The following is a 51583-nucleotide window of genomic DNA, read 5'->3' as shown; positions in this document are numbered from 1 at the left end:
GTAGACGGCTACGCTGGCGATCCCGGCGTCCCGACACGCCCGGGCAACGCGGACAGCGATTTCGCCACGGTTGGCGATGAGCACCTTGCGCACGACGACTGCTCCTCAACTTTGCGGGTGCTGAAGCGGAAAGATCGAGAGCGAAACGCCCTGTGGTTTGTACAGCTCCACCCTCGAAGCATCCTGGAGAGACCGTATCCAGCGTTACTCCGCAGTTGTCCACCGTCCGGTAGGCCAACGGAGAGTGCCGGGCACCGGCTAGGCCCCAAGCCCCTTGCCGGGCAGGGGAGTCGGGGCGGACCATGGATGAGTTCCGCCCCCGGTGGCGTTCCGGCGCGGGGAATTGCGGGAAATGCCTCAGAGGTTGACTTGGAGCCCGGCCGGTGATCCGCAGGATCGGTTGTCCGGTCGCGGTAATGCATTCCGGGTCGAGGGAGACCGGAATCCCCGAATTCCCCGGTATGTGGCCGTGAACCGTCGGCGACTGCCGTGCGGACCGCCATGGCGGGCTGCGGCGTACGGCACGGATTCTCGCCCGGAGGAGCCCGCTTCAGCCCGCGAGGACAGCCGGGGGAAGCCGGGGGAAGCCGGGGCAGCCGGGGGAAGCCGGGGGCGCCGCCTCCCCCGGACGGCGCCGAAAAATACCTGTCGTACGGTTCCCCTGGGCGCGGGGCGCGGACGACCGCACAATCCGCTGGCGAATTGGGGGGATTGGCTCGCATATCATAGCTTTGACAAACCGGCATGCCGGTTTGTAATCTCCTCGGCACGTCAATGCGGCGCGATGGTGCACAGGACTGGGGGAGTTATGCGCTTTCGGATGCTGGGCCCGCTGGAGGTGAGGTCCGGTGGGCGGCGGGTCCCTCTGGGGGGCGTCAAGCAGCGGGCCACGCTGGGCTTCCTGCTGCTCCACGCCAACCAGGTCGTCCCCACGAGCCGGCTGCTGGCGGCGCTCTGGCGCCCGGACAGCACGCCACCGACGGCACGCAAGATCCTCCAGAACGCGGTGTGGGGCCTGCGCGGCATCCTCGGCGAGAGCGGCCCCGACGGCGCGGAGGGCGCCGTCGAGCTGGTCACCCGCGCGCCCGGCTATCTGATCCGCACCGACCCGGACCGGATCGACCTGTACGTCTTCCGGCGCCAGGTCCGCGAGGGCCGGGCCGAACTCGTGGGCGGGCGGCCCGAGGCGGCCGTCGCGTCCCTCGGTGCGGCGCTCCGCCTCTGGCGCGGCCCGGCCCTCGCGGACCTCGCCGAGACCGGTGTCGGCTGGCCCGAGCTCACAGCCGTACAGAACGCCCGGCGCGATGTCCTGGAGGACTACTTCGAGGCGCGGCTCGCGTGCGGGCAGCACTACGCGGTCCTCGGTGAGCTGGAGTCCGCCGTCGAGGCCGAGCCTTTGCGCGAGCGGAGTTCGGGTCAGCTGATGCTGGCGCTGTACCGCTGCGGGCGGCAGGCCCACGCACTGGCCGTCTACAACCGCCTGCGGGCCATCCTGGTGGAGAACCTCGGTCTGGAGCCCGGCCACGAGCTGCGCCGCCTCCAGCGGGCCATCCTCGCGCACGACCCGTCGCTGGACCTCGACCTCGCCCCGGCGGCCCGGGCCCCCGCGCGGCCGGCCGCCCTCGCGTCCGTCGCCGCCACCGACCAGCCGTGCGAACGCGGTGACCGGCGCCGTGCGCTCACCGCCGTCCCCACCCGCCGCGGGCACGGCCGGGCCCCGGAGCGTACGGCGTCGGCGCGCCCGGTGGCCGTGCCCCAGCAGGCTTCCGTACGGACGGAGGTGACGAGCCGTGAGGCGGTGAGCGTCCTCCTCGTCCGGGCCGGAATCGCCCCCGGCGGCGACCCCCGCCCCGGGATCGACGAGGCGGGCGGACCGGACGAGATGCTGGAGCGGGCGGAGGCGGTCACGCGTGCCCGGATCGAGCACTTCGGCGGGCTGGTCGTCGGCTCCCTCGGACCGCTCTCGCTCGGCCTGTTCCAGGACGCGCGGGGCGGTGACGCGGCCCTGCGCGCGCTGCGGGCAGCCGCTGCCGTACGGGAGGCGGTCGCCCCCGACCGGGGTCTGACCCTGCACGCGGCCGTGGCGACCGGCCGGGCGCTGGTCCGCTCCGCCTCCGGCGACTCCGGCGGCCCCGGCACCCCGCTGTCCGTCAACGGGGTCCTCCTGGACCTGTGTCAGCGGCTGCTCACCCGGGCCGGGCCCGGCGAGATCCTCGTCTGCCAGGACTCCCGGCTGGCCGCCGGGGCGGAGGTCTCCTGCGGCCCGGCCGACGGCTCCCCGGGGTCTTGGCGGCTGCGTGAGGTCTCCGCGCGGCCCGACGCGCCCCGGGCGGCGACGGCCGCGTATCCCGCGCCGTTCGCGCGCCCGCCCCGGCGGATCGGGGCCTGACCGGGCCCGGCCACGGGCGGGTGCGGGCGCCGAGGCGGGTCCGTGCCCCGTCGGGGGGCGGGGCACGGACCCACCCGGGCGCCCGGACCCCGGCGGGGCGACGGGATGAACGGGGCCTGTCCGCCGGACGGGCCCCGGGCGTTCCCTGCGGGGAGCCCCCGGGCAGGCAGCGAGCGGCTGGTCGCAGGTGAGAGGTGAGAGGTGAGAGGTGAGAGGTGAGAGGTGAGAGGTGAGAGGTGACCGGCGGCAGGCGGTTCCTACGCCGACATCGCGGCGGCAAGACCCGGGCTGCCCTCGGGCTTCAGCGACCCGAGCGCGTCGGCCCGGGCGAGGCGGGGCAGCAGCAGCCCCCAGAACTTGCCGAACATCTGCCGCGAGGACCAGCGCGGCTGGCTGCGCCCCATCGCCTCGAAGCCGACGGTGGTCGCCGCGATCACCGCCTTGGCGTCCTCCACCACGACCCCCTCGGCGAGCGCGCCCTCGGCCGCCGCCCCGGCCAGCACGTCACCGACCCAGTCCACCCAGTACTGGCGCAGATCCGTGGTGCCCTTCCAGGTCGCGTCCGAGCTGAGCCCGAACCCGGCCCGCAGCACCACGTCGTCGCCGAGCCGGAACGCCAGCGCGTGGGTGGTGTCCACCAGGACCTGGAGCGCCCGGCCGTGGTCGTTCCCGCGCGGCGGCGCGATCTGCCGCAGGGACGCCATCGCGTGCTCGCCCACCGCCTCGGCCAGGGCGTTCTTGCTGACGAAGTGGAAGTGCAGCGCCCCGTTGCTGACGCCCGCCCGGGTGCTGATCGCGGTCAGTGAGGACGGGGCGAAGCCGTCCCTGTCGAACACCTCGGCCGCGGCGAGGATCAGCGTCTTACGTGTCCGCTCAGCCCGTTGCTGCTTGCTCATGGTGTCACTCCGTTGTCGCGCAGGAAGAAGTCACGCAGGAAGAGGGCTTCTGGGGACAGGAGCCAAGGATCAGATTGTATAGAAACCAACCCGACGGTTTCTTTAGTACGGATGGAGTCTGGCCCAAAGCGTTCGCGGAGCGGGCCGGGCTTTTCCCGCGTCCTACCCAGCTGGCCTGCGTTCAAAGGTGAGTTGAGGGCCGGCCGGGTGACGGTGTACGGCCGGAAGTGGACGGGTGCTCCTGGCCTCGACCCGGCCGAAACGCCCCGCCGGGCGTCGGCGAACGGGACAACCGGTCTGCAGTGCTCCGTTTCCGGGGTACGCGAAAGGGCCCGGCGGGTCGGTGGATTCCACCCTCCCGCCGGGCCCTTCGAGGGCGTATGTCCGCTTCGTACGGGCTAGGTCACCCGGACTGCTGCTCCCCGGCCGCCGCGCACTCCGCGCAGGTGCCGAAGATCTCCACGGTGTGCGCCACGTTCACGAAGCCGTGCTGCTCCGCGATCGCGTCGGCCCACTTCTCCACCGCCGGGCCCTCGACCTCCACGGCCTTGCCGCACATCCGGCAGACCAGATGGTGGTGGTGGTCACCGGAGGAGCAGCGCCGGTAGACGGCCTCGCCGTCGCTGGTGCGCAGCACGTCGACCTCGCCCGCGTCGGCGAGCGACTGCAGGGTCCGGTAGACGGTGGTGAGCCCCACCGAGTCGCCCCGGTGCCGGAGCATGTCGTGCAGTTCCTGCGCGCTGCGGAACTCGTCCACCTGGTCGAGGGCCGCCGCCACGGCGGCCCGCTGCTTGGTCGACCGGCCGCGTACGGGTGGTCCAGCCGTCGCCACAGGTGCCTCCCTCTAACCGTCGCCCGCTCACATCGTCGGGCCATTCTGCCAGGTCGGGGTCAGACCGTGGCCTCGTCGGGCGCGGTACGCGACCCCGGTACCTCCAGGGTGCACTGCCGTGCGGCGGTTTCGGCCACCCGCGCGCGCCTGCGCGCCAGGGGCGCGGCGAGCGCGGTCAGGGCGATGAACGCGCCGATCGCGAGGAGCACGATCGTCGCCCCGGGCGGCACGTCCTGGTAGTACGAGGTGACGGTTCCGGCCAGGGTGACCGTGGTGCCGATGACCACCGCGAGGACGAAAGTCACCGCGAAGGAGCGCGAGACCTGCTGCGCCGCCGCGACCGGCACCACCATCAGCGCGCTCACCAGGAGCAGTCCGACGGCCCGCATCGCCACCGTCACCGTGATCGCGGCGGTCACCGCGACCAGCAGGTTCAGGGCCCGCACCGGCAGCCCGGTGACCCGCGCGAACTCCTCGTCCTGGCTCACCGCGAAGAGCTGGCGCCGCAGCCCGACCGTGACGAGCACCACGAACGCGGCGAGCACGCAGATCGAGGTGACGTCCGAGTCGGAGACGGTGGAGAGCGAGCCGAAGAGGTACGAGGAGAGGTTGGCGTTGGAGCCGGTGTCCGAGAGGTTGACCAGCAGCACACCGCCGGCCATACCGCCGTAGAAGAGCATGGCGAGAGCGATGTCGCCGCGCGTCTTGCCGTACGCGCGGATCAGCTCCATCGTCATGGCGCCGAGGACGGAGACGAGCGTCGCCATCCACACCGGGCTGGTGTTGAGCAGGAAGCCGAGGCCCACGCCGGTCATGGCGACATGGCCGATTCCGTCGCCCATCAGGGCCTGGCGGCGCTGGACGAGGTAGATCCCGACGGCGGGCGCGGTGATGCCGACCAGGACGGCCGCGATGAGCGCCCGCTGCATGAAGGCGGTCTGGAGGATTTCCATGGTCAGCTCAGCAGTCCTGTGCGGATCGGCTCGACGGGCGAGTGGGGGTGGACGTGGTCGTGGCCGGGCAGCGCGTGCTGGCCGGTGGCCTTGGGCGGCGGGCCGTCGTGGGTGACGCAGCCGTCGCGCAGCACCACCGCGCGGTCGATCAGGGGCTCCAGCGGGCCGAGTTCATGGAGGACGAGCAGGACGGTCGCGCCGCCCGCCACCTGCTCGCGCAGGGTCGAGGCGAGGATCTCCTGACTGGCCAGGTCGACGCCCGCCATCGGCTCGTCCATGATCAGCAGCTCGGGCTCGGAGGCGAGCGCGCGGGCGATCAGGACGCGCTGGTGCTGGCCGCCGGAGAGGGCGTTCACCGAGTCCCTGGCCCGGTCGGCGAGGCCCACGAGCTCGATGGCCCGGGCCACGGCCGCCCGGTCCGCCCGGGAGAGCAGCCCCAGTTTGGTACGGGACAGCCTCCCCGAGGCGACGACTTCGCGGACGGTCGCGGGCACCCCGCCGGCGGCGGTGGTGCGCTGGGGTACGTATCCGACGCGCGCCCAGTCCCGGAAGCGCTTCAGCTCCGTACCGAACAGCTCGACGCGGCCCCCGGTCAGCGGCACCTGGCCGATCACCGAGCGTACGGCGGTGGACTTGCCGGAGCCGTTGGCGCCGAGCAGGGCGACGACCTCGCCGCGTCCGACGGTGAGGTCGATGCCGCGCAGCACCGGGCGCGAGCCGAGTGTCGCCGTGGCCGCGCGCAGGGATATGACGGGTTCCGTCGTGGGGTCCATCACTGGTGCCTCCGATGTGCCGGATGCGGACGGGGGAGTGCTCACTTCGCGCCGAGCGCCGTCTGGAGCGCGGCCAGGTTGGACGCCATCACCTGGAGGTAATCCTCGCCCTTGGACTTCTCGGTGATGCCCTCCAGCGGGTCCAGGACATCCGTCTTGAGGCCGGTGTCCTTCGCGAGGGTCTTAGCGGTCTTGTCGCTGGCCAGTGTCTCGAAGAAGACCGTGTCGACGTGGTCCTTCTTCGCGATGGACTGGAGCTCCTTGACCCGGGCGGGGCTCGGCTCGGCCTCGGGGTCGATGCCCGCGATGCCCTCCTGGGTCAGGCCGTAGCGCTCGGCGAGGTAGCCGAAGGCGGAGTGGGTGGTGATGAACGTCTTGGTGGCGGTGTTCTTCAGGCCCGCCGCGAACTTCTCGTTCAGCGCCCCGAGGTCCTTGACCACGGCGTCGGTGTTCTTCCTGTAGTCCGCCGCGTGGTCGGGGTCGGCCTTCTGGAGGGCCTTGCCGACGCCCTGGGCGACCTCGGCGTACTTGACCGGGTCCAGCCAGACGTGCGGGTCCGCGCCGGCCTCGCTCCCGCCGTGGTGCTCCTCGCCCTCGTGGCCGTGGCCGACCTCGGTGCCGTGGTCCTCCAGCTTGGTGAGAGCGGCGGCGTCGACGGTGTGCTTGGCTTCGGACTGGGTGATGGCCTTGTCCACGGCGGGCTGCACGCCCTTGAGGTAGACGACCAGACCGGCCCGGCCCAGGGAGGCGGTCTGCCGGGGGCTGAGCTCCAGGTCGTGCGGCTCGACGCCCGGCTTGGTCAGGTTGCGTACGGAGACGTGGTCGCCGCCTATTCGCTCCGCGAGGTACTGCATCGGGTAGAACGACGCCACCACGTCGAGCTTGCCGTCCTTGCGGCCCGAGCCCGCCTCGGCGTCCGAGCAGGCGGTCAGGGCGCCGAGGCCGAGCACCACCGCGGCGGCGAGGGCGGTGGCCGGTATGAGGCGTCGTACGTTCATGACAGTCATTTTCAACAAAAGTGGAAACGATTGTCAACAAGGCGGGGTGGCGCCTCTGCCGCGGGCGGTGCCGGGGTACCTGACGGGATACCGATTTGATCCAGGGGTGGAGGCCGCCGCTAATCTGAAGCATTCGCCCGCCCGTCACCCGACCGCCGCCCCTCAACGAGGCGCTTCGCGCCGCACCTGTCCAATTCGTCGTCGTAATGAAGAGAGCAACGTGGCCGCCGACAAGATCGACACCATCGTCAACCTGAGCAAGCGCCGTGGCTTCGTCTACCCGTGCAGCGAGATCTACGGTGGTCAGCGCGCCGCCTGGGACTACGGGCCGCTGGGTGTCGAGCTGAAGGAGAACCTCAAGCGCCAGTGGTGGCGTTACATGGTCACCTCGCGCGAGGACGTCGTCGGCATCGACTCGTCGGTGATCCTGGCCACCGAGGTCTGGGAGGCCTCCGGCCACGTCGCCACCTTCACCGACCCGCTCACCGAGTGCACCTCCTGCCACAAGCGGTTCCGCGCGGACCACCTGATCGAGGCGTACGAGGAGAAGCACGGCAAGGAGCCCGCGAACGGCCTCGCCGAGCTCAACTGCCCCAACTGCGGCAACAAGGGCACCTTCACCGAGCCCAAGAACTTCTCGGGTCTGCTCTCCACCCACCTCGGCCCGACCCAGGACAGCGGCTCCGTCGCCTACCTGCGCCCCGAGACCGCGCAGGGCATCTTCACCAACTTCGGCCAGGTCCAGCAGACCTCGCGCAAGAAGCCGCCCTTCGGCATCGCGCAGATGGGCAAGTCCTTCCGCAACGAGATCACGCCCGGCAACTTCATCTTCCGCACCCGCGAGTTCGAGCAGATGGAGATGGAGTTCTTCGTCAAGCCGGGCGAGGACGAGCAGTGGCAGGAATACTGGATGCAGGAGCGCTGGAACTGGTACACGGGCCTGGGCCTGCGCGAGGAGAACATGCGCTGGTACGAGCACCCGAAGGAGAAGCTCTCCCACTACTCCAAGCGCACCGCCGACATCGAGTACCGCTTCCAGTTCGGCGGCAGCGAGTGGGGCGAGCTGGAGGGTGTCGCCAACCGCACCGACTACGACCTCTCGGCGCACGCCAAGGCGTCCGGCAGCGACCTGTCGTACTTCGACCAGGAGGCCGGTGAGCGCTGGACCCCCTACGTCATCGAGCCCGCCGCCGGTGTCGGCCGCTCCATGCTCGCCTTCCTCCTCGACGCCTACAACGAGGACGAGGCGCCCAACGCCAAGGGCGTCATGGAGAAGCGCGCCGTGATGCGCCTCGACCCGCGCCTGGCGCCGGTCAAGGTCGCGGTGCTGCCGCTCTCGCGCAACCCGCAGCTCTCGCCGAAGGCGAAGGGGCTCGCGGCGGACCTGCGGCAGAACTGGAACATCGAGTTCGACGACGCGGGCGCGATCGGCCGCCGCTACCGCCGCCAGGACGAGATCGGTACGCCGTTCTGCGTCACCGTCGACTTCGACACGCTCGACGACAACGCCGTGACCGTCCGCGAGCGGGACACGATGTCCCAGGAGCGCGTCTCCCTGGACCAGATCCAGTCGTACCTGGGCGCGCGCCTTCTGGGCTGCTAGTCGCTCCCCACGCCCCTGGGTCCCACGTGGCTGAGCCCCGTACCGCCGAAGAGGCGGTACGGGGCTCGGTCGTCGGGTGGGCCCACCGGCCCGCGGTCAGAGATCCCGTCGCGCGGCGACCGCCCCGCACGCCACCGCCAACGGCAGCTCCGCGCACACCGCCAGCGCGACCGCCGTCGCGAGCTGGGGACCCGGCGCCGACGTCGTGATGTCGAACCACGCGTCCATCACCAGCAGCGCCCCCGTCGCAGCCGCCACCGCCTGCACCCGCGGGTCCCCGCGCCGCAGCAGCACCCCGGTCCCCGCGAGCCCCGCGGCGAGCGCCGCGTCGAGACCTATCCAGGCCAGCGGCCAGTTGGACACCTCCACCGTGGACGGCAGCGTCTTCGCCAGGACCACCATCCACGGCACCAGCACGACCCCCGCCCCCGTCAGCAGCGTCGCCAGGCGCGGCCGGCGGATACGGATCTGCGGGGCGACGAGCGTCATGGCGGCGGTCTCCTTCCGGCCCGGCGGCCAGTCCGCCGGACACGGCAACAAGCCTCGCCTGCCCGGCCGTTGAGATCAGTAACGCGACGGTCCGAACCGGGGGTGGTGCCAGCTCCACCCCCGGGCGGGCAGTAACGTGATGGCACCGCCCCGAACTGGGCGTTTACCGTATGCGCATGGCAACTCCCGGCCCGCTGCGGCGCGCGACCGACTGGGCCGCCGCGCACGCCCCGTGGTCGGCGTGGGCCTGGCGCAACACCGCCTTCGCGGTGGCGGGCATACCGCTCGCGCTGCCCGCCGCGGGCTCGATCACGTATCTGGTCCTCGCGCCCGGACACACCCCCGGCGCCCTGCTCTTCGTGTTCCTCCTCAGCCCGCTCCTCACCGCGCTCCAGCGCAGCCGCTTCTGGTCGCTGCTCGGGCTCGACGTGCCCGGCATCGTCCGGCACGGCCGCCCCTTCACCTGGCGCGGGCTCGTCGAACGGCTGCGGTCGGAGGCGACCTGGCGGCAGTACGGCTACCACCTCCTCGTCGCCCCGCTCGCCGCGGCGGCCGGCGTCCTGGTGGTCGGCGGCTGGGTCACGGGCCTCGTCTGCGCCTTCGTACTGTCCTGGCTGTGGGCGGCGCCGCTCAACGCGGGGCTGCCCGACTGGACGCAGGCGTACGCCCTGTTCACCGCCGCCGGGGTGCTGCTCCTGCTCGTCACGCCCTGGTTCACCGCGGCGGCCGTCCGGCTCGACGGCTACGCCGCCGCCACCCTGCTCGGCCCCAGCCGCGCCAAGGAGCTGGAGCGGCGCGTGGAGACCCTGGCCGAGAGCCGCGCCGGGGTCCTGGACGCCGCCGACGCCGAGCGCCGCCGCATCGAACGCGATCTGCACGACGGCGCCCAGCAGCGGCTGGTCTCCCTCGCCATGAACCTGGGCCTGGCCCGCGCCACCCTCACCGACCTGCCGCCCGAGGCCCGGGCCGTCATCGACGAGGCGCACCGCGAGGCCAAGGAGGCCATCGAGGAGCTCAACAACCTGGTGCGCGGGCTGCACCCGGCCGTCCTGGACGACCGGGGCCTGGACGCGGCGCTCTCCGGTATCGCCGCCCGCGCCCCGCTGCCGGTCGAGCTCAGCGTCGACCTGGACCGGCGCCCCGCGCCCACCGTCGAGGCCGTCGCCTACTTCGTCGTCTCCGAGGCGCTGGCGAACGTCGCCAAGCACGCCCGGGCCACGCGCTGTTCCGTACGGGTGCGGCGCCGGGGCGATCTGCTCCGCCTCACCGTCGGCGACAACGGCATCGGGGGCGCGGACGCCGCCGCCGGCACCGGGCTGCGCGGCCTCGCCAAACGCGTGGGGTCCGTGGACGGGACCATCCGCATCAACAGCCCCCTCGGGGGTCCGACCGTCATCACCGTGGAGCTGCCGTGCGGGCTGTGATCGCCGAGGATTCTGTACTGCTGCGCATAGGACTCGTCAAGGTCCTGGAAATGGCCGGGTTCGAGGTCGCCGCGGAGACGGAGGACGCCGACGGGCTGCTCGCGGCCGTCGAGGAACACCGCCCGACGCTGGCCCTCGTCGACGTCCGGATGCCGCCCGGCTACACCGACGAAGGTGTCCGCGCCGCCCTGATGATCCGTCAGCAGTGGCCGGACACGGCCGTTCTGCTGCTCTCCCAGTACGTCGAGGAGCGGTACGCGGCCGATCTGCTCAGCGCCCGGTCCGGCGGCATCGGCTATCTGCTGAAGCAGCGCGTCGCCGATGTCGAGGAGTTCGTCGACGCCCTGCGGCGGGTGGCCGGCGGCGGGACCGCGCTGGACCCGCAGGTCGTCGCCCAGCTGCTGCTGCGCCGGGGCGGCGGCACCGACCCGCTGCAACGCCTCACCCCGCGCGAACGGGAGGTCCTCGCCCTGATGGCCGAGGGCCGCTCCAACGCGGGAATCGCCGAGCAGCTGGTCGTGGGCGAGAGCGCCGTCGCCAAACACATCAACAACATCTTCGCCAAGCTCGACCTGCCGGTCGCCGAGGGCGACCACCGCCGGGTCCTCGCCGTCCTGCGCTTCCTGGACGGTGGCTCACCGGACGGCGGCTCGCCGGGCGGCGTTTCACCGGGCGGCGGCTCATGAGCGCCGACGTCCGGCCCGGCCCGGACCGCCGCCCCGCCCCGGACCCCGACCTGCCCCGGCCCCGGCACCGGGGCCGGTGGATCCTGGTCGCCGTGCTCAGCGCGCTGTTCGTGGTGGCACCGCTCGGCGTCGAGGTGTACGCCCAGCTCGCACGCCAGACCACCAGCCACACCAGCGTCGAGACCAGCGACCGCCACCCGGTCAGGACCATCGAGGTCGACGCGGGAAGCGCCGAACTGACCGTGGTCCCCGGCGCCGAGGGCGAGGTCCGCGTCCAGGAACGGCTCTCCTGGTCCCTGCGCAAGCCGAAGGTCCGCAAGGAGTGGGACGGCGACACCCTCAGGCTGCGGCCCGAGTGCGACGGCCGGTTCGCCGTCACCAGCCTGGGCTGCTCGGTCCAGCTCGACCTGACCGTCCCGGCCGGGGTCGGCCTCACCGTGCGCAGCGGCTCGGGCGGCGTCCGCGTCAGCGGCCTCACCGGCCCCATCGACGTGCACGGCGGCTCCGGCACCGTCAAGCTCTACGGGGTGCGCGGCCCGCTGAAGGCCGTCGTGGGCTCCGGCTCGGTCAGCGGCGCCGCGATCGGCTCCGCCGGGGCCGAGGTGCGCTCCGGGTCCGGCCACGCCGAGCTGGAGTTCGTCACCGCGCCGAGAAAGGTCACCGCCTCCACGGGCTCGGGCAACGTCGAACTCTTCCTCCCCACCGGCTCGCACTACCGGATCACGGGCACCAGGGGATCGGGCACCCGCCACATCGACGACTCCCTGCGCGACCCCGCCTCGGACCGCCTCATCGACCTCTCGGCCGGCTCGGGCACGGCGACCGTGGACCACACCCGCTGGTAGCACCGGCCGCAGCCGCCGTCACCCCCGGTCGGCCCGCAGGCCGTGCACCACCAGGTCCACCAGGGCCGTGAAGTCCGCCTCGATCTCCGGCCGCAGCCACTGCGACGCGTACGCCGGGTCGTGGAAGCGGTTGGTGGCGTCGAAGACCGCCCGCGCCATCCGCTCGTCCGGCCCCAGCGCCGTGAACTGGCCCCGCTCGACGCCCCGGTGGACGATCCGCGCGAGCTGGGCGACCAGCTCGGTGATGTGCTCCTCGACCACCGTGCTGGTCTCCGCGAGCAGCACCTCGTACGTCGCGAAGAGCTCGGGGTCGTCGCCCGCCTTGCGGCGCTTGGCCTCGAAGAGGGCGGCCAGCCACGCGCGCAGCGTCGCCTCCGCCTCCCGCGGCTCGTCCTCCGTGATGGCGGCGAGCTCGCGCGTCGTGCGGTCCAGCCAGCGCTTGGTGACGGCCTCCCGCAGCGCCGACTTCGTACGGAAGTGGCGGTAGACGCTGCCGTGGCTGACGCCGAGCTGGCGGGCGACATCGACGACCGTGGCCTTCGCCGGGCCGTGTCGGCGCAGCACCTCCTCGGTCGCTTCGAGGATGCGCTCGGCGGTCAGTGGTTCCGTACTCATGACCTTGACGTTACCCGCCGGGTCCGCCACCGGGCCGGGCCCTGTGGACAACTCAGTGCTCGCTGTCCAGATGCGCCATCTGCGCCGCCGGGTAACGCTCGCCCGCGGCGGCCCCGGCCGGGACCGCCGCCTCGATGGCGGCCAGGTCACGGGCGTCGAGCGTGACGTCCAGGGCGCCCAGCGCCTCGGCCAGCCGGTCCCGGCGGCGGGCGCCGACCAGCGGCACCACGTCCGCGCCGAACCGCTCGCCCTGGGCCATCACCCAGGCGATCGCGATCTGCGCGACCGAGACGCCCTGGTGCTCGGCGACCTTCCGCAGCGCGTCGACGAGGTCGAGGTTGCGGTCGAGGTTCTCGCCCTGGAAGCGGGGGCTCATACCGCGGAAGTCGTTGGCCGCGAGGCGCCGGTCGCGGGTGAAGTGCCCGCTGATCAGCCCGCGCGAGAGCACGCCGTACGCGGTGATCCCGATGCCCAGCTCCTTGGCGGTCGGCAGGATCTCGTCCTCGATGCCGCGGGAGAGGAGCGAGTACTCGATCTGGAGGTCGCAGATGGGGGCGACGGCCGCGGCCCGGCGCAGGGTGTCCGCGCCGACCTCGGACATCCCGATGTGCCGTACGTGACCTGCCTCGACCAGCTCCGCGATGGCGCCGACGGTCTCCTCGACCGGGACGTCCGGGTCGAGCCGGGCGATGCGGTAGACGTCGATGTGGTCGACGCCGAGGCGCTGGAGCGAGTACGCCGCGAAGTTCCGCACCGCCTCCGGGCGGCCGTCGTACCCGGCCCAGCCGCCGTCGGGGTCGCGCAGGGCGCCGAACTTGACGCTGGTGAGGGCCTGTTCACGGGCGGCGGCGGACGCGCCGCGCAGCGCCTCGCCGATGAGCAGTTCGTTGTGGCCCATGCCGTAGAAGTCGCCCGTGTCGAGCAGGGTCACGCCGGCGTCCAGGGCGGCGTGGATGGTGGCGATCGACTCGGCCCGGTCGGCGTCGCCGTACAGCGCGGACATGCCCATGCAGCCGAGGCCGAGGGCGGAGACCTGGGGGCCGGTGGTGCCGAGGGTGCGGGTGCGCATGGTGGTCACTCCTTGAGGGGGAGGGGAAAGGGTGCCCCTCCACTGTCGCATGACAGCTGACAGATTTCAATATCTGATACTTGATACCTGTCACCCCTCATGCGGCACCCGCCCTCATCCCCGGGAACCCGCTTCACCCCACGGCCCGGGGCAGCCGCAGACTCAGCAGCACCGTCAGGACCACCGCCGCGAGCTGCACCAGCAGGGTCACCACCAGCGCGTCCCGGGTGCCCATGGACGACGCCAGCGAGAGGAAGAGGCTGCCGAGGGTGGCGACCCCGAGTGCGAGGGCGGACTGCTGGGTGGTGACCATGACGCCGCTGCCCACGCCGGCGCGGTCGGTCGGCACGTCGGAGAGCACGATCCGGAACAGCACCGGCAGCTGGAGGCCCTGGCCGAGCCCGGCGAGCGCGACCCCGGGCGCCAGCTCGGCTATGCCGAGGCCGGACCAGCCGCGCCAGACGGTGAGCACCAGGACCGTGATGCCGAGGCCCTGGAGGATGCCGCCGGTGGTGACGATCCGGCTGCCGTACCGGCCGATCAGGCGCGGCCCGGCGAGCGAGGCGGCGAAGAACGCCACCGCCATCGGCACCAGTGCGAGCCCGGCCGACACCGGCCCCATCCGCAGGCCCTGCTGGAGGACGACCGCGATGACGAACATGAAGCCGCTGAAGCCGACCGAGAACGGCACGATCATCACCAGGCCCCGGCGGAGCGAGGGCAGCCGCAGCAAGCTCGGCGGGACCAGCGGCGTACCGCCGAGGCGGTCGGCGCGCCGCTCGGTGCGGTAGAACGCGAGGGCGGCGAAGGGGAAGACGGCGAGCGAGACCCAGGTCCACAGCGGCCACCCGGCCGCCCGCCCCTCGGTCAGCGGCAGCAGCAGGCTGATCAGCGAGAGCGCCAGCAGCAGCGTGCCGGGCACGTCCACCGAGGCGGGCCGGTCCGAGCGGGTGTCGGGCACACTGCGGACCGCGAGCACCAGCCCGACGACCACCACGGGGACGTTCACCAGGAAGACCGCGCGCCAGCCGCTGCCCGCGATGTCGGCGGCCACCAGCACGCCGCCGAGGATCTGCCCGGCGACCATGGAGAGCCCGGCGGTCGCGCCGTACAGGCTCATCGCGCGCGCCCGGCGCGGTCCGGCCGTGGTGGCCTGGATGGTGGCGAGGACCTGCGGCAGCATCAGAGCGGATGCCGCGCCCTGGGCGACCCGGGCCGCCACCAGCGTCCAGGCGCTCGGCGCGAGGCCGCAGGCCAGCGAGGTCACCCCGAAGGCCGCCATGCCGATGAGGAAGAGCCGGCGCCGCCCGGCCATGTCGCCGAGCCGGCCGCCGAGGACGAGCAGGACGGCGTACGCGACGCCGTAGCCCGCGACCACCAGTTCCAGCGTGGCCGCGCCCGCCGCCAGGTCCTTCTCCATGGCGGGCAGGGCGACGTTGACGATGAAGAAGTCGATCAGGGGAAGGGCCGCGCCGAGCAGTACGGTGAACAGCCCGAGCGGGCCGATCGCCGCGCCGCCGTGGCGGATCACCGGGACGGCCGGGGCACCGGCCGGGGCGGTGGATGCGGAAGTAATCACGTCGTTGCTCACGCAGAAGACGATCGCCGTTCTCCCAGCCTGGTACCAGAGTCTCTTTATCCTGGTACACGCACTACCTGGCAATGGGGTGAGCGGTACGGCACCCTGGTGCCATGACCACAGTGGCCCCGGAGTCCGACGTCCGCCGGCACGAGCTGGCGGAGTTCCTGCGCAGCCGCCGCGAGCGCATCACGCCCGAACAGGTCGGCCTGCCGCACGGCCGCCGCAGGCGCACCCCCGGGCTGCGCCGCGAGGAGGTCGCCCACCTCTCCGCCGTCGGCGTCACCTGGTACACCTGGCTGGAGCAGGCCCGCGAGATCCAGGTCTCCGCGCAGGTGCTCGACGCGCTGGCGCGGGCCCTGCTGATGGACGCCAGTGAGCGTACGCACCTGTTCGCCCTCGCGGGCGCCAGCGACCCCAACCCCAACGCGCCCTGCCCGACGGTGACTCCGGCCCTGCGGGCGATGCTGGACCAGCTGGAGCCGGTGCCGGCCTGCATCCAGAACAGCCGGTACGACATCCTCGCCTACAACCGCACCTACGCCCGGCTGCTCTGCGACCTCGACGCGCTGGCGCCCGAGGACCGCAACTGCATGTGGCTGGCCTTCACCAACGACGACTGGCGTGCGGCCGTCGCCGACCTGCCGGACGTCAACCGGATGATGGCGGCCAAGTTCCGCGCCGCGATGGCCGAGCACCTGGCCGAGCCCGCCTGGAAGACGCTGCTGAACCGGCTGGAGAACGGCTCGCCCGAGTTCCGCGAGATCTGGGCCCGGCACGAGGTGGTCGACCAGAGCGGCCGGGAGAAGTACATCCGCAACGCCCATGTGGGCCTGCTGCACCTGGAGCACACCAACCTGTGGCTGGGCCCCTCCTCGGGCCCGCGCCTGGTGACGTACGTCCCGGTGGACGACGCCTCGCGCGCGGGGCTTGAGCGGCTGCTGGAGATTTCGGTCCGGGAAGCGGCGCCGGTCGGGGCCGCGCGGTGATCCCGACCGGCGCACGCTCAGATGGAGCCGAACTCACCGGCCTTGAGACCTGCCACGAAGGAAGAGAAGGCGTCCGCGGGGAGGTTCAGGGCCGGGCCGCCTGGGTTCTTGGAGTCACGTACGGGGACGATACCGCTCGTGACGACAAGGTTGGCAGCGATCTCCACGCAGTTGCCACCGTTGTTGCTGTAGGAAGACTTGAACCACTGAGGGGATTCGGTCGTCACGGTTTGCCCTTTCGTACCTGCTCGATCATGGCCACAGATGCCGCCTGCGACAGGGATTCGGCCTGCAATTGATGGTAGGCCGTCAACATGGGCTCTACGGACGTGCTCTCACGGTCCAAGTTGCCCTGCGCCTGGGACTCTGCGTAACAGATCACCGAACGATCCGGCAGGGTCAGGAGGTTAACGGGCAGGTCAAACGTGCGGCGCTCACCGATGTCGTACGGCACCACTTGGAGCAGGGTGTTCGGTAACTCGGCGAACTCGACGAGACGGGCGAGCTGGGCATCCATCACGGCTGCCCCGCCGACCGTACGCCGGATGCAGCTCTCGTCCATGGCCACGAACACCATGGGCGGGCGGGGGCGCAGCAGAGCTGCTTGGCGCTCCGCGAGGAACGCGACGCGATCGTCTGCCTGTTCAGGCGTGATGGCGCCCCGTCGTACGGCGCTGTCGGCCAGCACTCGTGCGTACTCCGGTGTCTGCAACAGGCCCGGGATGATGCCGATTTCGTACAGCCGCAACTCCACCGCCCTCCCCTCGTACTTGACGTACTCCGGGAACCCCTCCAGCAGGCTGCCTTGCCGCATCTGCCGGTACTCGCGCTCGAACGTGTCCGCGGTGCCCTCAAGGCCCAACGCCCGGTCCGCACTACGCGCGAACCGGAGAGTCGGAGGCTTCCGGCCGGTTTCCACCGCCGAGATGTGCACACTGGAATACTCCATCCGGTCGGCGAGATCGTCCTGGGTCCAGCCCCGCGCCTCCCGCAGGCTGCGCAGACGCGCCCCGTAAGCCGCTTGTGGGGAGGCGTCCGGCCTCAACTCCTTGCGGTTCAAAGGATGTTCACCAACCTTCCGTTCGCTTCCAGCAAGTTGAATGGTTCCCAGGTGTGAGCCACTCTGAACCCGCCCAGTAGCGAAAGCACTACGGAGAGGAGCGGTCGTGTCCGGCGAGAACAGGACCGCCGAGAGGGCGGGATCATGAGCGGCCCGGAATACGTGGCGGACACCGCGAACGACGACAGGATCGGCGTGGTGCAGCAGCGCTACGAAGGGAGCGTCTATCTGCGTCCCCCCGGCGGCGGAACCGAGTGGGCCACGGCCCCGGAAGCGCTGCGGAGCCTTTCGCCCGAGGAACTCGCGCGGGTCCGCGTGTTCGAGACCCCCGTTGGCCGGTGGCGCTGATGTGGGCGTTTCCGGTGGGACCGCCGACAGTGCCGGAGCGCGACTCGGCACCTGTTCCCGTGAGTGCCGCCGGCACGCCGTGCGGCGTCGTCCACAGGCTGCTGCGGCACCCGTCCAGCGAAGTGACCATGACGGCCCAGTGCCTCCACGGCAGCGGATGCTCGTGGATGCTGGCCGCGACGAACGACCTTGAGGCGGGAAGCGTCGCGATCATGTCTCACACCGCCGAGACGGGGCACGGGATCTTCACGCGCCGTCTGGAGGACGTGGCGTACGTGGTCGGAGGCAAGGCACGGGAACAGGCGTGCCGAGTGGCGGTCGAGCGCGGACCCACGCGCGCGTGACGGCGGCCCGGAGGGGTACGGGGTTACGGGGTTACCGGACCCCCGCCCCCACCTTCTCCGTCTCCAGCCGCTCCGCCGTGCGCCGGGCCGATTCCCGGGCCCGGCGTCCGCTGGTGGCCGCGCCCACGAGCAGGACGGCCAGGCCGCACCCGGTGATGATCCACCAGGCCGGGCGGGCCGCGTCCGCGAAGGTGTCGGCGTAGCCGCCGGCGGCCGGGGCGGCCAGGCCGCCCGCGAGGACCGCGCCGATGACCGCGACGCCCAGCGTCTGGCCGGTCTGGCGGCTGGTGGAGGCCACCGCCGCCGCGACGCCCGCCTGGGCGCGGGGCATCCCGGAGACGGCCGTGTTGGTGATGGGGGAGTTGACCATGCCGAAGCCGAGGCCGAACAGGGCGTACCCGGTGAAGAGCAGGGCCGTCGACGATTCCGCCTCGAACGCGGCGAACAGCAGCCCGCTCGCGGCCATGGTGACGCCCGCGATCAGCAGCGACGGCCGGGGCCCCCGGCTCGCGACCAGCCGGCCCGACAGCGGCGCCACGACGAGGGTGACGGCCGCCATCGGCACCATGTAGAGCCCGGCGTGCAGGGCGTCGTAGCCGCGTACGTTCTGGAGGTAGAGCGTGTTGACGAAGAGGAAGCCGCCCAGCGCCGCGAACGCCGAGACCGCGATGACGGTGGCCCCGCTGAACGGCGTACTGCGGAAGAAGCGCAGGTCGATGAGGGGTTCGCGGCGCCTGGGCTCGTAGAACAGCAGACCGGCCAGGGCCGCGAGGGCGACGGCGCAGAAGAGGAGGATGCGCGCGGAGGTCCAGCCCGTGCTGGGCGCCTCGATGATCGCGTACGTGAGCGAGCCGAGCAGCGCCACGATCAGGAGCTGGCCCACGGGGTCGGGGCGGCGGGGCTCGGGTGCGCGGGACTCCGGTATGTACCGCCAGGTCAGCAGAAGGGCGGCGAGACCCACTGGCAGGTTGATCCAGAAGATCGAGCGCCAGCCGACCGAGTCGACCAGCAGTCCGCCGATGATCGGGCCCGCCGCCATGGAGAGGCCGACGACGCCGCTCCACACGCCGATGGCGCGGGCGCGTTCGCGCGGGTCGGTGAAGGTGTTGGTGATGATCGACATCGCCACCGGGTTGAGCATCGAGCCGCCGACCGCCTGGAGGGCGCGGAAGGCGACCAGCGAGGAGAGGTTCGGGGCGATCGAGCAGAGCAGCGAGCCGAGGGTGAAGAGGGTCAGGCCCGCCATGAAGACCCGGCGGCGGCCGATCCGGTCGGCGGTGGAGCCGGAGAGCATCAGCAGGGAGGCGAGGACGAGGGTGTAGGCGTCGATCGTCCACTGCATCCCGGACACGGTGGTGTGCAGTTCACGCTGCATGGTGGGCAGCGCCACGTTCAGGATCGTGTTGTCCAGGCCGACGATGAGCAGGCTCATACAGCAGATGGCCAGCACGAGTAGGCGGCGGCGGGGGCTGAGATCGGGCATGCGTCGATAGTACGGCTAACTAACGACCTGGTCCATGTAGTACGGCTAACTAATGACCACGGGGATGCGCGACAATGGCGTAATGACCACGCTCAACATCGGCCCGCATGCCGTGCAGCCTCCCGTGGTGCTGGCGCCCATGGCCGGCATCACCAATGCCCCGTTCCGTACCCTGTGCCGCGAGTTCAGCGGCGGCAAGGGGCTGTTCGTGAGCGAGATGATCACGACGCGGGCGCTGGTCGAGCGCAACGAGAAGACCATGCAGCTGATCCACTTCGACGAGTCGGAGACGCCCCGCTCGATCCAGCTGTACGGCGTCGACCCGGTCACCGTCGGCAAGGCGGTCCGGATGATCGTCGACGAGGACCTGGCCGACCACATCGACCTGAACTTCGGCTGCCCGGTGCCCAAGGTGACCCGCAAGGGCGGCGGCTCGGCCCTGCCCTACAAGCGCCCGCTGCTGCGCGCGATCCTCCACGAGGCGGTCTCCAACGCCGGGGACCTGCCGGTCACCATGAAGATGCGCAAGGGCATCGACGACGACCACATCACCTTCCTGGACGCCGGGCGGATCGCGGTCGAGGAGGGCGTCACCGCGATAGCGCTGCACGGCCGCACGGCCGCCCAGCACTACGGCGGCACCGCCGACTGGGACGCCATCGCGCGGCTGAAGGAGCACGTCCCGGAGATCCCGGTGCTCGGTAACGGCGACATCTGGTCCGCCGAGGACGCGCTGCGGATGATGAAGGAGACGGGCTGCGACGGCGTGGTCGTGGGCCGTGGCTGCCTGGGCCGTCCCTGGCTCTTCGGCGACCTGGTGGGCGCCTTCGAGGGCACGGACTCCTACGCGCGCCCCACCCTGCGCACGGTCTCCGAGGTGATGGTGCGGCACGCGACGCTGCTCGGTGAGTGGATCGGCGACGAGACGCGCGGTGTGATCGACTTCCGCAAGCACGTGGCCTGGTACCTGAAGGGGTTCTCGGTCGGCTCGGAGATGCGCAAGCGCCTGGCGGTCACCTCGTCCCTGGACGAGCTGAGTGCTCAGTTGAGCGAGCTCGACCTGGACCAGCCGTGGCCGGACGGCGCGGACGGGCCGCGCGGGCGCACCTCGGGCAACAACCGCGTGGTGCTGCCGGACGGGTGGCTGAAGGACCCGTACGACTGCTCCGGCATCAGCGCCGACGCCGAGCTGGACACCTCCGGCGGCTGAGGCGCCCCGGGCCGTGGCTCAGGGCCCGAGGTCCGGATCGTGGGCCGGTCCGGGGTCCGGATCGTGGAATTCGAGCCCTTCGCACGGCGTGATTCTCGCCACCCCTGATAGGGGTTGCGCTCAGATGAGCACTTTGAGGGCGGCTGCATCTCTAGAAGGGGTGGCACTGAGTGCCACCCCTTCTGTCTTCAAGAAGTAAACTCACCTGTCGCCAGGTGCGCTCAGAAGAGCGGGAATCCTCGGGTTACGGCAAACCCGGGTTCAGGGAGTGAACACATCAAGATCGCTCCGTTTACCCACCGGTTACTTTCGATCTGCTGGCGGACGAGTGGTTAAGGCCCCATGACGCGCAAGTGGACGTACCCAGACACCTTCGATCTGGGTATGTTCCTGGCCGTCAGGGCAGCCGCCACGCTTTTTCGAGGCCGAGGAGTCGAGACCCGTGTCGGAAGACAAGGACCTCCAGCACAGCCAGAAGTTCGTCTACGACTTCACCGAAGGGAACAGGGACCTCAAGGACCTGCTCGGTGGAAAAGGCGCGAACCTCGCCGAGATGACCAACCTCGGCCTGCCGGTGCCTCCCGGCTTCACCATCACCACCGAGGCGTGCAAGGTCTACCTCGACAGCGGCGAGGAGCCGGCCGCCCTGCGCGACGAGGTCAGCGCGCACCTGGACGCCCTTGAGCAGAAGATGGGCAAGAAGCTCGGCCAGGCCGACGACCCGCTGCTCGTCTCCGTACGCTCGGGCGCCAAGTTCTCCATGCCCGGCATGATGGACACCGTCCTCAACATCGGCCTCTCGGACGCCTCGGTGACCGGCCTCGCCAAGCAGTCCGGCGACGAGCGCTTCGCCTGGGACTCCTACCGCCGGCTCATCCAGATGTTCGGCAAGACCGTCCTCGGCGTGGACGGCGAGCTCTTCGAGGAGGCCCTGGAGGCCGCCAAGGCCGCCAAGAAGGTCACCGTCGACACCGACCTCGACGCCGCCGACCTCAAGAAGCTGGTCAAGCACTTCAAGAAGGTCGTCAAGACCGAGGCCGGCCGCGACTTCCCGCAGGACCCGCGCGAGCAGATGGACCTCGCCGTCAAGGCGGTCTTCGAGTCGTGGAACGGCGACCGCGCCAAGCTCTACCGCCGCCAGGAGCGCATCCCGGGCGACCTGGGCACCGCCGTCAACATCTGCTCCATGGTCTTCGGCAACCTCGGCCCCGACTCGGGCACCGGTGTCGCCTTCACCCGCGACCCGGCCTCCGGCCACCAGGGCGTCTACGGCGACTACCTGCAGAACGCCCAGGGCGAGGACGTGGTCGCGGGCATCCGCAACACCGTGCCGCTGGCCGATCTGGAGGGCATCGACAAGAAGTCGTACGACCAGCTCATGCAGATCATGGAGACCCTTGAGACCCACTACAAGGACCTCTGCGACATCGAGTTCACCATCGAGCGCGGCCAGCTCTGGATGCTCCAGACCCGCGTCGGCAAGCGCACCGCCGGTGCCGCCTTCCGTATCGCGACCCAGCTGGTGGACCAGGGCCTGATCGACGAGGCCGAGGCGCTCCAGCGCGTCAACGGCGCCCAGCTCGCCCAGCTGATGTTCCCGCGCTTCGACGAGGCCGCCCGCAGCGAGCAGCTCGGGCGCGGCATCGCCGCCTCGCCGGGCGCCGCGGTCGGCAAGGCGGTCTTCGACTCGTACACCGCCATCAAGTGGTCGCGCTCGGGCGAGAAGGTCATCCTGATCCGCCGTGAGACCAACCCGGACGACCTGGACGGCATGATCGCCGCCGAGGGCATCCTGACCTCGCGCGGCGGCAAGACCTCGCACGCGGCGGTCGTGGCGCGCGGCATGGGCAAGACCTGTGTCTGCGGCGCCGAGGAGCTGGAGGTCGACACCAAGCGGCGCCGGATGACCGCTCCCGGCGGTGTGGTCGTCGAGGAGGGCGACGTCGTCTCCATCGACGGCTCCACCGGCAAGGTGTACCTCGGTGAGGTCCCGGTCGTGCCGTCGCCGGTCGTGGAGTACTTCGAGGGCCGGATGCACGCGGGCGCCGACGACGCCGACGAGCTGGTCGCGGCCGTGCACCGGATCATGGCGTACGCGGACCGGGTACGCCGGCTGCGGGTACGGGCCAACGCCGACAACGCCGAGGACGCCCTGCGGGCGCGCCGCTTCGGCGCCCAGGGCATCGGCCTGTGCCGCACCGAGCACATGTTCCTCGGTGAGCGCCGCGAGATGGTCGAGCGGCTGATCCTGGCCGACACCGACGACGAGCGCGAGAAGGCACTGAGTGCCTTGCTGCCGCTGCAGAAGAAGGACTTCGTCGAGCTCTTCGAGGCGATGGACGGCCTGCCGGTCACCGTGCGCCTGCTGGACCCGCCGCTGCACGAGTTCCTGCCCGACATCACCGAGCTGTCGGTGCGCGTCGCGCTCGCCGAGTCCCGCAAGGACGCCAACGAGAACGACCTGCGGCTGCTCCAGGCCGTCCACAAGCTGCACGAGCAGAACCCGATGCTGGGCCTGCGCGGGGTGCGCCTGGGCCTCGTCATCCCGGGGCTGTTCGCGATGCAGGTGCGGGCGATCGCGGAGGCGGCGGCCGAGCGCCGGGGCGCCAAGGGCGACCCGCGTGCGGAGATCATGATTCCGCTGGTCGGCACGGTCCAGGAGCTGGAGATCGTCCGCGAGGAGGCCGACCGGGTCATCGCCGAGGTCGAGGCCGCCACCGGCACCGAGCTCAAGCTGACGATCGGCACGATGATCGAGCTGCCGCGCGCCGCTCTGACGGCGGGCCAGATCGCCGAGGCCGCCCAGTTCTTCAGCTTCGGCACCAACGACCTGACGCAGACGGTGTGGGGCTTCTCGCGGGACGACGTGGAGGCGAGCTTCTTCACCGCGTACCTGGAGAAGGGCATCTTCGGTGTCTCGCCGTTCGAGACCATCGACAAGGACGGCGTCGGCTCGCTGGTCCGCTCGGCCGTCGAGGCCGGCCGGGCCACCCGCCCCGACCTGAAGCTGGGCGTCTGCGGCGAGCACGGCGGCGACCCGGAGTCGGTGCACTTCTTCCACGAGGTGGGCCTGGACTACGTCTCCTGCTCCCCGTTCCGCATCCCCGTGGCGCGCCTGGAGGCGGGCCGCGCGGCTGCCGTGTCCCCCGCGGGCAAGGGCAGCGACTCGCGATAGGGCTCCGGAGCCGCCGTCGGGTCCCCGACCCTCACCACCGATCCGACGGCGGTTCCGGTTCACATGGAAGGGGCGGCACCCTGTGCGGGGGTGCCGCCCCTTCCGCATGTCCGCACCGGATTCCGCTTGTTGTCGTTCCGGGTTGTCGTCGTTGCGGGCCGCGCGCGGATGTGCTCCGGATGCGCGGCTCCTTAATTCCTGTTGAAGCGCGGACATTTCACGGGCGGCGCGGCCCCGAATTGCAGAGTGCGGTTCACGGATCCCCATCCGTGAACCGCACTCTGTCATCCCCGCCGGGCACGGAGCCGCCACCATGCCTACCGCCGCCAGACGAAGCAAAGCCCCCCACGGTCCTCACAACGTCTTTCCGGTTGGCCCGGTGTCGTGCCCGACGTCGTACAGCTTTTCGGTACACACGGGCTGCTCGCGATGCCTTTCAACTGTGGCTGAAAGGCCGGTGGTCACGGCCTGTGACGGTAGGCATACTCAGGGGCGGGACGATTGCGGGTGCAACATGATGCGACACGTTGCAACATTCGAGACAGGTGGAGATTCGGTGCTGCGTATTCATTTCACTGGCGTGGACCTGGCCCGGGTGCGCATGGCGCCCGGTCCGGACGCGCTGTGGGAAACGATTCTCAGCTTTCATCGATTAAGAGACCGTCGGGGCGCCCTAGTCTTCGGTGAATGGCGAACGGAAACGCGTACCCGGTTGAACGGTGAAACACGTCTGCTCTCCGCAGTGGTGCCGGGCCGCGGCTATTTTCCCGACTTTCTCACGCCCCCCGAAGGGCCGCACACCATCGACACAGGGCTCGAAGCCGTCCGCGAGACGGGACAGGACCGGCTGCACGACGAGCTCTCCCGGGTCGCGGGACCCAGGGGCCTGCCCCGCTGGCTGCGGGCGCTCGCCGACGGGCGCGCCGAGCCGCTGGATCGTCTCATGGGCGTCCTGCGCGGCTACCACCGGGCCGCCATAGCGCCGTACTGGACGCACATCCAGGCCCGGGTCGACGCCGACCGCGCGGCCCGCGGGCGCGCGCTCCTGGACGGCGGGGCGGACGAACTCCTCGCCTCGCTCCCGCCGATGATGCGCTGGCGGGCCCCGGTCCTGGAGGCGGACTACCCGGTGGACCGGGACGTGTACCTGGAGGGGCGCGGGCTGCTGCTCCAGCCGTCGTTCTTCTGCCGCCGCACCCCGGTGTCGCTCCAGGACCCGCTGCTGCCGCCGGTGCTGGTCTATCCGGTGACGCACACCCACACGCCGTACGAGCGGCAGAGCGCGGGCACCGCGCCCGGCCCCTCGCTCGGCCGGCTCGTCGGGCACACCCGCTCGGCGGTGCTCCAGTCGATCGGTCACGGCTGTACGACGAGCGAACTCGCCCGCCGGGCGGGGGTGTCGCTCGCCTCGGCCAGTCAGCACGCCGGCGTCCTGCGGGAGGCCGGCCTGCTGGTGACCCTGCGGCACGGGAGCGCGGTGCTGCACACGCTGACCCCGCTGGGATCGGCGCTGCTGCGGGGTGGCCAGCCGGTGGTGGCGGAACGTTCCGCCCCGGCGATCCTGTAGGGCGCGTCCGTAGGGCGGTTCCCCGGGGGGTGGCCGGAAACAGCCGGTCCCCGGGGCCGCCCTACAACCCGTACCGCACCCCGGTCAGTTGCTCGGAGGCCACCCACAGCCGTTCCCCCGTGGTGTCGTCCAGGGTCCACTTCGCCCGGGACGACCGCGCGGGGGCGCCGCGCCAGCCCTGGAGGCGGGGGCCGGTGAAGGAGTCGGGGCGGACGCCGGGGGCGGTGGCCGCGTAGAGGGTGGGCAGGGCGCCCGCCTCGGCGGGCTGGGCCAGCAGGCGGTTGCCGAGCCGGACCACGCGCTCCGCCGTACGGCGGCCCTCCATACGGACGCCCGCCGTCTGGAGGTTGGTGGAGGCGTAGCCGGGGTGGGCGGCTGCGGCGACCACGTTCGAGCCCGCCGCGCGCAGTTGGCGGGCCAGTTCGTGGATGAAGAGCAGGTTGGCGGTCTTCGAGCGGGCGTAGGCGATCCAACGGCGGTAGCGGCGCTCGCTGTTGAGGTCGGTCAGGTCGAGTGCGGACAGGGCGTGCAGCCCGCTGGAGACCGAGACCACCCGCGCCGCCGGCGCCGCCCGCAGCCGGGGCAGGAGCAGGCCCGTGAGCGCGAAGTGGCCCAGGTGGTTCACCCCGAACTGCCGCTCGAAGCCGTCCGCCGTCGTGCCGTACGGCAGCGCCATCACGCCCGCGTTGTTGATCAGCAGGTCCAGGCGGTCGTGCCGGTACGTGTGCGCGAAGGCGCGGACGGACGACAGGTCGCCGAGGTCCAGGGGCGCGAACTCCACCTCGGCCCCGTACACCTGGCGGTGGATCAGTGCCTCGGCCTCCTTGCCCCTGGCCTCGCTGCGGCAGGCCAGGATCACCCGCGCGCCCTTGCGGGCGAGTTCGCGTGCGGTGACGAGGCCTATACCGCTGTTGGCCCCGGTGACCACCGCCGTACGGCCGCTCTGGTCGGGGATGTCCCTCGCGCTCCAGCCCTGAGTCATGCGGTCACCGTACCGTCCGGTAGGTCCGGACAGCAGGGGACCGCCGGCCACGGGCTCAGGCCGCGGCGCCGCCGTCGATGACCAGGTCCGCACCCACCGCCGACGCCGCGTCGTCCGAGGCCAGATAGAGGACCGCCGCCGCGACCTCGGCGGTGGCCGAGACCCGGCCCAGCGGTGATTCCTCCTTCATCCGCGCCGCGCGCCCGGCCTCGCTCTCGCCGGCGCGCAGCGACATGGTGGTGGCGGAGGCGCCGGGGCTGACCGCGTTGATACGGATGCCGTCCCGGATGTGGTCGAGGGCGGCGGCCCGGGTCAGCGCCGAGACCGCGGCCTTGGTGGTGAGGTAGCCGGCGGCGCCCGCTATCCGCTTGTGGGCGCCGAGGTTGGAGCCGATGTTGACGATCGCGCCCCCGTTCTCCTGGGTGCGCATCTGGGCGACCTCGGCCCGCAGGGCGAGGAAGACACCGGTGAGGTTGGTGTCGATCATGGCCTGCCAGTCCTCGGGCGCCAGATCGGCGAGCGCCGCCCCGCCCCGGCCGCGCAGCACCCCGGCGTTGTTGACGGCGACGTCGAGCGAGCCGAACCGGGTGACGACCGCCGCCACCAGGGCGCGCACGTCCTCGGCGCGGGACACGTCGGCGGTGAACGCGGCGGCCACCCCGCCCGCCTCCCCGGCCAGGGCCACGGTCTCCTCCAAGGAGGCGGCGGTGCGGCCGGCGACCGCCACCTTCGCCCCCTCGGCGGCGAAAGCCAGCGCGACCGCGCGGCCGATCCCGGAGCCGGCGCCCGTGACGAGGACGGTCCTGCCGGTGAAGCGCGCGGCCGAGCGGGCGACTGAGGGAGCAGACATATTTGACCAACCGTTCTGTTATGAGGAGAGAAAAAGGGGGCGCCGCCTCGATGCGGCGCCCCTGGGGGCCGTTCAGTCCAGCAGGGTCAGCGCGGCCTCGGCCGCCTCGCGCACCCTCGCCGGGTCCTCGCAGGCCCTGCCCATCACGCGCATGCCCTGCATGAGCACCAGGAACATCCGGGCCAGCGCGCGCGGATCGCGTCCCGGCGGCAGCTCGCCCTGCGCCCCGGCGCGCACCAGCGCGGAGTGCAGCAGCGTCTCCAGCTGCTCCCAGGACTGCTCGACCCGACGGGCCGCGGCGGTGTCGCGCGCGCCCAGCTCGGCGGCGGTATTGGTGACGAAGCAGCCGTTCAGACGGGTCTTCTCGGCCGTGGAGTCGGCGGCGAAGCGGTGCACGACCGCGCGCACCGCGGGCAGTGCGGGGCCGGGCCCCGACAGCTCGCGGAACAGCAGCGCGCTGTGCGACTCGCCGTACCGGTCGAGCGCCTTCAGATACAGCTCGTGCTTGTTGCCGAAGGTCGCGTAGACGCTCGCCCGGCCGATGCCGAGCCGGTCGACGAGGTCCGCCATCGACGTCGCCTCGTAGCCGCGCTCCCAGAACAGCTCCAAGGCCGACTGGAGTGCGGCGTCCGGATCGAATTCCTTGGTTCGGGCCACGAGGACGACAGTAGATCCATATGGAACGATCGGTCAAGATCCTTTGGTGGACGCCCCTCAGGACGCGTCGGCCAGGTACGTCCGCACGCTGACCTCGTCGTCGTCCAGGCACCGGCCCGTCTCCAGGTCGAAGCGCTGCTTCAGCAGCGGCGAGGCGACGAAGACGCGGCCACCGGCGGAGCCGAGCAGACCGCGCGACATGACGTACGCGCCGGTGAACGGGTCGCGGTTGTCGATCGCGTACGCGCGCCCGGAGCGGTCGGTGAAGACCGCCGCCTGGCGTCCGTCGGGCAGCAGCGCGGCGACCCCCCGACCCGGGATGAGCCGCTCACGCCCGCACACCTCGAACCAGCCGTCTTCCAGTCGCAGTCGGATGCTGTTCTCGTTCATCGCGCGGCCACCTCCAGGGCCAGGACGGGCAGTTCGGGCTTGATCTGACCGCGCTCGGGCACGAACCGGACCGTGGGGTCGGGCGTGCCGGGCGCGTTGACGAAGGAGACGAAGCGGGCGAGGCGCTCGGGGTCCTCGACCGTTTCCGCCCACTCGTCGCGGTAGGCGGAGACATGGGTGGCCATCAGCGCCTCCAGCTCGTCGCAGATGCCGAGGGAGTCGTCGACCACCACGTCCTTGACGTGCTTCAGACCGCCCTCGATCCGCTCCAGCCACACCGAGGTGCGCTCCAGACGGTCGGCGGTGCGGATGTAGAACATGAGGAACCGGTCGATCAGCCGGACGAGTTCATCGTCGCTCAGGTCCTGCGCCAGCAGGTCCGCGTGGCGCGGGGTCGCGCCCCCGTTGCCGCCCACGTACAGGTTCCAGCCGTTGGCCGTGGCGATCACGCCGAAGTCCTTGGACTGGGCCTCGGCGCACTCGCGGGCGCACCCCGAGACCGCCGCCTTCAGCTTGTGCGGGGAGCGCAGCCCCCGGTAGCGCAGCTCCAGGTCGATCGCCATCTTCACCGAGTCCTGCACCCCGTAGCGGCACCAGGTCTGCCCCACACAGGACTTCACCGTGCGCAGCGACTTGCCGTACGCGTGACCGGACTCGAACCCGGCGGCCACCAGACGGGCCCAGATCACCGGGAGCTGGTCGACCCGGGCGCCGAAGAGGTCGATGCGCTGACCGCCGGTGATCTTCGTGTAGAGGCCGTAGTCGCGGGCCACCTCGCCGATGACGATCAGCTTGTCGGGGGTGATCTCGCCGCCGGGGATGCGCGGCACGATCGAGTACGAGCCGTTGCGCTGGATGTTGGCGAGGAAGTGGTCGTTGGTGTCCTGGAGCGCGGCCTGTTCCCCGTCGAGGATGTGGCCGTGGCCGAGGCTCGCCAGGATGGAGGCGACCGCGGGCTTGCAGATCTCGCAGCCCTCGCCGCCGCGCGCGGCCGGGCGCCCGTGCTCGTCCAGGAGCTGCCGGTAGGAGCCGACGCGCAGCGCCAGCGCGATCTCGTACAGCTCCTGGCGGGTCTGCGCGAAGCAGTCGCACAGACCGCCGTCGCCGGTCTTGGGGAGCAGCTTCTCCAGCGTCTTGACGCAGCTGCCGCAGCCCGTGCCCGCCCGGGTGCACTTCTTGACCTCGGGCAGCGAGGCGAGCGGGGTGACCTCGCCCTTGGTGACGTTGTGGCAGGAGCAGATCACCGCGTCGTCCGGCAGCGCCTCCGGGCCCAGCGCCACGGGCGCGCCCAGCCCCGGCGGCAGCACCAGCTGCTCGGCCGGGATCGGCGGGATGTGGCCGGTGAGCGGGCGCAGCGTGCCGTACATCTCGGCGTCGCCCACCAGGACCCCGCCGAGCAGGGTGCCGTCGGGGGAGACCACCAGCTTCTTGTAGATGCCCGAGCGGGCGTCGGTGTAGACGACGTCGAGGCTGCCCTCGGTACTGCCGTGCGCGTCCCCGAAGGAGGCCACGTCCACGCCGAGGAGCTTGAGCTTGGTGGACATGTCGGCGCCGGTGAAGGACTTCTCCGGCTCCTCCTCGCCCCGCGCCAGCGCGTCGGCCACCGCGACCGCCATCTCGTAGCCGGGTGCGACCAGGCCGTACACCTTGCCGTCGCAGGCCAGCGCGCATTCGCCGATCGCGTAGACGGCCGGGTCGGAGGTGCGGCACCGCTCGTCGACCACGATGCCGCCGCGTTCGCCCACGGTCAGACCGCAGTCGCGGGCCAGCTGGTCGCGGGGGCGCACCCCGGCGGAGAAGACGACCAGGTCGGTGTCGAGGCGGGAGCCGTCCGACAGGAGCATGCCGTCCACGGCCCGCTCGCCGGTGATCTCCTGGGTGCCGACGCCGGTGTGGACCGACAGGCCCATGCCCTCGATGGTGCGCAGCAGGGCCGCGCCGCCGCCGTCGTCGACCTGCGCGGGCATCAGCCGGGGCGCGAACTCCACGATGTGCGTGGCCAGTCCGAGGCCCTTGAGCGCGCCCGCCGCCTCCAGGCCGAGCAGTCCGCCGCCGACCACCGCGCCGGTGGTGGCGGTACGGGCGTACTCCTCGATGGCGAGCAGGTCCTCGATGGTCCGGTAGACGAAGCAGCCCGTCAGGTCCTTGCCCGGCACCGGCGGTACGAACGGGTAGGAGCCGGTGGCGAGGACCAGGACGTCGTACGCGAAGACCTCCCCGGAGCGCGCGGTGACCGTGCGCCCGGCGCGGTCCACGCTCCGCGCCGGGTCGCCCAGGCGCAGTTCGATGCCGTACTTGTCGATGAACCCGGGTTCCACCATGGAGAGTTCGTCGGGGGTGGTGCCGGTGAAGTACGAGGTGAGGTGGACCCGGTCGTAGGCGGGCCGGGGCTCCTCCGCGAGCACCACCACGCGGGCGTGGTCGGTGACCCCCTTCTCGGCGAGGGCCTCCAGGAATCGCTGGCCGACCATGCCGTGGCCGACCACGACGATCGTGCGGGCTGCGGCCGAGGGTGCGGGTGTGGTCATGTCGGAACCCTCCGTCGTGGGTGAGCGGGTGCGGCGGGGGCCAGATGGCCGGCGGCGGGCCGGCATGGTGTCCGAACCCATGACCGCAGCCTGCAAGACGGCTGTTTCCCGGTCGGATCTGACCGGTTTCCCGGGCGCAACGGCCCGCTCAGCCCCGCGACGGGGTCCCTGTGAGAGTTCTGCGCTCACGGCCGCCCCCGCGGTGAGCCGCCGCGCGCGGCACGGCCCTGCGACGGGCCGCCCGGAAGGCCCGCGGACGGGCCCCGGGGCTCACTCCGCGCCGGTGAGATGGGCGAAGACCACCACGTTCCCCCGGTAGCCCGACTTCTCGCCGTAGCCGCCGCCGCAGGTGATCACGCGCAGCTCGGGACGGCCGGCCGGGCCGTACACGCGCCGGTCGGGGAAGGCGTCGTTGGGATACACCTCGACCGCGTCGACGCTGAAGAGGGCCGTACGCCGGTCCGCGCGGGCCACCTCGATACGGCTGCCCTTCTTCAGCGCGCCCAGCGCGTAGAAGACGGCCGGCCCGCGCGCGTCGTCGACGTGCCCGGCCATCACGGCCGTACCGACCGCCCCCGGCGCGGTGCCGTCCTTGTACCACCCGGCCGAGCCGCCGCTGCCCGGCGGCACGTCCAGGGAGCCGTCCCGGGCGAGGCCGAGCCGGATCACCGGCGCGTCCACCCGGATCGCCGGAATCCGGATGCGTACGGGCTCGGCGGGCGCCAGGGCCGCTCCGGCGAGGCCGCCGCCGGCGCGGGGCCCGTCCACGCGCGCGTGGGGCGAGCCGGTTCCGCCCGCCGGTGCGCGGGCGGCGGCGAACGCCTCCGCGCGCGTGGGCTGCGGCGGCTCGGACGCCTGCGTGCCCTGCCGCAGCAGCCACACCCCGACGCACACGGCCACGCAGACCAGCCAGCCGTTGCGCCGCCGCGCGGCCTGGGCGTCCCGCAGCGCCTGGGCCGACCGCGCCGCCACCAGCGGTCAGCCCCGGTCGCCCGGCTCGCCGGCCCGGCGGCGCAGCAGCAGCCCGCCGGTGACGGCGGCGACGGCCAGGACGGCCGCCCCGGCCGCGATCTCGGTCCGGTCGGAGGTGGCCGTACCGCCGCCCAGCCCGGTCCTCACATGCCCCCGGGGCTCCTGCCGCTCGCCCGAGGGGTGGTGGTCGCCCCAGTCCTGGAAGGTGTTCTCGCCGCCGCCCGAGACGGTCAGCTCGCCCCGCGCCGACTTGCCGCTGTCGCAGGCCACCGTGATCGGGAAGGTCCCGGACCGGGCGGTGGGGGGCACGGTGAACTGCCCGGCGAGCGCGTCCCTGTGGGCCGAGGCGGTCAGCGGGAACTCCCCGTCGCCCGCCGCGCGCGCGTCCCCCACCGCATGGCCGTCGTGGCCGCACGCGCCGGTGTCCACGGTGACCGTGGTGCCGGGCGCGGCCGTCGACGGCGAGACCTCCACGCCCGCCCCGCCGAAGTCGTTGGCGTACGCGGGCGCGCCGCCGAGGCCCAGCAGGGCCGCCGCGAGCGCGGAACCGGTGAGCAGGCGGGCAGTACGCATGGGTCCTCCGGGGAGCGGGGTGCCGTCCTTCTCCCTCCGAGGTAAATGGCCCGCGCCGAAGCCCGCCCCCCGGCGGGGGGCGAAAGGGTGACGACCGGGCGCGGGCCGTCACCCTTCCACGCGCGCGCCCGCGCTCAGACCGTGTCCCACGGCACCTCCGCGTACAGCCGCCAGAGGGTCTCCATCAGCTCCGCGTCCACCGCGAAGGCGAAGTCGTCGATCCGGGCCACCGGCGCGATGCCCTGAGAGTTGGTGACGAAGGCCGCCCGGTACGCGCCGAGACCGCCCAGGGTGACCGGGCGCCGGACCGTGGCCGTGCCGTACCCGGGCAGCCGCTCTTCGACCAGCGCCATGGTGATGCCCCGCAGCGCCGGACGGTCGGGCCACACCACCGCGCTCCCGTCCCAGAACCCGATGTTGGTGACGGCCCCCTCCGCGATCTCGCCGCCGGGGCCGGTCAGCAGCGCGCTGGTACGGCCCCGGCCGGCCGCGATCCGGCCGTAGTACTGCTGGGCGAAGCCGCCGAGGTGCTTGACGTGGGCGACCGGCCGCTCGTAGGGCACGGAGAGCAGGTGCTGCGGCTCGGGCGAGAGGTCGACGGGCGGGCGCACGGTCACCATCACGGCCGGGTCCTCGTCCGGCCCGTACACATAGACGCGCACCGCCGCGTCCTCGGCGCCGGCCCCGGCCAGGGCCCGGCGGACCAGGGTACGGACCCGCTCACCGTCGAGACCCGGGCCGAACAGCTCACGGGTCGCCGCGTCCAGCCGCGCCAGGTGCAGGGCGAGCCCGCGCACCCGGCCGCCGCGCACCTGCATCGCGGTGAAATGGCCGTAGTTGCCGGTCAGGGCGGGGATGCGGAGGTTCTCCGCGTCGGCGGGGCGGCCGTTGATCTCGACATGGGGGCTCGTCATGGGGCCACCGTAACCGGGCTTGACCTAAAGCTAACTTGAGGTGTGAGGCTCCTCGGCATGGACATCACCACCGCTCCCCACGCGGGGCCCACCGCTCCCCGCCCCGCCCCCCTGCGCCTCGCCGTCGTCCTCGGCTCCGACCGGGAAGGACGCTTCGGCTCCGTCGTCGGCCGGTGGCTGCTCGACCGGCTGCGCGAGCGCGACGACTTCGCGGTGGAGGTGGTCGACCTCGCCGAGACCCGGCTGCCGACCTCGATCTCGTACGACCCGGCACCACCGGTCAGGGCGGTCCTCGACACCGTCACCCCGAAGCTCGCCGGGGCGGACGCCTTCCTGGTCCTCACCCCCGAGTACAACCACTCCTTCCCGGCCTCGGTGAAGAACCTCATCGACTGGCACTTCGTCGAGTGGCAGGCCAAGCCGGTGGGCTTCGTCTCCTACGGAGGCATGTCGGGGGGCCTGCGGGCCGTCGAGCACCTGCGCACGGTCTTCGCCGAGCTGCACGCGGTCACGGTCCGGGACACGGTCAGCCTCCACCACGCCGGTGGCCTGTTCGAGCCCGACGGCGAGCTGCGCGAGCCCACCGGCCCCGAGGCCGCCGTCAAGCGGCTGCTCGACCAGCTCGCCTGGTGGGGCAGGGCCCTGCGGGAGGCCAGGGAGGCCCGTCCGTACGCCGCTTGAGGGCGGCGCACGGACGGGCCGGGCGTCACGGGATCAGCCGACGGCGACCGCCGACCAGGCGGCGGCGACCGCGTTCTGCTCCGCGCTGCCGCTGCCGTACAGGTCCTTCGCCGCGTTGAGCGTCGCCGTGCGGGCGGCGGCGTAGTTGGTGGAGGACGTCATGTAGACGGTCAGGGCCCGGTACCAGATCTTGCCGACCTTCTCGTGGCCGATGCCGGAGACCGTGGAGCCGTTGCAGGTGGGGCTGTTGTACGAGACGCCGTTGATCACCTTGGCGCCGCTGCCCTCGGAGAGCAGATAGGCGAAGTGATTGGCGACGCCGGAGGAGTAGTGGACGTCGAGGCTGCCGACGCCCGAGTACCAGCAGTCCGCCGACTTGGTGTCCGTGGACGGCTTGTCCATGAAGCGCAGGGCGGGCTTGCCGAAGCCCGGCTTCACGATCTTCTCGCCGATGAGGTAGTCGCCCTGGTCGGCGGAGTTGCCCGCGTACCACTCGACCATGGTGCCCATGATGTCGCTGGTGGCCTCGTTGAGGCCGCCGGACTCCCCGGAGTAGGTGAGGGCGGCGGTCTTGGAGGTGACGCCGTGCGACATCTCGTGCCCGGCGACGTCGAGCGCGACGAGCGGCCCGAAGGTGGTGCCGTCGCCGTCGCCGTACGTCATGCAGAAGCAGCTGTCGTCCCAGAAGGCGTTGTTGTAGTTGCTGCCGTAGTGGACGCGGTTGTACGAGCCCTTCCCGTCGCCGGCGATGCCGTTGCGGCCGTGGACGTTCTTGTAGTAGTCCCAGGTCGTGTTGGTGCCGTACTGCGCGTCCACGGCGGCCGTGGCGCGGTCGCTGTTGGCGCCGGTGCCCCAGTGGTTGTCGGCGTCGGTGAACAGCACGGCGGGCGCCCGCACGAAGCAGATGCCGAAGAAGCACAGGTCCGTCTTGTTCTGGGCGTCACCGGTGTAGGTGTTGCCGCGGGTGGGGTCCTTGAGCTGGTACGTGGACCCGGACAGCGTGGTCTCCAGGGGCACGGTGCCGCTGTAGAGGGACTGGCCGTCGCCGGCCGCGGTCTCGATGGAGTCCCAGGCGTCGATGGTGGCGCCGGTGCGGGCGTCGGTGAGCACCACGCGCGCGACGGGGTTGCCCTGGGTGTCCCGGGCGGCGGTCTGGGTCCGCCAGGCGAGCTTCGGGGCGCCGTGCAGGGCGTCCACGACCAGCTGGGGCCTGACGGTCAGGCCCGTCAGGCCCGGGTGGGCCGCGCGCAGCTCGGCGGAGGCGAGGGCGGCGGCGCGGGGCGCGGGGAGGGCGGGGGTCACGGTCGGTACGGAGAGGTCGTCGGCCACGGCCCGGTCGGCGCCGCGGTAGGCGCCGGAGGGGGCGAGGTGGACGACGAAGTCGCCGCCGAGCACGGGCAGTCCGCGGTACGTGCGGTCGTAGCGCACGTGCCGGCTGCCGTCGGCGTCCGTGATGACGTCCCGTACGGACGTGCCCTGCGCGGCGGTCACGGCGAGCGCGGCGGCGTGGGCGCTGACGGCGCTGTCGGCGGCGGCGATGGCGGCGGCGCGGGAGGGGGTGCTGGAGGCGCTGGAGGGGGCCGGGGCCTGCGGGCGGGGTTCGGCCAGGGCGGAGGCGGGGGCGAGCGCGGCGGCGAGCATGGCGCCGGCCGCGACGGCTATCCCGGCGGTGGTGAGGCGCGATGCGTTCCGGGTCGGTCTCATCGGGCTCCTCGGTCATGGGGGGTCGGCTCGGGTAAAGCTGATGCCGCATCAGTTTTAGGGGTACATGACAGGGGCTGTCCATAGGGCGGGGGGTGTGGTGGGGGGTGTTTCGGCTGCGGGTGGTGGGTGCCCGCGGGTGGTGGGTGGCTGGTCGCGCAGTTCCCCGCGCCCCTGGGGACCACCGTCCAGGTGCGACGCCCATCCGGCTGCGGACCGTGGATGGCTGGTCGCGCAGTTCCCCGCGCCCCTAAAAGCCCGTGGCCGAGCCAACCATCCAGGATGCGCCGACCCCCTGAGGGGCGCGGGGAACTGCGCGCTCAGCCACCCACCACCCGCAGCCAAACACCCCGCACGCACCCCCCACCCCCAGGGGCGCGGGGAACTGCGCGCTCAGCCACCCACCACCCGCAGCCGGGCAAGCCGGGGAAGCCGGACCCGGCCGGTCGGGGCCGGCACCGGGGACACTGGTGACAACCGTGCGTACGCACGGCCCCCACCGAGGGAGAGCCACCGTGACATCGGCCGAGTGCCTGACCGCAGTGACCACGACCGACAGCCGCGCCACGGCGGACGCGCTGGCCCGGAGCGCGGTCGAGGCCCGCCTCGCCGCCTGTGCGCAGATCACCGGCCCGGTGACCTCCGTCTACCGCTGGCGGGGCGCCGTCGAGACCGCCGAGGAGTGGCGGGTCGAGTTCAAGACGGCCGCCGCCCGGTACCCGGACCTGGAGCGCCATCTGCTCGCCGCCCACCCCTACGACACCCCGGAGATCATCGCGACCCCCGTGGTGCGCGGCAGCGCCGCCTATCTGGCCTGGCTCGCGGCGGAGACGGCGGAGACGGCGGAGACGGCGTGACGGCCGACGCGCCGGCCGCACCCGCACCCGGGCCCGAACCCGGTCTGCCGTTCTTCGTCTACGGCACCCTCCGACCCGGCGAGCGCTACCACCGGCTGCTGCTGACCGGCCGCACCGCGCGCGAGGCGCCCGCGCGGCTGCCGGGGGCGGTGCTGTACGAGGGCCCCGGCTACCCGTACGCGACGCACGGGGACGGCGTGGTAACCGGCGCGCTGATCACGCCGCGCCCCGAGGCGTACGCCGAAGTCCTGCGCGTACTGGACCGGTTGGAGGAGTGCCACGGGCCGGGCGACCCCCGCAACCTGTACGACCGGGTGGAGCGGACCGTCGAGCTGCCGGGCGGGGGAGCGGCGCGCGCCTGGGTCTATCTGGCGGCGGCCCCGCTCGCCCGGGAGCTGCGCGAGCACGGCACCGCGCTGCCCGGCGGCGACTGGTTCAACGCCCGTCCGCCGACCGCCCGTCCGCCGACCGCCCGTCCGCTCACCGCCCCTCGGCCAGCGCCCGCGCCACCCCGCCCTCCTTCGGCCCGAGGAAGCGCGGACCGGGTTTGAAGGCGGCGTCCAGGGCGGCCTTGCCCGCCGCGAAAACCTCGCGGGTGGAGCCGTAGTACCAGGTGACGTCGTGCACGGCGTCGACCGCGACCCCGTAGGAGTCGACCCCGGCGGCCTCGCACAGCGCGACGGCCCGCCGGATGTGGAAGCCCTGGCTCACCAGCACCGCGCGCTGCACGCCGAAGATCTTCTTCGCGCGTACACACGAGTCCCAGGTGTCGAAGCCGGCGAAGTCGCTGACCACCCGCCGGTCCGGGACGCCGTGCCGCACCAGGTAGGCGCGCATCGCGTCCGGCTCGTCGTACTCGGGCCGCCCGTTGTCCCCGGTCACCAGGACCGCCCTGACCTTTCCGGCCCGGTACAGCTCGACGGCCGCGTCGAGGCGGTGCGCCAGGTACGGCGACGGCTCGCCCTTCCACAGCCCGGCCCCGAACACCACCGCGACGCCGGACGCGGGCGCCTGCGCCACCGTTCCGACCTTGCCGTCGGCGGCCGTGAACATCCACGCGGCGGGTGCCAGCGCAAGGGCGCAGAGCGCGGCGGCCGTCTGCACGGCTCGTCGCTGCCCCCTGCGGGTGCGCGGCAGAGCGATCCGTACGCGAGTGCGCGGCAGGCGCATGGGGTCCCCCCGGGGTCGACGGTGTTACGGGTGGTCGGACGCGGGGGAGGGGGCGCGCGGTTCTGCTCCCGCGCCCCTCGCAGGGGTTCCCCGCCCGCGCCCCGCGCCCGTGAGGCGGCGGAAAACACTCGTCACCGCGGCGCAACGACATGGCAATGTGGGCCCGGCAGGATCGGTCCATGACGGAGACGGAGCCCCAGACCCGGTCGCACTTCCCGCCCGCCCACCGGTCGCCGCCGCTCGACAGCACGGCCGGACTCGTCACCCGCATCGCCGCCCAACTGGGCAGCCAGCTCAGCCACGTACGACTGAACGGGAGCCGCAAGCCGATGCCCACGACCTCCCGGCCGACCCCCGCCCGGCCCACCCTCGTCGCCGTCGCCCACGGCAGCCGCGACCCCCGGGCGCTGCGCACCGTGACCGCCCTGCTCGACCTGGTCCGCGAACTGCGCCCCGGGCTCGACGTACGGCTCGGCCACATCGAGATCGACGAGCCCGCGCTGCCCGACACCCTCGCCGGACTGGGCGCCGGGCACGCCGTCCTCGTACCGCTGCTGCTGAGCCGCGGCTACCACGTCAAGCAGGACATCCCGGCCGCCGTCGCCGACGCCCCGCGGCTGCGCACCCGTATCGCCCGGCCGCTCGGCCCGCACCCGCTGCTCGTCGAGGCGCTCTACGAACGGCTCGTCGAGGCCGGGTGGGACGAGGACCCACGCGCGCGTGGCGGACGGGCCGTGGTGCTCGCCGGGGCCGGATCGCGCGACCCCGAGTCGGCCGCCGACACCCGCCGCACCGCCGCGCTGCTCGCCGACCGCCTCGGCGTACCGGTGATACCCGCCTACGCCTCGGCCGCCGCCCCGACCGTCCCCGAGGCCCTGCGGGCGCTCGCCGCGCGGGGCCGCCACCGGGTCGCCATCGCCTCGTACTTCACCGCGCCCGGCCGGTTCGCCACCCAGAGCGCCGCCCACGCGCGCGGGGTCGCCGCCGCCCCGCTCGGCGCCCACCCGGCCGTCGCCCGTCTCGTCCTGCACCGCTACGACCAGGCGCTCGCCGCGGCCCCGTTCTCCGCCCCGCCGCGCGAACTCGCCACGGCCTGAGCACCCGCGCCGCCCCGCTTGTCAGTGGTTCCGTTTACTGTCGGTGCATGGAAGGCATCGCAGCACACCACCCCGGGTACGAGCCGACCGACGTCGAGCGGTGGGCGGCCGAACCGGACAAACGGCCCGGCCGGACCGCCTTCCAGCGCGACCGCGCGCGCGTGCTGCACTCCGGCGCGCTGCGCCGGCTGGCGGGCAAGACCCAGGTCGTGACGCCCGGCGAGACCGGCCGGCTGTGGGACGCGAGCCCGCGCACCCGCCTCACCCACTCCCTGGAGTGCGCCCAGGTCGGCCGCGAGCTCGGCGCCGCCCTCGGCTGCGACCCCGACCTCGTCGAGGCGGCCTGCCTCGCGCACGACATGGGCCACCCGCCCTTCGGGCACAACGGCGAGCAGGCGCTCAACGACTTCGCCAAGGACTGCGGCGGCTTCGAGGGCAACGCCCAGTCGCTGCGCCTGCTCACCCGCCTCGAACCCAAGCGCTTCGTGCGCGACGAGGAGAGCGGCGAGCCCGTCAGCGTCGGCCTCAACCTCACCCGGGCCGCCCTGGACGCGGCCACCAAGTACCCCTGGCCGCGCGGCGGCCACCCCACCGACCCGCAGTCCGTGAAGTTCGGGGTCTACGAGGACGACCTGCCGGTCTTCGACTGGGTGCGCCGGGGCGCCGAGCCCGACCGCAAGTGCTTCGAGGCCCAGGTCATGGACTGGGCCGACGACGTGGCGTACTCGGTCCACGACTTCGAGGACGGGCTGCACGCCGGGCACATCGACCCCAACCTGCTCTTCTCCGAACCGGAGCGCGCGGACATCTGGCGCGTGGCGATCGGGCGGTACGTGCCGGCCGGCACCGAGCCGCAGGAGCTCGCGGACGCGCTGGACCGGCTGATGGACCAGGAGTGGTGGCCGCACGGGTACGACGGCTCGGCCGTCGCCCAGGCCCGCCTCAAGGACGCCACCAGCCAGCTCATCGGCCGGTTCTGCCTGGCCGCCGAGGGCGCGACCCGCGAGCGCTGGGGCGTGGGCCGGCTGAGCAGATACGGGGCGGAGCTGGTGGTCCCGCGCCCCGCGCGCAACGAGTGCGCCGTACTCAAGGCGGTGGCCCACCGCTATGTGATGCAGCGCGACGAGCAGGAGCGGCTCCGCGCCGACCAGCGCGTGATTCTGGCCGAACTGGCCGAAGCGCTCACCGCGCGCGCCCCGGCGGACGGCCTCGACCCGCAGTTCCGCGCGCTCTTCGCCGCGGCCGGCGACGACCGCGCCCGCAAACGGGTCATCGTCGACCAGATCGCGTCCCTGACCGACGCCGCGGCCCTGTCCCTGCACGCCAGACTGACGGTGCCGCACCGCTGAGCCGCGGTGGGGCGCGCCTTTGCCGTACGTAGGACCGTACGCATTCCCGTACGTATGACGCACCGATCAAGCCCGGCCACTCGGCGCCCCAACGGAGCAAGCCCTCTTCCCCCATCACGCTCCGTGCGGGACGCTCGCTGATGGCGGTTGAGCAACGAGGAGGCATCAAGTGGTCGACGCAGACCGGACATTTGTCATTGTCGGTGGAGGACTGGCCGGGGCCAAGGCCGCCGAGACCCTGCGCGCCGAGGGGTTCAACGGCCGGGTGATCCTCATCGGCGACGAGCGGGAGCACCCCTACGAACGGCCTCCCCTGTCCAAGGGCTTCCTCTCCGGCAAGGAGGAACGCGACAGCGTCTTCGTCCACGAACCCGGCTGGTACGCGCAGAACGACATCGAGCTCCACCTCGGCCAGACCGTCACCGCCATCGACCGCGGGGCCAGGACCGTCCGCCTGGGCGACGGCACCGTCATCGGCTACGACAAGCTGCTGCTCGCCACCGGCTCCGAGCCCCGCCGCCTGGACATCCCCGGCACGGAGCTGGCGGGCGTCCACCATCTGCGCCGCCTCGCCCACTCCGAGCGGCTGCGCAACACGCTCAAGGCCCTCGGCCGCGACAACGGCCACCTGGTGATCGCCGGGGCCGGCTGGATCGGCCTGGAGGTCGCCGCCGCCGCGCGCGGATACGGCGCGGAGGTCACCGTCGTCGAGCCCGAGCAGACCCCGCTGCACCAGGTCATCGGCCCCGAGCTCGGCCAGATCTTCACCGAACTGCACGCCGAGCACGGCGTCCGCTTCCACTTCGGCGCGCGGCTCACCGAGATCGTCGGCCAGGACGGCATGGTCCTCGCCGCCCGCACCGACGACGGCGAGGAGCACCCGGCGCACGACGTGCTCGCCGCGATCGGGGCCGCGCCGCGCACCGCGCTCGCCGAGGCCGCGGGCCTCGCGCTCGTCGACCGCGCGCACGGCGGCGGGGTCGCGGTCGACGCGTCGCTGCGCACCTCCGACCCGGACATCTTCGCCGCGGGCGACGTGGCCGCGGCCCACCACCCGCTGCTCGACATCCGGCTGCGGGTGGAGCACTGGGCCAACGCCCTCAACGGCGGTCCGGCCGCGGCCCGCGCGATGCTGGGCCAGGAGACCGGCTACGACCGGGTGCCGTACTTCTTCTCCGACCAGTACGACCTGGGCCTGGAGTACTCGGGCTGGGCGCCCCCCGGCAGCTACGACCAGGTGGTGCTCAGGGGCGACGCGGGCAAGCGCGAGTTCATCGCCTTCTGGCTGAGCGGGCGGCGGGTGCTGGCGGGGATGAACGTGAACGTGTGGGACGTCACAGAGGCGATCCAGGATCTGATCAGGGCGGGAACGAAGGGAGTCCAGGTCGACCCGGACCGCCTGGCGGACCCGTCGGTCCCGCTGGGGGACCTGACGACGACCTGACCCCGGCAGCCGGGGCGCCCGCCGACGCCCCGGCACCGCCTGCCCGCACCGGCGGCATCCCCCGGACCCCCGGCCGAGCAACGCCGGACCCCCGGGCCGGGCAGCCGCCCACGAGCACCCGGCGCTGTCCTTCCCGCACCGTAGACTTGCCGCGTGGCAGGCAGGATCAACGATGACGACGTGAAGGCGGTCCGGGACGCGGTCCCGATCGACGCCGTCGTGTCCGAGTACCTCCAGCTGCGCAACGCGGGCGGCGGCAACCTCAAGGGCCTCTGCCCCTTCCACGACGAGAAGTCCCCGTCCTTCCAGGTCAGCCCCAGCAAGGGCCTCTTCCACTGCTTCGGCTGCCAGGAAGGCGGCGACACGATCGCCTTCGTCCGGAAGATCGACCACCTGTCGTTCTCCGAGGCCGTCGAGCGCCTGGCCGCCACCGCGGGCATCACCCTGCGGTACGAGGAGGGCGGCTACAACCCCTCCCACCAGCGCGGCGAACGCATCCGCCTGGTCGAGGCCCACAAGATCGCCGCGCAGTTCTACATCGAGCAGCTGGACACCAGCCCCGAGGCCGAGATCGGCCGTAAGTTCCTCGCCGAGCGCGGCTTCGACCAGGCCGCCGCCGCCCACTTCGGCGTCGGCTACAGCCCGGCCGGCTGGGACCACCTCACCCGCTTCCTGCGCGGCAAGGGCTTCAGCGACAAGGAGCTGACCCTCTCCGGGCTCTCCCAGGAGGGCCGCCGCGGCCCCATCGACCGCTTCCGCGGCCGGCTGATGTGGCCGATCCGCGATGTCTCCGGCGAGGTCGTCGGCTTCGGCGCCCGCAAGCTCCGCGACGACGACAACGGCCCCAAGTACCTCAACACCCCCGAGACCGCGATCTACAAGAAGTCGCAGGTCCTGTACGGGATCGACCTGGCCAAGAAGGACATCGCCAAGTCCAGCCGCGCGGTGGTCGTCGAGGGCTACACCGATGTGATGGCCTGTCACCTCGCCGGGGTCACCACCGCCATCGCCACCTGCGGCACCGCCTTCGGCGGCGACCACATCAAGATCCTGCGCCGCCTCCTGATGGACAATGGCAGCGCGCGCGTGATCTTCACCTTCGACGGTGACGCGGCGGGCCAGAAGGCCGCCCTGCGCGCCTTCGAGGACGACCAGAAGTTCGCCGCCGAGACCTACATCGCCATCGCCCCCGACGGCATGGACCCCTGCGAACTGCGCCTGGCCAAGGGCAACGAGGCGGTCGCCGACCTGGTCCAGCCCCGCACCCCGCTCTTCGAGTTCGCCATCCGCCAGATCGTCCAGCGCTACGACCTGGAGACCCCGGCGGGCCGCGCCGCCGCGCTCGACGAGGCCGCCCCGATCGTCGCCCGCATCAAGAACGTCGCCTCCCAGCACGAGGTGGCCGTCCAGCTGGCCGGCATCCTCGGCATCCTGGACACCCAGTTCGTCGTCAAGCGCGTGGCCCAGCTGGCCCGTTGGGCCCGCGACCGGGGCGGCAAGGGCCCGGCCCCGGACCGCCGCCGCCCGTACGGAGAGGTGCGGGCCCCGGCCGCCGCCGCCGCCTCCGGCCCGGCCCTGAACCTGCGCAGCCCCGCCCACCGCACCGAGCGCGAGCTCCTCAAGCTCGCCCTCCAGCACCCGCACCTGGTCTCCCCGGCCTTCGACGCGTACGGGGTGGACGAGTTCACGGCCCCGCCCTACGCGGCGGTGCGCCAGTGCATCATGGACGCCGGCGGCGCCACCGACGCCCCCTCCGACTACCTTCCGGCCGTCATGGAGTCGGCGCCCGACGACACCGTCCGCGCGCTCGTCACCGAGCTCGCCGTGGAGGCGGTCCACGCCCGCGTGGTCGACGAGGCGTACGCGGGCGAGCAGCTCGTCGCCGTCCGCCGCCGCGCCGTCGACCGCCGCCTCCTCGACATCCAGGGCACCCTGGCCCGCCTCGGGCAGAACGGCGACCCCGAGCGACTGGCCGCCGTACAGAACGAGTTGTGGGTCCTCCAGCAGTACGGCCAGGCTCTGCGCAACCGGGGCGTCGAAGCCCTCTGAGCCCGGCGCGGCGCGCGACCGCTGCCGTACGGGTAACCGCCCGGTCACGGACCGGCTTCAAAAAGTCACCGCACGCCCCTCGTGGCGGAGATGTGTCTTACCCCACACTGGGGTGCGGTGCCTGAGTCCTCGGAGCGCGGCCGGCCCACCGAAGGTGGGTACCACACCCCCGCGGATCCGCTCATCGTGTACGGGACGGACAGCGGCCCGGCCGCCCCCGTCCCGCTGCCGCACGCCCCCGATCCGGCAGCGATCACCCTGGAGGTCGCCCCCGTGCAGACCCGGACCCTGACCGACAACGACGTCGTGGCCACCGTGCCCCCGCAGACCCGGGCCGTGCTCCATCCCGAGGCCGAAGTGCCCCCCGTCGAACTCGTCGACGACGTGGTGGACGTGCCGGAGCCGCCCGAGCGGGCGCCCGGGCGCGCCGAGACCGGCGGCCCCTCGTCCGATCTCTTCCGCCAGTACCTGCGCGAGATCGGGCGTATCCCGCTGCTCACCGCCGCGGAGGAAGTGGAGCTGGCGCGCCGGGTGGAGGCGGGTCTGTTCGCCGAGGAGAAACTCGCCGGCACCCCGGACCCGGACTCCCGGCTCGCCGTCGACCTCGACAGGCTGGTGGTCATGGGCCGGATGGCCAAACGCCGGCTGATCGAGGCGAACCTGCGGCTGGTCGTCTCCGTCGCCAAACGCTATGTGGGGCGCGGGCTCACCATGCTCGACCTGGTGCAGGAGGGGAACCTCGGGCTGATCCGCGCGGTCGAGAAGTTCGACTACGCGCGCGGCTACAAGTTCTCCACGTACGCGACGTGGTGGATCCGCCAGGCCATGTCCCGCGCGCTCGCCGACCAGGCCCGCACCATCCGTGTCCCCGTCCATGTGGTGGAGCTGATCAACCGCGTGGTGCGGGTGCAGCGCCGGATGCTCCAGGAGCGCGGCTACGAGCCGACGCCCGAGGAGGTCGCCGCCCATCTCGACCTGCCGCCCGAGCGCGTGAGCGAGGTGCTCCGGCTCGCCCAGGAGCCGGTCTCGCTGCACGCGCCCGTGGGCGAGGAGGACGATGTGGCGCTGGGCGACCTGATCGAGGACGGCGACGCGGCGTCCCCCGTGGAGTCGGCGGCCTTCCTGCTGCTGCGCGAGCACCTGGAGGCCGTGCTGTCCACGCTGGGCGAGCGCGAACGCAAGGTGGTCCAGCTGCGCTACGGGCTCGCGGACGGACGCCCGCGCACGCTGGAGGAGATCGGCCGCATCTTCGGCGTCACCCGCGAACGCATCCGCCAGATCGAGTCCAAGACCCTGAACAAACTCCGCGACCACGCCTTCGCGGACCAGCTGCGCGGCTATCTGGACTGAGGGGGAGCGGGCGGCGACCCGCTCCCCGCCCCGCCCTCAGTCGACCTCGGCCACGGCTTGGGCGAACTGCGCCGCGTACAGCCGCGCGTAGGCGCCGTCCGCCGCCAGCAGCTCGTCGTGCGTGCCCTGCTCCACGATGGCCCCGTTCTCCATCACGAGGATCACGTCCGCGTCCCGGATCGTGGAGAGCCGGTGGGCGATCACGAACGACGTCCGCCCGTGCGCCAGCCGTGCCATCGCCTTCTGGATCAGCACCTCGGTCCGGGTGTCCACCGAGCTCGTCGCCTCGTCGAGGACGAGGATCACCGGGTCGGACAGGAACGCCCGCGCGATGGTGATCAACTGCTTCTCGCCCGCGCTCACCCCGGTGCCCTCGTCGTCGATCACGGTGTCGTACCCGTCCGGCAGCGTCCGGACGAACCGGTCCGCGTGCGCCGCCCGGGCCGCCTCCTCGATCTCCTCGCGGGTGACCGGCCGGTCCGCGCCGTACGCGATGTTGTCCGCGATGGTGCCGCCGAACAGCCAGGTGTCCTGGAGCACCATGCCGATGCCCGCGCGCAGCTCACGGCGCGACATCCGGGCCGCGTCCACCCCGTCCAGGGTGATCCGCCCGCTCCTCACCTCGTAGAACCGCATCAGCAGGTTGACCAGCGTCGTCTTGCCCGCGCCCGTCGGGCCGACGATCGCGACCGTCTGCCCGGGTTCGACCTTCAGTGACAGGTCCTCGATCAGCGGCTTCTCCGGGTCGTACCGGAACGCCACCTTCTCCAGGGTCACCGCGCCGCGCCGCTCCACCGGCCGCTCGGCCGACTCCGCGTCCGGCTCCTGCTCGTCCGCGTCGAGCAGCTCGAAGATCCGCTCGGCGGAGGCGACGCCCGACTGCACCAGGTTCGCCATCGAGGCGACCTGGGTGAGCGGCATCGAGAACTGCCGCGAGTACTGGATGAAGGCCTGCACATCGCCGATCGACAGCGCGCCCGAGGCGACCCGCAGCCCGCCGACAACCGCGACCAGCACATAGTTCAGGTTCGAGATGAACATCATCAGCGGCTGCATCACGCCGCTGTTGAACTGCGCCCGGAACCCGGCCTCGTACAGCGCCTCGTTCTGCTCGTCGAACTGCCGCGCCGACTCCTCCTGGCGCCCGAAGACCTTCACCAGGGTGTGCCCGGTGTACATCTCCTCCACATGCGCGTTGAGCCGGCCCGTGGTCTTCCACTGCTGGACGAACTGCGGCTGCGACCGCTTGCCGATCTTCGTGGCGACGAACACCGACAGCGGTACGGTCGCCAGCGCCACCAGGGCCAGCAGCGGCGAGATCCAGAACATCATCGCGAGCACGCCGACGATGGTGAGCAGAGAGTTGATGAGCTGACCCATCGTCTGCTGCATCGTCTGCGAGATGTTGTCGATGTCGTTGGTCGCCCGGCTGAGCACCTCGCCGCGCTTGGCGCGGTCGAAGTACGACAGCGGCAGCCGCGACAGCTTCGCCTGCACCTGCTCGCGCATCCGGAACACCGTACGGTTGATGGCCCGGTTGGAGAGCCGGGTCGCCACCAGCATCAGCAGCCCCGCGCCCACGTACACCGCGAGGGCGACGAGCAGCACCCGGCCGACCTCGCCGAAGTCGATGCCGTGGCCGGGGGTGAAGTGCACCCCCGAGAGCATGTCGGCGAGCGAGCCGTCGCCCTTGTCGCGCAGCCGCTCCAGCGCCTGGTCCTTGGTCGTCCCGTCCGGCATCTGCCGGCCGACGACACCCGCGAAGACCAGGTCGGTCGCCTTGCCGAGGATCTTCGGCCCGACCACCGAGAGCGCCACGCTGAGCACGGCGGCCACGAGCATCACATAGAGCGTGCCCTTCTCCGGCGCGAGCTGCCTGAGCAGCCGCTTCGACGAACCCTTGAAGTCCATCGAGCGTTTGCCGTCGCCCTGGCCCATCATCCGGGCCATGTTTCCGCTCATGCCGCCTCGGCCTCCGTCAGCTGGGAGAGCACGATCTCCCGGTACGTCTCGTTCTCGGCCATCAGCTCGTGGTGGCGGCCGGAGCCGACGACCCGGCCCTCGTCCAGGACGACGATCCGGTCGGCGTCGCGGATCGTGGAGACCCGCTGGGCCACGATGACGACGGTCGCCTCGCGCGTCTCGCGCAGCAGCGCCGCCCGCAGGGCCGCGTCGGTGGCGTAGTCGAGCGCGGAGAACGAGTCGTCGAAGAGGTAGATCTCCGGGCGCTGCACCAGGGTCCGCGCGATGGCGAGCCGCTGGCGCTGACCGCCGGAGACATTGGTGCCGCCCTGCGCGATGGGCGCGTTGAGCCCGCCCTCCAGTCTGCCGACGAACTCCTTGGCCTGGGCGACCTCCAGGGCGTGCCAGAGCTCCTCGTCGGTGGCGTCCGGATTGCCGTACCGCAGATTGGTCGCCACCGTCCCGGAGAAGAGGTACGGCTTCTGGGGCACCATCGACACCGTCTTGGCGAGCAGTACGGGATCGATCCCGCGCACGTCCTCGCCGTCCACCAGGACCGCGCCGCCCGTCACGTCGAACAGCCTCGGTACGAGCCCGAGCAGCGTCGACTTGCCGCTGCCGGTCGACCCGATGACCGCGGTGGTCTCCCCGGGGCGGGCCACCAGGTCCACGCCCTTCAGGACGGACTCCTCGGCGCCGGGGTAGGTGAAGTCGGCGCCGCGGACCTCCAGATGGCCGCTGCGGCGCAGCTCGCGGACGGGGGCCTTCGGCGGCACCACGCTGGTGTCGGTGCCGAGGACCTCCTCGATCCGCTCGGCGCAGACCTCGGCGCGCGGCACCATCATGAACATGAAGGTGGCCATCATGACGGCCATCACGATCTGCATCAGATACGTGAGGAACGCGGTGAGCTGGCCGATCTGCAGGGAGCCGCTGTCGATCCGGTGGGCGCCGAACCACACCACGGCCACCGAGGAGACGTTCACGACCGTCATCACCGTCGGGAACATCAGCGCCATCAGCCGCCCGGTGCCCAGCGAGACATCGGTCAGTTCGGTGTTGGCGCCCTTGAAACGGTCCTTCTCGTAGTCGTCCTTCACGAACGCCCGGATCACGCGGTTGCCGGTGATCTGCTCGCGCAGCACGCGGTTCACCGTGTCCAGGCGGGTCTGCATGGTGCGGAACAGCGGGCGCATCCTGCGCACGATCAGTGAGACGCAGATGCCGAGGACCGGCACCACGGCGAGCAGCACCGCCGACAGCGGCACGTCCTGGCTCAGCGCCATGATGATGCCGCCGACGCACATGATGGGCGCCGACACCATCAGCGTGAACGACATCAGCGTCAGCATCTGGACCTGCTGCACGTCGTTGGTGGTCCGGGTGATCAGGGACGGCGCCCCGAAGTGGCCCACCTCGCGCGAGGAGAACGACTGCACCCGCGCGAAGACGGCCGCGCGCACGTCCCGGCCCAGGGCCGCGGCGGTGCGCGCGCCGAAGTAGACGGCGCCGACGTTGCAGACCACCTGGACGAGGCTGACGGCGATCATGACGCCGCCGAACTCCAGGATGTAGCCGGTGTCCCCGTCGACGACACCGTTGTCGATGATGTCGGCGTTCAGGGTCGGCAGATAGAGGGTCGCGCAGGTCTGGAGCAGCTGGAGCAGCACCAGGAGCGCGATCGGTTTCTTGTACGGAACCAGATGGGTCCGCAGGAGTCGTATGAGCACGTGAGGGCTCTCCGGGTCGGCAAGATCGAGGGGTTCGACCCCCATCTTGCGACACTCCACCCCTGGAACCTCAACCGATTAAGCCAAGGGCGAGTCAAAAGGATGAGTCAAGAACGGACCTCCGGCGTAGTCAAGACGACACGCCGGAGAATCCCCCGTACGGCTTGTTCCGCGCCCCGGTGACCGGGGCGCGCGCTCACGCTCCGGTGTCGAAGGCGCCAGGGTGGATCTCGTCACGCGTCGCGATGTACTGCTGGCGCACCGCCTGCCCCACGGCCAGCTCCTCGCCCGGCTCGAAGACCTGCGCCGCCGCGCCCTGCCAGGCCGGCGGGGTGTGCGCGGCGAGCGAGCCCTGCGAGACACCGAGCGCCCAGGCCGCCTGCCGGGCCGCGCCGAGGGCCGCGTACTCGGCGGGCTGCGGGACGACCACCTGGGTGCCCAGGATCGCCGGCGCCGCCGCCTGCACGGCCGGCAGCTCGGCCGCCGCGCCGAGCAGGAAGACCCGGCGCACCTCGACCCCGCGCGAGCGCAGCACGTCGAGCGCGTCCGCCAGCGAGCAGAGCATGCCCTCGAACGCGGCCCGCGCCAGATGCTCGGGCTTCATCGACTCGCGCCGCAGCCCGGCCAGCGTCCCGGCCGCGTGCGGCAGCCGGGGGGTCCGCTCGCCCTCCAGATACGGCAGCAGGACCAGCCCGCTGGCGCCCGGGGTCGACTTCAGCGCCAGCGCCGAGAGCTCCTCCAGGCTCTCCACGCCGAGCATCTCCGCCGTGCCGCGCAGCGCCCGTACCGCGTTGCTCGTATGCACCACGGGCAGATGGCGGCCGGTGGCGTCGGCGAAGGACGTAATCATTCCGGCCGGGTCGGCCAGCGCCTCGTGGTGCACGGCCATGACCGAACCCGACGCCCCGAGCGAGACGACCGCGTCGCCGGGGCCGACGCCGAGACCGAAGGCCGCGGCCATCGTCTCGCCGGTGCCGGCCGAGATCAGCAGCCCCTCGGGGGTGGTGCCCGCCGCGTCGGAGGGGCCGAGCACCTCGGGCAGCGCCACATGGTGGCCGAGCGCGAGTTCCACGAGGTCGGGGCGGTAGAAGCCGGTCGCCGCCGACCAGTAGCCGGTGCCGGAGGCGGCGCCGCGGTCGGTGGTACGCCGGGCCGGACGGCCCAGCAACTGCCACACCAGCCAGTCGTGTGCCTGGACTATCGCGGCGGTGCGCTGGGCGGCCTCCGGTTCGTTACGGGCCAGCCAGCGCAGCTTCGCCACGGCCTGCCCGGCCTGCGGCACGCTGCCGACGGCCTTGGCCCACGCCTCGCGCCCGCCGAGCGCGTCGGTGAGATCCGCGGCGGCCACCTGGGCGCGCTTGTCGTTGCCGGTCAGCGCGGCCCGGACGAGAGAGCCCTGGGCGTCCAGCGAGATCAGCGCGTGCTGCTGGGCGGCGACCCCGATGGCCTGCACGCCTTCGAGCAGCCCGCCCGCCGCGGCCTCGCCGAGCGAGAGCAGCCAGGCCTGCGGATCGACCTCGGTGGCCTTCTGGTCGACGGGATGCGGGGCGTACCCCTGCCGCAGGACGGCACCGGTGTCGGTGTCGCAGACGACGATGCGAGTGAAGGCGGAAGAGCTGTCCAGCCCGGCGACTATCCCCATGGGCACGATTCTGCATCACGCGGGGGCCCATCGGGCCCCCGCGGCCACCGGCTCTTGCGGGGCGCCGGTGTCAGGTGTTGCTGGTGCCCCAGTCGTCCTCGCCGCCCTGGCCGCGCCCGCGCAGCGAGCGCACCCGGTCGGCGATCGACTTCGGTGCCTTGTCCCCGACCTTGTCGGACACCTTCTCGCTCACCGCGTGGATGGCCTTGCCCGCGTACGCCCGGCCGTTCTGCGCGGCCGACTCCGCGGTGTTGCGCACGGCCGGGTTCTGGGCGACTTGGCGGGCGGACTTCTTCAACTGTTCATAACGCTCGCGTCCGGCCCGGGTTCCGAGCACGTACCCGACGACGAGTCCGACGGCGAACGTGAGCCGGTAGCGCATGGCGGTCACCCTTCTGTGGCGTCTGTCCGACGTCACTGTGACGTCGTGTGCTGCGCCTACCCGCGCAGCCCCGTGATCACCCGGGGCGGAACCGATTGGCGGAGCACCCCCCTGCTTGCGCTAATGTATGTGTCGCAGCGAGCGCACGCCGCCCGGGGACACCCGGGGTGGGTACGTTCGACGCAACGAGACATTCCCCTGTAGCTCAATTGGCAGAGCAGCCGGCTGTTAACCGGCAGGTTACTGGTTCGAGTCCAGTCGGGGGAGCTCGGTCTCCTGTAGCTCAATTGGCAGAGCAGCCGGCTGTTAACCGGCAGGTTACTGGTTCGAGTCCAGTCGGGAGAGCAGTGAAAAGGGCCCTCCGAGGGCCCTTTTTCATGCCCCGGGGAACCGCGCGGGGCGTGACGGAGTCCTCATGGGCGTGCGTTGCCGACCATCCGAGGCAGGAGATCGTATGAGCGGCTATGCTGCGGCAGACGGCGCGCACAAATGTGCGCGACGCGCCGTTAGGGGCGGTAGCTCAGCCGGTTAGAGCAGCGGACTCATAATCCGTCGGCCGTGGGTTCGAGTCCCACCCGCCCCACTCTGCGTTCCCTCCGCAGAAACGTTTCAACCTGCGCGGTGTGCCTGCGCGGGGGTGAGCCCCGGCCTTCTCCTGGTCGGGGCTCTTCGTATGCGTGGCCGCGGTTCGGGGAGCGGTCGCGCGGCCCGTGCCGGGCAGCGGGTCCGGCGGGCCGGAGGCGGACGTCAACACGGTGACGGTCCGGGCCGCGCGGACCGGGCCGGGGACGGTGGGCCGCTCGTCGGCGGGACGTATATCGCGGGACAGGCGCATATCGGGGAACTCGGACGGTTTCCGTGCCGTCCTGGCGGGGGCGGGAATTCGGGGACCGCTGTTCGTCCATTCAATGCCGCTCATCGCGTTCGGTGCTGCTGCTTTCGCGAAGAATTCCGCGCGCGCTCGGGGGGGGGCGTC

The 51583-nt window shown here is 72.2% G+C and carries 45 protein-coding genes, 3 tRNA genes and 1 pseudogene; 22 read left to right on the top strand and 27 right to left on the bottom strand.

The features are described from left to right. A partial coding sequence (locus tag ACZ5ID_RS33765; RefSeq protein WP_280842533.1) for a biotin carboxylase N-terminal domain-containing protein occupies positions 1-93 on the bottom strand: 93 nt, incomplete at its 3' end. A gap of 715 nt (positions 94-808) precedes the next feature. On the opposite strand from ACZ5ID_RS33765, the gene ACZ5ID_RS33760 reads away from it, so the two are divergent. Continuing rightward, positions 809-2389, top strand: a complete 1581-nt coding sequence (locus ACZ5ID_RS33760) for an AfsR/SARP family transcriptional regulator (RefSeq protein ID WP_468905746.1) — start codon at positions 809-811, stop codon at positions 2387-2389. Between the two features lie 257 nt (positions 2390-2646). On the opposite strand, the gene ACZ5ID_RS33755 is transcribed toward ACZ5ID_RS33760, so the two are convergent. From ACZ5ID_RS33755 to ACZ5ID_RS33735, 5 genes are all read right to left on the bottom strand, one after another. Further along, on the bottom strand, positions 2647-3285 hold the full coding sequence (locus ACZ5ID_RS33755) for a ScbR family autoregulator-binding transcription factor (RefSeq protein WP_468905743.1): 639 nt from the start codon (positions 3283-3285) through the stop codon (positions 2647-2649). A 403-nt stretch (positions 3286-3688) separates the two neighbouring features. Beyond that, positions 3689-4117, bottom strand: a complete 429-nt coding sequence (locus ACZ5ID_RS33750) for a Fur family transcriptional regulator (RefSeq protein ID WP_468905740.1) — start codon at positions 4115-4117, stop codon at positions 3689-3691. A gap of 59 nt (positions 4118-4176) precedes the next feature. Then, entirely contained in the window at positions 4177-5070 is an 894-nt protein-coding gene (locus ACZ5ID_RS33745; protein WP_406554191.1) for a metal ABC transporter permease, read from the bottom strand. 2 nt (positions 5071-5072) lie between these two features. Further along, positions 5073-5843, bottom strand: a complete 771-nt coding sequence (locus ACZ5ID_RS33740) for a metal ABC transporter ATP-binding protein (protein WP_468905737.1) — start codon at positions 5841-5843, stop codon at positions 5073-5075. A 41-nt stretch (positions 5844-5884) separates the two neighbouring features. Then, entirely contained in the window at positions 5885-6841 is a 957-nt protein-coding gene (locus ACZ5ID_RS33735; protein WP_468905734.1) for a metal ABC transporter substrate-binding protein, read from the bottom strand. A 220-nt stretch (positions 6842-7061) separates the two neighbouring features. Here ACZ5ID_RS33735 and ACZ5ID_RS33730 point away from each other — a divergent pair, with 220 nt between their 5' ends. After that, complete coding sequence (locus ACZ5ID_RS33730; RefSeq protein ID WP_283143570.1) at positions 7062-8444, top strand: glycine--tRNA ligase; 1383 nt, start codon at positions 7062-7064, stop codon at positions 8442-8444. Positions 8445-8540: 96 nt separating this feature from the next. On the opposite strand, the gene ACZ5ID_RS33725 is transcribed toward ACZ5ID_RS33730, so the two are convergent. Beyond that, the gene (locus ACZ5ID_RS33725; protein WP_468905730.1) at positions 8541-8933 is read right to left on the bottom strand and encodes a hypothetical protein; all 393 of its coding nucleotides are present in this window, start codon (positions 8931-8933) and stop codon (positions 8541-8543) included. Between the two features lie 176 nt (positions 8934-9109). Here ACZ5ID_RS33725 and ACZ5ID_RS33720 point away from each other — a divergent pair, with 176 nt between their 5' ends. Genes ACZ5ID_RS33720 through ACZ5ID_RS33710 form a run of 3 tightly spaced genes read left to right on the top strand, consistent with a single transcriptional unit; the run spans position 9110 to position 11888 of the window. After that, positions 9110-10357, top strand: coding sequence for a sensor histidine kinase (locus tag ACZ5ID_RS33720; protein ID WP_468905728.1), 1248 nt, complete (start codon positions 9110-9112; stop codon positions 10355-10357). Beyond that, entirely contained in the window at positions 10345-11043 is a 699-nt protein-coding gene (locus ACZ5ID_RS33715) for a response regulator (RefSeq protein WP_468905726.1), read from the top strand. The genes ACZ5ID_RS33720 and ACZ5ID_RS33715 overlap by 13 nt, the downstream gene beginning before the upstream one ends. After that, positions 11040-11888, top strand: a complete 849-nt coding sequence (locus ACZ5ID_RS33710; RefSeq protein ID WP_468905724.1) for a DUF4097 family beta strand repeat-containing protein — start codon at positions 11040-11042, stop codon at positions 11886-11888. Before ACZ5ID_RS33715 ends, ACZ5ID_RS33710 begins: the two co-directional genes overlap by 4 nt. A gap of 18 nt (positions 11889-11906) precedes the next feature. Here ACZ5ID_RS33710 and ACZ5ID_RS33705 read toward each other — a convergent pair whose 3' ends face one another. The 3 genes from ACZ5ID_RS33705 to ACZ5ID_RS33695 form a co-directional block, all read right to left on the bottom strand. Next, a complete protein-coding gene (locus ACZ5ID_RS33705; RefSeq protein WP_468905722.1) occupies positions 11907-12503 on the bottom strand; it encodes a TetR/AcrR family transcriptional regulator in 597 nt (198 codons plus the stop codon). A 52-nt stretch (positions 12504-12555) separates the two neighbouring features. Further along, entirely contained in the window at positions 12556-13572 is a 1017-nt protein-coding gene (locus ACZ5ID_RS33700; protein ID WP_468905719.1) for an aldo/keto reductase, read from the bottom strand. Positions 13573-13705: 133 nt separating this feature from the next. Next, entirely contained in the window at positions 13706-15103 is a 1398-nt protein-coding gene (locus ACZ5ID_RS33695; RefSeq protein WP_468905751.1) for an MFS transporter, read from the bottom strand. Between the two features lie 161 nt (positions 15104-15264). On the opposite strand from ACZ5ID_RS33695, the gene ACZ5ID_RS33690 reads away from it, so the two are divergent. Beyond that, a complete protein-coding gene (locus ACZ5ID_RS33690; RefSeq protein WP_468905717.1) occupies positions 15265-16140 on the top strand; it encodes a helix-turn-helix transcriptional regulator in 876 nt (291 codons plus the stop codon). Positions 16141-16157: 17 nt separating this feature from the next. Here ACZ5ID_RS33690 and ACZ5ID_RS33685 read toward each other — a convergent pair whose 3' ends face one another. Both ACZ5ID_RS33685 and ACZ5ID_RS33680 read right to left on the bottom strand, forming a co-directional pair. Continuing rightward, the gene (locus ACZ5ID_RS33685; RefSeq protein ID WP_468905715.1) at positions 16158-16367 is read right to left on the bottom strand and encodes a DUF397 domain-containing protein; all 210 of its coding nucleotides are present in this window, start codon (positions 16365-16367) and stop codon (positions 16158-16160) included. Next, positions 16364-17200 carry a helix-turn-helix domain-containing protein gene (locus ACZ5ID_RS33680; RefSeq protein WP_468905713.1) on the bottom strand — a complete coding sequence of 279 codons (837 nt, stop codon included), beginning with the start codon at positions 17198-17200 and terminating at the stop codon, positions 16364-16366. Before ACZ5ID_RS33680 ends, ACZ5ID_RS33685 begins: the two co-directional genes overlap by 4 nt. Positions 17201-17344: 144 nt before the next feature. On the opposite strand from ACZ5ID_RS33680, the gene ACZ5ID_RS33675 reads away from it, so the two are divergent. Beyond that, positions 17345-17548, top strand: coding sequence for a hypothetical protein (locus ACZ5ID_RS33675; protein ID WP_468905710.1), 204 nt, complete (start codon positions 17345-17347; stop codon positions 17546-17548). Positions 17549-17607: 59 nt separating this feature from the next. Next, positions 17608-17892, top strand: coding sequence for a hypothetical protein (locus ACZ5ID_RS33670; RefSeq protein WP_468905708.1), 285 nt, complete (start codon positions 17608-17610; stop codon positions 17890-17892). Positions 17893-17923: 31 nt separating this feature from the next. On the opposite strand, the gene ACZ5ID_RS33665 is transcribed toward ACZ5ID_RS33670, so the two are convergent. Then, positions 17924-19375: an MFS transporter gene (locus ACZ5ID_RS33665; protein WP_468905706.1), complete on the bottom strand. Its 1452-nt coding sequence runs from the start codon at positions 19373-19375 to the stop codon at positions 17924-17926. Between the two features lie 64 nt (positions 19376-19439). On the opposite strand from ACZ5ID_RS33665, the gene dusB reads away from it, so the two are divergent. The 3 genes from dusB (at position 19440) to ACZ5ID_RS33650 (ending at position 25327) form a co-directional block, all read left to right on the top strand. Then, the gene (gene dusB, locus ACZ5ID_RS33660) at positions 19440-20585 is read left to right on the top strand and encodes a tRNA dihydrouridine synthase DusB (protein ID WP_468905703.1); all 1146 of its coding nucleotides are present in this window, start codon (positions 19440-19442) and stop codon (positions 20583-20585) included. Positions 20586-21027: 442 nt separating this feature from the next. Further along, the gene (ppdK, locus tag ACZ5ID_RS33655) at positions 21028-23760 is read left to right on the top strand and encodes a pyruvate, phosphate dikinase (RefSeq protein WP_468905700.1); all 2733 of its coding nucleotides are present in this window, start codon (positions 21028-21030) and stop codon (positions 23758-23760) included. A gap of 556 nt (positions 23761-24316) precedes the next feature. Next, on the top strand, positions 24317-25327 hold the full coding sequence (locus ACZ5ID_RS33650; protein ID WP_468905698.1) for an ArsR/SmtB family transcription factor: 1011 nt from the start codon (positions 24317-24319) through the stop codon (positions 25325-25327). A 61-nt stretch (positions 25328-25388) separates the two neighbouring features. On the opposite strand, the gene ACZ5ID_RS33645 is transcribed toward ACZ5ID_RS33650, so the two are convergent. The 8 genes from ACZ5ID_RS33645 to ACZ5ID_RS33610 all read right to left on the bottom strand — a co-directional run bounded on the left by ACZ5ID_RS33645 (position 25389) and on the right by ACZ5ID_RS33610 (position 33193). Further along, a complete protein-coding gene (locus ACZ5ID_RS33645; RefSeq protein WP_468905695.1) occupies positions 25389-26309 on the bottom strand; it encodes an oxidoreductase in 921 nt (306 codons plus the stop codon). Between the two features lie 55 nt (positions 26310-26364). Next, positions 26365-27159 (bottom strand): SDR family NAD(P)-dependent oxidoreductase, encoded by a 795-nt coding sequence (locus ACZ5ID_RS33640; protein ID WP_468905692.1) that lies wholly within the window; start codon positions 27157-27159, stop codon positions 26365-26367. Positions 27160-27231: 72 nt separating this feature from the next. Then, the gene (locus ACZ5ID_RS33635) at positions 27232-27816 is read right to left on the bottom strand and encodes a TetR/AcrR family transcriptional regulator (RefSeq protein WP_468905690.1); all 585 of its coding nucleotides are present in this window, start codon (positions 27814-27816) and stop codon (positions 27232-27234) included. A 57-nt stretch (positions 27817-27873) separates the two neighbouring features. Beyond that, positions 27874-28206: a nitrite reductase small subunit NirD gene (gene nirD, locus ACZ5ID_RS33630; protein WP_468905687.1), complete on the bottom strand. Its 333-nt coding sequence runs from the start codon at positions 28204-28206 to the stop codon at positions 27874-27876. Further along, entirely contained in the window at positions 28203-30734 is a 2532-nt protein-coding gene (nirB, locus tag ACZ5ID_RS33625) for a nitrite reductase large subunit NirB (RefSeq protein WP_468905684.1), read from the bottom strand. The genes nirD and nirB overlap by 4 nt, the downstream gene beginning before the upstream one ends. Positions 30735-31004: 270 nt before the next feature. After that, positions 31005-31706 (bottom strand): class F sortase, encoded by a 702-nt coding sequence (locus ACZ5ID_RS33620; protein WP_468905681.1) that lies wholly within the window; start codon positions 31704-31706, stop codon positions 31005-31007. A 6-nt stretch (positions 31707-31712) separates the two neighbouring features. Then, a complete protein-coding gene (locus ACZ5ID_RS33615; RefSeq protein WP_468905678.1) occupies positions 31713-32279 on the bottom strand; it encodes a hypothetical protein in 567 nt (188 codons plus the stop codon). 134 nt (positions 32280-32413) lie between these two features. Then, positions 32414-33193, bottom strand: coding sequence for an aminotransferase class IV (locus ACZ5ID_RS33610; RefSeq protein ID WP_468905676.1), 780 nt, complete (start codon positions 33191-33193; stop codon positions 32414-32416). Between the two features lie 57 nt (positions 33194-33250). Between ACZ5ID_RS33610 and ACZ5ID_RS33605 the strand changes: the two genes are divergently transcribed. Continuing rightward, positions 33251-33874: an NADPH-dependent FMN reductase gene (locus tag ACZ5ID_RS33605; RefSeq protein WP_468905673.1), complete on the top strand. Its 624-nt coding sequence runs from the start codon at positions 33251-33253 to the stop codon at positions 33872-33874. Between the two features lie 33 nt (positions 33875-33907). Here ACZ5ID_RS33605 and ACZ5ID_RS33600 read toward each other — a convergent pair whose 3' ends face one another. Beyond that, positions 33908-35578 (bottom strand): M4 family metallopeptidase, encoded by a 1671-nt coding sequence (locus ACZ5ID_RS33600; protein WP_468905670.1) that lies wholly within the window; start codon positions 35576-35578, stop codon positions 33908-33910. Positions 35579-36090: 512 nt separating this feature from the next. Here ACZ5ID_RS33600 and cutA point away from each other — a divergent pair. Together cutA and ACZ5ID_RS33590 are read left to right on the top strand one after the other, a co-directional pair. Then, positions 36091-36432, top strand: coding sequence for a divalent-cation tolerance protein CutA (gene cutA, locus ACZ5ID_RS33595; RefSeq protein WP_468905666.1), 342 nt, complete (start codon positions 36091-36093; stop codon positions 36430-36432). Then, positions 36429-36878: pseudogene (locus ACZ5ID_RS33590) on the top strand (gamma-glutamylcyclotransferase family protein); the annotation flags it as partial. The gene cutA and the pseudogene ACZ5ID_RS33590, both read left to right, overlap by 4 nt. A gap of 34 nt (positions 36879-36912) precedes the next feature. Here the strand turns inward: ACZ5ID_RS33590 and ACZ5ID_RS33585 are convergent. Then, positions 36913-37602 (bottom strand): SanA/YdcF family protein, encoded by a 690-nt coding sequence (locus tag ACZ5ID_RS33585; RefSeq protein WP_468905663.1) that lies wholly within the window; start codon positions 37600-37602, stop codon positions 36913-36915. Positions 37603-37781: 179 nt separating this feature from the next. Between ACZ5ID_RS33585 and ACZ5ID_RS33580 the strand changes: the two genes are divergently transcribed. From ACZ5ID_RS33580 to ACZ5ID_RS33560, 5 genes are all read left to right on the top strand, one after another. Next, the gene (locus tag ACZ5ID_RS33580; RefSeq protein WP_468905660.1) at positions 37782-38699 is read left to right on the top strand and encodes a sirohydrochlorin chelatase; all 918 of its coding nucleotides are present in this window, start codon (positions 37782-37784) and stop codon (positions 38697-38699) included. Positions 38700-38746: 47 nt separating this feature from the next. Further along, positions 38747-40048: a deoxyguanosinetriphosphate triphosphohydrolase gene (locus tag ACZ5ID_RS33575; RefSeq protein ID WP_468905657.1), complete on the top strand. Its 1302-nt coding sequence runs from the start codon at positions 38747-38749 to the stop codon at positions 40046-40048. Between the two features lie 169 nt (positions 40049-40217). Then, a complete protein-coding gene (locus tag ACZ5ID_RS33570; protein WP_468905654.1) occupies positions 40218-41492 on the top strand; it encodes an NAD(P)/FAD-dependent oxidoreductase in 1275 nt (424 codons plus the stop codon). 153 nt (positions 41493-41645) lie between these two features. Then, complete coding sequence (gene dnaG / locus ACZ5ID_RS33565) at positions 41646-43541, top strand: DNA primase (RefSeq protein WP_468905651.1); 1896 nt, start codon at positions 41646-41648, stop codon at positions 43539-43541. Between the two features lie 117 nt (positions 43542-43658). After that, a complete protein-coding gene (locus ACZ5ID_RS33560; RefSeq protein ID WP_468905648.1) occupies positions 43659-44891 on the top strand; it encodes an RNA polymerase sigma factor in 1233 nt (410 codons plus the stop codon). 36 nt (positions 44892-44927) lie between these two features. Here ACZ5ID_RS33560 and ACZ5ID_RS33555 read toward each other — a convergent pair whose 3' ends face one another. The 4 genes from ACZ5ID_RS33555 to ACZ5ID_RS33540 form a co-directional block, all read right to left on the bottom strand. Beyond that, positions 44928-46853 carry an ABC transporter ATP-binding protein gene (locus tag ACZ5ID_RS33555; protein WP_468905645.1) on the bottom strand — a complete coding sequence of 642 codons (1926 nt, stop codon included), beginning with the start codon at positions 46851-46853 and terminating at the stop codon, positions 44928-44930. Beyond that, on the bottom strand, positions 46850-48583 hold the full coding sequence (locus tag ACZ5ID_RS33550) for an ABC transporter ATP-binding protein (RefSeq protein WP_468905642.1): 1734 nt from the start codon (positions 48581-48583) through the stop codon (positions 46850-46852). The genes ACZ5ID_RS33555 and ACZ5ID_RS33550 overlap by 4 nt, the downstream gene beginning before the upstream one ends. 196 nt (positions 48584-48779) lie before the next feature. Further along, positions 48780-50225 (bottom strand): FGGY family carbohydrate kinase, encoded by a 1446-nt coding sequence (locus ACZ5ID_RS33545; RefSeq protein ID WP_468905640.1) that lies wholly within the window; start codon positions 50223-50225, stop codon positions 48780-48782. 70 nt (positions 50226-50295) lie between these two features. Then, positions 50296-50607 (bottom strand): YtxH domain-containing protein, encoded by a 312-nt coding sequence (locus tag ACZ5ID_RS33540; protein WP_406555018.1) that lies wholly within the window; start codon positions 50605-50607, stop codon positions 50296-50298. Between the two features lie 194 nt (positions 50608-50801). Here ACZ5ID_RS33540 and ACZ5ID_RS33535 point away from each other — a divergent pair. The 3 genes from ACZ5ID_RS33535 (at position 50802) to ACZ5ID_RS33525 (ending at position 51190) form a co-directional block, all read left to right on the top strand. Beyond that, positions 50802-50874 (top strand) — tRNA-Asn (locus tag ACZ5ID_RS33535). Positions 50875-50879: 5 nt separating this feature from the next. Next, positions 50880-50952 (top strand) — tRNA-Asn (locus ACZ5ID_RS33530). A gap of 164 nt (positions 50953-51116) precedes the next feature. Then, positions 51117-51190, top strand: a tRNA-Ile gene (locus ACZ5ID_RS33525). The last annotated feature ends 393 nt before the right edge of the window (positions 51191-51583 follow it).

Source organism: Streptomyces sp. NPDC031670 (assembly GCF_055580545.1).
This window is presented reverse-complemented; position numbering and strand designations above follow the sequence as displayed.

Coding starts and splice junctions, on each gene's coding strand:
- ACZ5ID_RS33760 (WP_468905746.1), top strand. CDS start 809: ATGCGCTTTCGGATGCTGGGCCCGCTGGAGGTGAGGTCCGGTGGGCGG.
- ACZ5ID_RS33755 (WP_468905743.1), bottom strand. CDS start 3,285: ATGAGCAAGCAGCAACGGGCTGAGCGGACACGTAAGACGCTGATCCTC.
- ACZ5ID_RS33745 (WP_406554191.1), bottom strand. CDS start 5,070: ATGGAAATCCTCCAGACCGCCTTCATGCAGCGGGCGCTCATCGCGGCC.
- ACZ5ID_RS33740 (WP_468905737.1), bottom strand. CDS start 5,843: ATGGACCCCACGACGGAACCCGTCATATCCCTGCGCGCGGCCACGGCG.
- ACZ5ID_RS33735 (WP_468905734.1), bottom strand. CDS start 6,841: ATGAACGTACGACGCCTCATACCGGCCACCGCCCTCGCCGCCGCGGTG.
- ACZ5ID_RS33725 (WP_468905730.1), bottom strand. CDS start 8,933: ATGACGCTCGTCGCCCCGCAGATCCGTATCCGCCGGCCGCGCCTGGCG.
- ACZ5ID_RS33720 (WP_468905728.1), top strand. CDS start 9,110: ATGGCAACTCCCGGCCCGCTGCGGCGCGCGACCGACTGGGCCGCCGCG.
- ACZ5ID_RS33710 (WP_468905724.1), top strand. CDS start 11,040: ATGAGCGCCGACGTCCGGCCCGGCCCGGACCGCCGCCCCGCCCCGGAC.
- ACZ5ID_RS33705 (WP_468905722.1), bottom strand. CDS start 12,503: ATGAGTACGGAACCACTGACCGCCGAGCGCATCCTCGAAGCGACCGAG.
- ACZ5ID_RS33700 (WP_468905719.1), bottom strand. CDS start 13,572: ATGCGCACCCGCACCCTCGGCACCACCGGCCCCCAGGTCTCCGCCCTC.
- ACZ5ID_RS33690 (WP_468905717.1), top strand. CDS start 15,265: ATGACCACAGTGGCCCCGGAGTCCGACGTCCGCCGGCACGAGCTGGCG.
- ACZ5ID_RS33675 (WP_468905710.1), top strand. CDS start 17,345: ATGAGCGGCCCGGAATACGTGGCGGACACCGCGAACGACGACAGGATC.
- ACZ5ID_RS33665 (WP_468905706.1), bottom strand. CDS start 19,375: ATGCCCGATCTCAGCCCCCGCCGCCGCCTACTCGTGCTGGCCATCTGC.
- dusB (WP_468905703.1), top strand. CDS start 19,440: ATGCGCGACAATGGCGTAATGACCACGCTCAACATCGGCCCGCATGCC.
- ACZ5ID_RS33645 (WP_468905695.1), bottom strand. CDS start 26,309: ATGACTCAGGGCTGGAGCGCGAGGGACATCCCCGACCAGAGCGGCCGT.
- ACZ5ID_RS33640 (WP_468905692.1), bottom strand. CDS start 27,159: ATGTCTGCTCCCTCAGTCGCCCGCTCGGCCGCGCGCTTCACCGGCAGG.
- nirD (WP_468905687.1), bottom strand. CDS start 28,206: ATGAACGAGAACAGCATCCGACTGCGACTGGAAGACGGCTGGTTCGAG.
- nirB (WP_468905684.1), bottom strand. CDS start 30,734: ATGACCACACCCGCACCCTCGGCCGCAGCCCGCACGATCGTCGTGGTC.
- ACZ5ID_RS33615 (WP_468905678.1), bottom strand. CDS start 32,279: ATGCGTACTGCCCGCCTGCTCACCGGTTCCGCGCTCGCGGCGGCCCTG.
- ACZ5ID_RS33610 (WP_468905676.1), bottom strand. CDS start 33,193: ATGACGAGCCCCCATGTCGAGATCAACGGCCGCCCCGCCGACGCGGAG.
- ACZ5ID_RS33605 (WP_468905673.1), top strand. CDS start 33,251: ATGGACATCACCACCGCTCCCCACGCGGGGCCCACCGCTCCCCGCCCC.
- ACZ5ID_RS33600 (WP_468905670.1), bottom strand. CDS start 35,578: ATGAGACCGACCCGGAACGCATCGCGCCTCACCACCGCCGGGATAGCC.
- ACZ5ID_RS33585 (WP_468905663.1), bottom strand. CDS start 37,602: ATGCGCCTGCCGCGCACTCGCGTACGGATCGCTCTGCCGCGCACCCGC.
- ACZ5ID_RS33580 (WP_468905660.1), top strand. CDS start 37,782: ATGACGGAGACGGAGCCCCAGACCCGGTCGCACTTCCCGCCCGCCCAC.
- ACZ5ID_RS33575 (WP_468905657.1), top strand. CDS start 38,747: ATGGAAGGCATCGCAGCACACCACCCCGGGTACGAGCCGACCGACGTC.
- ACZ5ID_RS33555 (WP_468905645.1), bottom strand. CDS start 46,853: ATGAGCGGAAACATGGCCCGGATGATGGGCCAGGGCGACGGCAAACGC.
- ACZ5ID_RS33545 (WP_468905640.1), bottom strand. CDS start 50,225: ATGGGGATAGTCGCCGGGCTGGACAGCTCTTCCGCCTTCACTCGCATC.
- ACZ5ID_RS33540 (WP_406555018.1), bottom strand. CDS start 50,607: ATGCGCTACCGGCTCACGTTCGCCGTCGGACTCGTCGTCGGGTACGTG.